General features: G+C 64.2%; 49 protein-coding genes and 1 pseudogene (1 of these 50 running past the window's edge). 15 read left to right on the forward strand and 35 right to left on the reverse strand.

All coding sequences use genetic code 11. The features are described from left to right. The 8 genes from LI953_RS11300 to LI953_RS11335 all read left to right on the forward strand — a co-directional run. On the forward strand, nt 1-1,261 hold a 1,261-nt coding region (locus LI953_RS11300), incomplete at its 5' end, for a DUF6079 family protein (protein WP_227076189.1). A gap of 4 nt (nt 1,262-1,265) precedes the next feature. After that, nucleotides 1,266-3,128, forward strand: coding sequence for an RNA-binding domain-containing protein (locus tag LI953_RS11305; RefSeq protein WP_227076190.1), 1,863 nt, complete (start codon nt 1,266-1,268; stop codon nt 3,126-3,128). Next, complete coding sequence (locus LI953_RS11310) at nt 3,118-5,007, forward strand: ATP-binding protein (RefSeq protein WP_227076191.1); 1,890 nt, start codon at nt 3,118-3,120, stop codon at nt 5,005-5,007. Before LI953_RS11305 ends, LI953_RS11310 begins: the two co-directional genes overlap by 11 nt. Beyond that, nucleotides 4,976-7,789, forward strand: coding sequence for a DNA methyltransferase (locus LI953_RS11315; protein ID WP_227076192.1), 2,814 nt, complete (start codon nt 4,976-4,978; stop codon nt 7,787-7,789). The genes LI953_RS11310 and LI953_RS11315 overlap by 32 nt, the downstream gene beginning before the upstream one ends. A gap of 6 nt (nt 7,790-7,795) precedes the next feature. Continuing rightward, nucleotides 7,796-10,618 carry a helicase-related protein gene (locus LI953_RS11320; protein ID WP_227076193.1) on the forward strand — a complete coding sequence of 941 codons (2,823 nt, stop codon included), beginning with the start codon at nt 7,796-7,798 and terminating at the stop codon, nt 10,616-10,618. Beyond that, on the forward strand, nt 10,615-12,651 hold the full coding sequence (gene pglZ, locus LI953_RS11325; RefSeq protein WP_227076194.1) for a BREX-3 system phosphatase PglZ: 2,037 nt from the start codon (nt 10,615-10,617) through the stop codon (nt 12,649-12,651). Before LI953_RS11320 ends, pglZ begins: the two co-directional genes overlap by 4 nt. 6 nt (nt 12,652-12,657) lie before the next feature. Next, complete coding sequence (locus LI953_RS11330; protein WP_227076195.1) at nt 12,658-13,380, forward strand: hypothetical protein; 723 nt, start codon at nt 12,658-12,660, stop codon at nt 13,378-13,380. 149 nt (nt 13,381-13,529) lie between these two features. Then, complete coding sequence (locus LI953_RS11335) at nt 13,530-13,814, forward strand: AlpA family transcriptional regulator (RefSeq protein WP_065846583.1); 285 nt, start codon at nt 13,530-13,532, stop codon at nt 13,812-13,814. On the opposite strand, the gene LI953_RS11340 is transcribed toward LI953_RS11335, so the two are convergent. From LI953_RS11340 to LI953_RS11435, 20 genes are all read right to left on the reverse strand, one after another. After that, the gene (locus tag LI953_RS11340; protein ID WP_227076196.1) at nt 13,792-15,048 is read right to left on the reverse strand and encodes a tyrosine-type recombinase/integrase; all 1,257 of its coding nucleotides are present in this window, start codon (nt 15,046-15,048) and stop codon (nt 13,792-13,794) included. The two genes, LI953_RS11335 and LI953_RS11340, sit on opposite strands and share 23 nt — an antisense overlap. A 317-nt stretch (nt 15,049-15,365) precedes the next feature. After that, on the reverse strand, nt 15,366-16,916 hold the full coding sequence (guaA, locus tag LI953_RS11345; RefSeq protein ID WP_227076197.1) for a glutamine-hydrolyzing GMP synthase: 1,551 nt from the start codon (nt 16,914-16,916) through the stop codon (nt 15,366-15,368). 16 nt (nt 16,917-16,932) lie between these two features. Next, nucleotides 16,933-17,466, reverse strand: coding sequence for a GNAT family N-acetyltransferase (locus LI953_RS11350; protein ID WP_227076198.1), 534 nt, complete (start codon nt 17,464-17,466; stop codon nt 16,933-16,935). Continuing rightward, on the reverse strand, nt 17,463-18,740 hold the full coding sequence (locus LI953_RS11355; RefSeq protein WP_227076199.1) for an RsmB/NOP family class I SAM-dependent RNA methyltransferase: 1,278 nt from the start codon (nt 18,738-18,740) through the stop codon (nt 17,463-17,465). The genes LI953_RS11350 and LI953_RS11355 overlap by 4 nt, the downstream gene beginning before the upstream one ends. A 107-nt stretch (nt 18,741-18,847) precedes the next feature. After that, a complete protein-coding gene (locus LI953_RS11360; protein WP_227076200.1) occupies nt 18,848-19,054 on the reverse strand; it encodes a cold-shock protein in 207 nt (68 codons plus the stop codon). A 163-nt stretch (nt 19,055-19,217) separates the two neighbouring features. Continuing rightward, nucleotides 19,218-20,651, reverse strand: a complete 1,434-nt coding sequence (locus LI953_RS11365) for an efflux transporter outer membrane subunit (RefSeq protein WP_227076201.1) — start codon at nt 20,649-20,651, stop codon at nt 19,218-19,220. Further along, nucleotides 20,651-23,935: an efflux RND transporter permease subunit gene (locus LI953_RS11370; protein ID WP_227076202.1), complete on the reverse strand. Its 3,285-nt coding sequence runs from the start codon at nt 23,933-23,935 to the stop codon at nt 20,651-20,653. Before LI953_RS11370 ends, LI953_RS11365 begins: the two co-directional genes overlap by 1 nt. Next, complete coding sequence (locus LI953_RS11375) at nt 23,932-27,027, reverse strand: multidrug efflux RND transporter permease subunit (RefSeq protein WP_227076203.1); 3,096 nt, start codon at nt 27,025-27,027, stop codon at nt 23,932-23,934. Before LI953_RS11375 ends, LI953_RS11370 begins: the two co-directional genes overlap by 4 nt. Beyond that, entirely contained in the window at nt 27,024-28,220 is a 1,197-nt protein-coding gene (locus LI953_RS11380; protein WP_227076204.1) for an efflux RND transporter periplasmic adaptor subunit, read from the reverse strand. Before LI953_RS11380 ends, LI953_RS11375 begins: the two co-directional genes overlap by 4 nt. A 102-nt stretch (nt 28,221-28,322) precedes the next feature. Further along, a complete protein-coding gene (gene serS, locus LI953_RS11385; RefSeq protein ID WP_227076205.1) occupies nt 28,323-29,594 on the reverse strand; it encodes a serine--tRNA ligase in 1,272 nt (423 codons plus the stop codon). Then, a complete protein-coding gene (gene tatC / locus LI953_RS11390) occupies nt 29,587-30,375 on the reverse strand; it encodes a twin-arginine translocase subunit TatC (protein WP_227076206.1) in 789 nt (262 codons plus the stop codon). Before tatC ends, serS begins: the two co-directional genes overlap by 8 nt. Before the next feature lie 3 nt (nt 30,376-30,378). After that, a complete protein-coding gene (gene tatB, locus LI953_RS11395; RefSeq protein ID WP_227076207.1) occupies nt 30,379-30,819 on the reverse strand; it encodes a Sec-independent protein translocase protein TatB in 441 nt (146 codons plus the stop codon). Nucleotides 30,820-30,838: 19 nt separating this feature from the next. Continuing rightward, complete coding sequence (locus LI953_RS11400) at nt 30,839-31,507, reverse strand: gamma-glutamylcyclotransferase (RefSeq protein ID WP_227076208.1); 669 nt, start codon at nt 31,505-31,507, stop codon at nt 30,839-30,841. Further along, a complete protein-coding gene (scpB, locus tag LI953_RS11405; protein ID WP_227076209.1) occupies nt 31,504-32,115 on the reverse strand; it encodes an SMC-Scp complex subunit ScpB in 612 nt (203 codons plus the stop codon). Before scpB ends, LI953_RS11400 begins: the two co-directional genes overlap by 4 nt. Continuing rightward, nucleotides 32,108-32,863 (reverse strand): ScpA family protein, encoded by a 756-nt coding sequence (locus LI953_RS11410; protein WP_227076210.1) that lies wholly within the window; start codon nt 32,861-32,863, stop codon nt 32,108-32,110. Before LI953_RS11410 ends, scpB begins: the two co-directional genes overlap by 8 nt. After that, nucleotides 32,847-33,530: a site-2 protease family protein gene (locus tag LI953_RS11415; protein ID WP_227076211.1), complete on the reverse strand. Its 684-nt coding sequence runs from the start codon at nt 33,528-33,530 to the stop codon at nt 32,847-32,849. Before LI953_RS11415 ends, LI953_RS11410 begins: the two co-directional genes overlap by 17 nt. Beyond that, nucleotides 33,527-34,375, reverse strand: a complete 849-nt coding sequence (gene nagZ / locus LI953_RS11420; protein WP_227076212.1) for a beta-N-acetylhexosaminidase — start codon at nt 34,373-34,375, stop codon at nt 33,527-33,529. The genes LI953_RS11415 and nagZ overlap by 4 nt, the downstream gene beginning before the upstream one ends. Further along, nucleotides 34,372-35,061 carry an SPOR domain-containing protein gene (locus LI953_RS11425; RefSeq protein WP_227076213.1) on the reverse strand — a complete coding sequence of 230 codons (690 nt, stop codon included), beginning with the start codon at nt 35,059-35,061 and terminating at the stop codon, nt 34,372-34,374. The genes nagZ and LI953_RS11425 overlap by 4 nt, the downstream gene beginning before the upstream one ends. A gap of 2 nt (nt 35,062-35,063) precedes the next feature. After that, the gene (argS, locus tag LI953_RS11430) at nt 35,064-36,803 is read right to left on the reverse strand and encodes an arginine--tRNA ligase (RefSeq protein WP_227076214.1); all 1,740 of its coding nucleotides are present in this window, start codon (nt 36,801-36,803) and stop codon (nt 35,064-35,066) included. A 10-nt stretch (nt 36,804-36,813) separates the two neighbouring features. Further along, the gene (locus tag LI953_RS11435; RefSeq protein WP_227076215.1) at nt 36,814-37,956 is read right to left on the reverse strand and encodes a deoxyguanosinetriphosphate triphosphohydrolase; all 1,143 of its coding nucleotides are present in this window, start codon (nt 37,954-37,956) and stop codon (nt 36,814-36,816) included. A gap of 60 nt (nt 37,957-38,016) precedes the next feature. On the opposite strand from LI953_RS11435, the gene erpA reads away from it, so the two are divergent. Both erpA and LI953_RS11445 read left to right on the forward strand, forming a co-directional pair. After that, complete coding sequence (gene erpA, locus LI953_RS11440; RefSeq protein ID WP_227076216.1) at nt 38,017-38,343, forward strand: iron-sulfur cluster insertion protein ErpA; 327 nt, start codon at nt 38,017-38,019, stop codon at nt 38,341-38,343. Further along, the gene (locus LI953_RS11445; protein ID WP_227076235.1) at nt 38,339-39,112 is read left to right on the forward strand and encodes an exodeoxyribonuclease III; all 774 of its coding nucleotides are present in this window, start codon (nt 38,339-38,341) and stop codon (nt 39,110-39,112) included. The genes erpA and LI953_RS11445 overlap by 5 nt, the downstream gene beginning before the upstream one ends. 14 nt (nt 39,113-39,126) lie before the next feature. Here the strand turns inward: LI953_RS11445 and LI953_RS11450 are convergent, their stop codons facing one another. The 9 genes from LI953_RS11450 to LI953_RS11490 all read right to left on the reverse strand — a co-directional run bounded on the left by LI953_RS11450 (nt 39,127) and on the right by LI953_RS11490 (nt 45,943). Further along, nucleotides 39,127-39,495: an iron-sulfur cluster assembly accessory protein gene (locus LI953_RS11450; RefSeq protein WP_227076217.1), complete on the reverse strand. Its 369-nt coding sequence runs from the start codon at nt 39,493-39,495 to the stop codon at nt 39,127-39,129. A gap of 10 nt (nt 39,496-39,505) precedes the next feature. Further along, on the reverse strand, nt 39,506-39,871 hold the full coding sequence (locus tag LI953_RS11455; protein ID WP_227076218.1) for an SUF system Fe-S cluster assembly protein: 366 nt from the start codon (nt 39,869-39,871) through the stop codon (nt 39,506-39,508). Further along, a complete protein-coding gene (gene sufU, locus LI953_RS11460; protein ID WP_227076219.1) occupies nt 39,864-40,265 on the reverse strand; it encodes a Fe-S cluster assembly sulfur transfer protein SufU in 402 nt (133 codons plus the stop codon). Before sufU ends, LI953_RS11455 begins: the two co-directional genes overlap by 8 nt. Beyond that, the gene (locus LI953_RS11465; RefSeq protein WP_227076220.1) at nt 40,262-41,500 is read right to left on the reverse strand and encodes a cysteine desulfurase; all 1,239 of its coding nucleotides are present in this window, start codon (nt 41,498-41,500) and stop codon (nt 40,262-40,264) included. Before LI953_RS11465 ends, sufU begins: the two co-directional genes overlap by 4 nt. After that, on the reverse strand, nt 41,497-42,594 hold the full coding sequence (gene sufD, locus LI953_RS11470) for a Fe-S cluster assembly protein SufD (RefSeq protein WP_227076221.1): 1,098 nt from the start codon (nt 42,592-42,594) through the stop codon (nt 41,497-41,499). Before sufD ends, LI953_RS11465 begins: the two co-directional genes overlap by 4 nt. A gap of 3 nt (nt 42,595-42,597) precedes the next feature. After that, entirely contained in the window at nt 42,598-43,341 is a 744-nt protein-coding gene (sufC, locus tag LI953_RS11475; protein WP_227076222.1) for a Fe-S cluster assembly ATPase SufC, read from the reverse strand. After that, on the reverse strand, nt 43,341-44,777 hold the full coding sequence (gene sufB / locus LI953_RS11480) for a Fe-S cluster assembly protein SufB (RefSeq protein ID WP_227076223.1): 1,437 nt from the start codon (nt 44,775-44,777) through the stop codon (nt 43,341-43,343). The genes sufC and sufB overlap by 1 nt, the downstream gene beginning before the upstream one ends. A gap of 3 nt (nt 44,778-44,780) precedes the next feature. Beyond that, nucleotides 44,781-45,230, reverse strand: a complete 450-nt coding sequence (locus tag LI953_RS11485; protein ID WP_227076224.1) for an SUF system Fe-S cluster assembly regulator — start codon at nt 45,228-45,230, stop codon at nt 44,781-44,783. Nucleotides 45,231-45,313: 83 nt separating this feature from the next. Then, complete coding sequence (locus tag LI953_RS11490) at nt 45,314-45,943, reverse strand: HAD-IA family hydrolase (RefSeq protein ID WP_227076225.1); 630 nt, start codon at nt 45,941-45,943, stop codon at nt 45,314-45,316. Between the two features lie 94 nt (nt 45,944-46,037). Here LI953_RS11490 and glmS point away from each other — a divergent pair, with 94 nt between their 5' ends. Together glmS and LI953_RS11500 are read left to right on the forward strand one after the other, a co-directional pair. Then, nucleotides 46,038-47,855: a glutamine--fructose-6-phosphate transaminase (isomerizing) gene (glmS, locus tag LI953_RS11495; RefSeq protein ID WP_227076226.1), complete on the forward strand. Its 1,818-nt coding sequence runs from the start codon at nt 46,038-46,040 to the stop codon at nt 47,853-47,855. A 210-nt stretch (nt 47,856-48,065) separates the two neighbouring features. Continuing rightward, nucleotides 48,066-48,290: a hypothetical protein gene (locus LI953_RS11500; RefSeq protein ID WP_227076227.1), complete on the forward strand. Its 225-nt coding sequence runs from the start codon at nt 48,066-48,068 to the stop codon at nt 48,288-48,290. A gap of 10 nt (nt 48,291-48,300) precedes the next feature. On the opposite strand, the gene LI953_RS11505 is transcribed toward LI953_RS11500, so the two are convergent. Continuing rightward, nucleotides 48,301-48,606 (reverse strand): hypothetical protein, encoded by a 306-nt coding sequence (locus LI953_RS11505; protein WP_227076228.1) that lies wholly within the window; start codon nt 48,604-48,606, stop codon nt 48,301-48,303. A 228-nt stretch (nt 48,607-48,834) separates the two neighbouring features. Here LI953_RS11505 and LI953_RS11510 point away from each other — a divergent pair, with 228 nt between their 5' ends. From LI953_RS11510 to LI953_RS11520, 3 genes are read left to right on the forward strand one after another with little or no spacing between them, the layout of a single operon-like run. After that, the gene (locus tag LI953_RS11510) at nt 48,835-49,401 is read left to right on the forward strand and encodes a TadE/TadG family type IV pilus assembly protein (RefSeq protein ID WP_227076229.1); all 567 of its coding nucleotides are present in this window, start codon (nt 48,835-48,837) and stop codon (nt 49,399-49,401) included. After that, entirely contained in the window at nt 49,401-50,168 is a 768-nt protein-coding gene (locus LI953_RS11515) for a TadE/TadG family type IV pilus assembly protein (RefSeq protein ID WP_227076230.1), read from the forward strand. The genes LI953_RS11510 and LI953_RS11515 overlap by 1 nt, the downstream gene beginning before the upstream one ends. Nucleotides 50,169-50,180: 12 nt before the next feature. Beyond that, complete coding sequence (locus LI953_RS11520) at nt 50,181-52,415, forward strand: TadE/TadG family type IV pilus assembly protein (RefSeq protein WP_227076231.1); 2,235 nt, start codon at nt 50,181-50,183, stop codon at nt 52,413-52,415. Nucleotides 52,416-52,433: 18 nt separating this feature from the next. Here LI953_RS11520 and LI953_RS11525 read toward each other — a convergent pair whose 3' ends face one another. The 5 genes and pseudogenes from LI953_RS11525 to LI953_RS11550 form a co-directional block, all read right to left on the reverse strand. Further along, complete coding sequence (locus tag LI953_RS11525; RefSeq protein ID WP_304505191.1) at nt 52,434-54,497, reverse strand: Hint domain-containing protein; 2,064 nt, start codon at nt 54,495-54,497, stop codon at nt 52,434-52,436. 96 nt (nt 54,498-54,593) lie between these two features. Continuing rightward, nucleotides 54,594-55,373 (reverse strand): FkbM family methyltransferase, encoded by a 780-nt coding sequence (locus LI953_RS11535; protein WP_227076232.1) that lies wholly within the window; start codon nt 55,371-55,373, stop codon nt 54,594-54,596. A gap of 90 nt (nt 55,374-55,463) precedes the next feature. Beyond that, on the reverse strand, nt 55,464-56,174 hold the full coding sequence (locus LI953_RS11540; protein ID WP_227076233.1) for a hypothetical protein: 711 nt from the start codon (nt 56,172-56,174) through the stop codon (nt 55,464-55,466). 9 nt (nt 56,175-56,183) lie between these two features. Beyond that, entirely contained in the window at nt 56,184-57,416 is a 1,233-nt protein-coding gene (locus tag LI953_RS11545; RefSeq protein WP_227076234.1) for an autotransporter strand-loop-strand O-heptosyltransferase, read from the reverse strand. Nucleotides 57,417-57,488: 72 nt separating this feature from the next. After that, a pseudogene (locus LI953_RS11550) lies at nt 57,489-57,671 on the reverse strand (hypothetical protein); its annotated part runs 1,669 nt beyond the window's last position; the annotation flags it as partial.

The following is a 57,671-nucleotide window of genomic DNA, read 5'->3' on the forward strand; positions in this document are numbered from 1 at the left end:
ACTCAAGCAGTTCAAGCACATCGAGGCGCCCAAGGAAATCAACCTCGCGGTGCTGCGTGCGCTGTTCGAGTTACTCGACCTGCCCTCCGGCCTGGCGCAGAAGGCCAGCCAAGGCGACACCGAACCGGTTATCGCATTGCAGGAAAAGATCAGCGCCCTGGTGCCGCGTGTGCTCAGGGCGGGCTCCGATCTCCAGCAGGGCAAGCTCGCCTTCTGGGGCCAGAACCTGCTGCGCGAGGAAGAAGCCAAGGATTGGTATGCGCGGCTTGATGTGCTCAAAAAATTCACGGAATCCCTGTCGCCTTACAACACCGTCGGTAAGCTCAAGAACCTGCGCACCACGCTCGAAGACATCGACATCCAAAAGAAGAACCTGGACGTGCTCGCCGGCGCCGAGCGCTTGTTGGAACTGGTCGGAGAATTGGGGGGTGCCGCATCTTACCTGTCGCAGGCGGAGATGATCTTGCAGCCCAACCACGACTGGGTGAAGCAGGCCCAAGCAGCGCGCAAAGCCCTGTTCGACAAGCTGGCCGAGGACCGGACGGCGGAACGTGCCGTCGCCACCCTCGGGGAAGGCCGCCAGACTCTCGCCGGGCTCAAGAAGGATTACGTCACCGCCTATATCGCCAGCCACAGCAAGGCCCGGCTCGGTGTTGCCGAAGAAAAGACACGCAATGCGCTGCGCCGCGACGACCGCTTGTTGTCGTTGCGCGTGCTAGCAGGCGTCTCTCTAATGCCCACCAGCCAGCTCACCGGCTTCGAGGACGCGCTCAACAGCCTAAAAAGCTGTTCCGCGCTGGACGAGCCGACGCTGCTCAGAACGCCGGTATGCCCCCACTGCCAATTCCGGCCGTCTGCCGAGCAACTGGAACTGCTGCCTGCCGCCAGTCGCCTGAACAAGCTGGACGACGATCTGGACCGGTTGCAAGCCAGCTGGCAACAGACATTGCTGGAGAATCTGGAAGACCCATTCACGCAAGACAGCCTAGGCCTTCTGCCGCCCGCATCGAGGGCTCTGATCGATGCCTTCCTCACCGCGCGCAAGCTGCCGGAGCCTATCACCGCCGATTTCGCCAACGCCGTACAGGAAGCACTGTCTGGGCTGGAAAAGATCACGATCAAGGCAGACGAACTGCGCCAAGCCCTACTGCAAGGAGGCTCGCCCGCCACGCCGGATGAGCTGCGCAAGCGGTTCGACGCGCTCATCAGCGAGCGGGGCAAGGGCAAGGACGCAACCAAGCTTCGGTTCGTGATCGAGTGACGCCATGACCAGAGACGACCTCGTCGCAGCGCTCCAATCCATCGAATGGAACGACATCGAATTTAAGGAAGCGACCTGGGCCGTGCCCAAGGACGCGCTTTCGACTGTCAGCGCCTTCGCCAACACGGAGGGTGGGCATCTGGTGTTCGGCGTCAAGCAGGCCAACGGCACATTTACCGTCACCGGCCTGACCGACGCCGATCAGATGCAGAACACCTTCCTCGGCCAAGTACGCGATACCAACAAGGTCAGCGTTCTCCTGCCTGTTGAGCCGAAAAAGCACGACTTGCCGGAAGGCATTGTGCTGGCGTTCTACATTCCCGAAGCCTCACGGCAGCAGAAGCCCGTCTATATCGATGGGAATCCGAAAAAAGCCTACATCCGCCGTGGCGGTCGTGACGATACCTGCACGGGCGACGAGCTGCTGCGCTATATCCGCGACGCATCGAACACCCGATACGACGCCGAAACGCTGGACGTGGATATCGGCCGTTGTTTCGATGAAGCCTCCGTGCGCTGGTATCGCGCGCGCTTTGCCGCCAGCAACCCTGGCAAAGACACCGCCACAGATGACACCAGTTTCCTGCGGACGTGGGGTTTCCTCGTCGAACATGGCGGCGTGTTGCGTCCCACCCGCGCCGCCATTCTGGTGCTGGGCAGCGGCGAATACGTCCGTCAGGTGCTGCCGCGCATGGTCACGGACGTACAACTCTATCGCAATAGCAGCACCGAATATGACTCTGCCGTCCGCTGGGCCGACCGCCTCTCCGTTGAGGACAACCTCATAAAGGCCTGGCAGGCCATCGTGGAGTTCTACTTCCGCCACAGCGAGCGCCCCTTCGCCGTGGACGCGGCCACCATGCGGCGTGACGACGATCCGCCCGACTATATCTCCTTCCGGGAAGCCGCCATCAATCTGCTGATCCACCAGGACTTCGGCGACACCACCCGCGTTCCAGTCATCCGCTTCTTTCGTGACCAGACCGAGTTCTTCAATCCTGGCGACGCCTTTGCCTCGCGCGAGCAGCTACTTGATCCGGGTGACAAGGAGGTTCGCAACCCCAGCATCGTCAACGCCTTCCGACGCATCGGTCTGTCTGATCAAGGCGGCACCGGCGTGCGCGCCATCTTCGACGGCTGGCGCAAGTTAGGCTATCTGCCACCCGAGATCGAAAACCACAGGGCCGAAAAAAGCTTCCGCCTGCGCCTGTGCAAGGTAAAGCTCATCACCGAAGCCCAGCTTCTGGCGCAGGCGAGCCTGGGCGCACGCCTGTCCGAGCACGAGGCGGCGGTGTTTGCCTTCCTTCTGCGCAGCGGCCAAGTCGATGTGGCAGACATCAAGGCGCTGACTGGTCTTACTGGTGCGCAGGCGCTGGATCTGGCTCGGCGCCTGACTGTGCAAGTGCTGACGGAACCGCTCGGCGAAGCCGCCCACGCTTGGCGGTTGGTGCCTCACTTGCGCACCCGCTTCACCGCCGAAGCGGCGGATACAACCGAAGATCAACCGACTGGTGCGGAAACGGTGGCGGCAGGCGCTACCGATCAAGTCGCCGAACAAGTTACAGCGGAACAAGCCGGACTTGCTCGGTCACTTGATCGGTTGACGGAGGTGCAGTGGCATATCGTCGATTTCGCCGATGTGCCGCGCTCGCTGGCGGAACTGATGACACACGCTGGCTATAGCCAGCGCCCGCACTTCGTGGCCGCTCACATGAAGCCGCTTCTAGCCGGCGGTGTACTGCGTCCAACAATCCCCGACAAGCCACGCTCGTCGCAGCAGCGCTATGTTCTCACGGACGCGGGCATCCAGCTCAAGCTGTTGCGCGAACAGACAGCAGCCAAGCCTGGGGACGAACATGGACATTGAAACCGCAGGTGCAATCAGGCTGTTTTTCCCCAATCCGTCGTTGACGCTGGTCTACTTCGAGGCGTTGGCGAACGCCCTGGATGCTGGCGCCACCGAGGTATCCATCGAGATTGACGTCCAGGCATTTGACAAGCCTGAGACGCTGAAAGTCACCGTCTCGGATAACGGCGATGGATTTACGGACGACAATTTTAATCGTTTCAAGAAGCTGCTTCTTCCGAGAGACAAGTTCCACAAAGGGATAGGCCGCTTAGTATTCCTGAACTATTTCAACCGCGTGGAGATCGACAGCCGCCGCGATAAGTGGCGCCGAACTTTTACTTTCAAGAACGACTTCGATGGCAATGCGCCAGTTGAGACTCTTGCCGACCAGCAGGAGGCCAAGACGACGCTTGTGTTTATCGGGTTCGCGAAAGAACGCGTCAAATCCTATGACGATTTGAAGCCCGACGCGCTCAAGCCGCTCATTATTGAGCAGTTTTTGCCTACGCTTGACGCCCGCAAGCGCGAGGCCAAGCCATTCAAAATATCGATCAATTTGAAGACAAACGAAAGCAATGCGCAGAAGGAATTTTTCACCGACAGCACCGAGATAACGGTCAATGATCTGCCGTCGATGACGACCGTAACGATCAAGGATAGCACCCTCGATGCAATATCGGCGATCGATATGCATTATCATATCGAAGCTGTTTCGGGAAAAGGCAGTTCGCTTGTCGCGTTCAGCATCGATGGGCGCACGATCGCGGCGAACCTCATTCCGCCATCATCATTTCCGCCCGGCTACCTTTGCGTTTTCCTCTTTGAGTCAGAACTTTTTCATTCGAACGCGGACAGTTCACGGCAGAAGCTCGTGCTGCCGGGGGGCATTCCCGAGACTCAGCTTTACCGTGTGCTTCGTCGGGAGCTCGGAAAGGTTCTGGCCGAAAAAATTCCGCAGATCACTGAGAAGAACCAAAAAATCAAAGAGACGTTCGAGGAGCAATTTCCTCACCTTCTCGGCTTTTTTGAGGACGACACTGTCGGTCTGATCGATCGGGACGATGCGCTGTCGATAGCCCAGCAGCGCTTTTTCAAAGAGCAGAAGGAAATCCTCCAGTGCGAAAAGCTCAGTGACGCGACCTATGAAAAATCACTGGAAATGTCATCGCGCACCCTGACTGAATATATTCTCTACCGCGATAAGATTATTACGCGAATGAAGGAAATGACCGGCGGCAACGCGGAGGCGGAGATACACAATCTGATTGTCCCACGGTTCAAGGAATATTCTCAAGGCACAATGCCATCTGAAATATACCAGAACAATGCCTGGCTACTCGACGACAAGTTTATGGTTTTCAGGACAATCCTGAGCGAAAAGAGCATGGACACCGTCATCAATGCCATACGCCTCGATGACGAGAGCGTTGGGGACACCGGCAGGCCAGATATCGCGATGATCTTCTCCGCAGACCCCTGCGACACCACACCCGTCGACGTGGTGGTGGTCGAGATCAAAAAGAAAACGGATGCCGAGAAGGACAATTTTTACGCCGTAAATCAGCTGCTCGACCGAGCAGGCAAGCTGGTTGCGCATTGCCCGAACATTCAGCGAGTCTGGTACTACGCGATCATGGACGTCAATGAGGCGACCGCATTCCGTTTAAGGCAATTCAAGTGGACGCCCTTCTTTTCGAAAGGGAAGGTTTACTATCAGGAATTCGACACACCGCATCCGGATGGGCGCATCATCCCCACGCCCACATTTGTGGTCTCCTTCGACGCAATCATTGCCGACGCTGAGGGCAGGAATCATACGTTCCTGGAGATCCTGCGGGAAGGCATGAAAAAATACGCTGACGAACATGTCGACGGCAAGCCGTCAGGCGATGAGTAGAGAAATGACAGCAGATATGAACGATCTTCTACAAAACCATCGCAGCGGAACCAGCGGTCCGGTCGAATGCCTCGGCCAGACCTTTGCGAGTGACGATGCTCGACGCGCGCATTTCTTGGCCATTTTGTCCGAGAAGCTGCAAGATCGGGCTTTTCGCGACCAGGAAGGCTTTCCGAAAGGATCGGACGCCGCCATCCTCGCTATGTCTGATCCGCCCTACTACACGGCCTGCCCAAACCCATGGTTGGCGGAGTTCGTGGAGCATTATGGCAAGCCCTACGACCCGGCGGTGAAATACAGCCGCGAGCCGCTGGCGATCGACGTGAGCGTCGGCAAGACCGATGCCATCTACAAGGCGCACAGCTACCATACCAAGGTGCCTCACCTCGCCATCGTGCCGTCGATCCTGCACTACACCCAGCCGGGCGATGTGGTGCTTGACGGCTTTTCCGGCTCAGGCATGACCGGCGTGGCCGCTCAATGGTGCGGCACGGCCGCGTCCAGCTACCGGCACGAGCTGGAAATGACTTGGAAGAAGGAAGGCCGCGCCGCGCCCAAATGGGGCGCGCGAGGTGCTGTGCTGAACGACCTGTCGCCTGCCGCTACCTTCATCGGTGCGAACTACAACACCCCCTTTGATGTCGATGCCTTCACTAAGGCGGGCAAGCAGATCCTTTCAGAGCTCGAGCACGATTGCGGCTGGATGTATGAGACAAAGCACACAGACCAAACACTTGGAATAATTGAAGAAACGGTATGGAGTGAAGTTTACTCATGCCCGGAATGCGCTGGGGAAATAAACTTCTTCGAAGTTTCTTATGATGCAGAAGCGTCAAAGGTTCGCGCAAACTCCGTCTGCCCGCATTGTGGCGCGGAACTCACAAAGAAGAAAATGGAACGCATCTACATAAGCGTGCCAGATCGCGCAAATTCTACTATTGTTTCTCAGCCTAAAAGAGTTCCAGTCCAGATCACCTATAAAATTGGATCTCGGAAGTACACCAAAAAGCCTGACAAGGAAGATCTGGCGCTTATCCAAACGGTCTCGGAGATGGAAATTCCCGAGGAAGTGCCATCGAGCAAGATACCGCCAATGCACATGACGCATGAGAGAGCAAGGATGGATGAGGCGGGCGTAACCCACCTCAACCATTTCTATCTTCCACGTGCTGCACAATACCTAGCACGCCTGTGGCAAAAAGTAGAAAAGATGTCAGACCAGAGGCTTCGGTTGATGATGCGCTTCTGGTTCGATAGCCACGTTATTAACTTGTCGATTCAAAATCGCTATCGTCCAGAGGTATCTTTCCCATATAATCCAATGACCGGGGTTTATTATGTTCCTTCTTTGATTTCTGAGGCCTCGCCATTTACCGCCTATGCCAATCGCCTGAAGAGGCTTTCAGATACCTTTCAAGCCTTTCACCTGCGAGAGGCAAACGTCGCCCTCACAACAGGAACGGCAGCATCGTTGCCGCTTCCCGATGATTGCATCGATTACATTTTCACAGATCCTCCATTTGGCGAGAATATATACTATTCTGATCTGAACTTCCTTGTTGAATCATGGCATGGGGTGATAACCGACGCCAAGCCGGAAGCGATTATCGACAAGTTCAAGCACAAAGCGCTGCCCGAATATCAGCACCTGATGCAGAGTTGCTTCGCCGAATACCAGCGCGTGTTGAAGCCTGGACGCTGGATGACGGTAGTGTTTTCCAACAGCAAGGCGGCGGTTTGGAACGCCATTCAGGTCGCGTTGCAGCAGGCTGGCTTCGTCGTGGCCGAGGTGACGGCGCTGGACAAGGTGCAGGGCAGCTACCGGCAGGTCACGTCCACCACCGCCGTGAAGCAGGATCTGGTGATTTCCGCCTACAAGCCCAATGGCGGACTGGAAGAACGCTTCAAGAGAAGCGGTGCAACGCCGGACTCGGCATGGGATTTCGTACAAACCCACCTTCGCCATCTCTCCGTCACCAAGGTAAAAGACGGTGAGTTGGAGTTCATCGTCGAGCGCGACCCGCGCCGCATCTACGACCGGCTGGTGGCTTGGTTCGTGCGCCACGATGCACCGGTGCCGCTATCCAGTGACGAATTTCTCTCCGGCCTTCGCAGTCGCTTTCCTGAACGCGACGGCATGGTCTTCCTACCCGAGCAGGTGACTGAATACGACAAGAAGCGCGCACAGACCGCCCAGGCGCCGCAGATGGAACTGTTCGTCTCTGACGAGCGCAGCGCCATCGACTGGGTGGCGGACTTCCTGAAAGCCCGGCCGTCCACCTATCAGGACATCCACCCCGAGTTCATCAAGCAGCTCGGCGCGGGCTGGAAGAAGCACGAGGCGCGGCCGGAACTGTCGGCACTACTGGAAGCCAATTTCCTTCGCTTCGATGGCGCGGGCGAGGTGCCAAGCCAGATTCACCGCTATCTCTCCACCAACTACCACGATCTGCGTGGCCTGGAGAAAACCGACCCGCGCCTCAATGCCCGCGCGCAAGACCGCTGGTATGTGCCCGATCCAAACAAAGCGCAGGATCTGGATAAGAAGCGCGAAAAGGCCCTGCTCAAGGAGTTCGAGCTCTACAAGGCGTTCACTGGCCGTAAGATCAAGGAAACGCGGCTGGAGGTGCTACGCGCAGGCTTTAACGCGGCTTGGGCGGCGAAGGACTACGCCACCATCCTCGGGATCGCTCACAAGCTGCCGGAAGAGACACTGCAAGAGGATGAGCGGCTGCTCACCCTCTATGACATGGCGCTAACGCGCTCCGAAGACGGAGCATAATCCGTGATGGGAGGTGGCTTCGACATCGGCGACTGGTGCTGGCACACGCGGCAGGCTACGCCCTGCCGCGTGGTCGAGCGGCTGGCGCTGTGGGGGGAAGCGGCCTACCGCGTATGGCTACCCGCGAAAGACGCCGTGCTACGCACACGGGCGGCGGAACTGGCTGTGCTTTCCAGCGTGCGGCCTACGGTGGAGCAGATTCTGCACGCCACGGCGGCGGCAAAATTGCAGGACGCGCTCGAAGACAACCTCCTGCTGGCGCCCATCCAATCCAGCGTCATTCCGTTGCCTCACCAGCTCTACGCGCTGAATCGCGCCGTCGGGCAGGACCGCATCCGCTACCTGCTCGCCGACGAAGTGGGTCTGGGCAAGACCATCGAGGCTGGCCTCGTGCTGCGCGAACTGAAACTGCGCGGCCGCGCCAAGCGCATCCTGGTGGTCGCGCCTAAAGGGCTGGTCCGGCAATGGCAGGCGGAAATGCGCCAGCATTTCGGAGAGCCGTTCCATTTCGTCGATCCCTCAACGTTGGCCGCCTTGCGGCAGTGGCGTGGGGATAGCGAAGAAGACAATGCTTGGCGGATGCACGACCAGGTGATCTGCGCGCTGGATTCGGTGAAGCCGCTGGAATCGCGGCGCGGCTGGAGCCTGGAGCAAATCCAGACCTACAACCGCGAACGCTTCGAGGATCTGGTGTCGGCGGCTTGGGATCTGGTCATCATCGACGAGGCCCATCGCATGGGCGGCAGCACGGAACAGGTGGCGCGCTACAAGCTAGGCGCAGCGCTGGCGGAAGCCTCGCCCTATTTGCTGCTGCTCTCGGCCACGCCACACCAAGGCAAGACCGACCAGTTCATGCGCCTGATGCAGTTGCTGGACCGGGACGCCTTCCCCGACGAAGGCAGCGTCAGCCGCGAGCGCGTTCAGTCCTTCGTGATCCGTACCGAAAAGCGCGCGGCCATCAATGCCGAAGGGCAGCCCCTGTTCCGGCCCCGGCTCACACGCTTGCACCCTGTTGCATGGCAAGCGCGGCACGCGGCGCAGCAGCAATTGTACGAAGCCGTCACCGATTATGTGCGCCACGGCTACAATCAGGCTCTGGCGGCCAAGCAGCGCCATGTCGGCTTTCTGATGATCCTAATGCAGCGGCTGGTGACGTCCAGCACTGCCGCGATCCGGGCCACACTGGAAAAGCGTCAGGCCGCGCTGCACACGCCGCAGACGCAACCGCGCCTCTTCGACACTCTCAGCGCCGAAGACTGGGCCGATCTGGATGGTGAAGCGCAGGTGGACCTGGCGCTGCAAGCTAACGGTCTGGAACTGGAGAAGTCGGAAGTCGAAACGCTGCTGGCGTTGGCGCGCTCCACCGAGGCCGCCGGCACCGACGCAAAGGCCGAAAGCCTGCTGGAACTGATTTACAAGCTGCAACAGGAGGAAGGCGACCCGGCGCTGAAAGTGCTAGTGTTCACCGAGTTCGTGCCAACGCAGGCGATGCTGGCGGACTATCTGGAAAGCCGGGGCTTCACGGTGGCCACGCTCAACGGCGGCATGGACATGGAAGCCCGCACACGGACTTTGCAGACTTTCGCAGGGGACGCGCGCGTACTGATTTCCACCGACGCAGGCGGCGAAGGTCTGAACCTCCAATTCTGCCACGTCATCGTCAATTTCGACATGCCGTGGAACCCGATGCGCATCGAGCAGCGCATCGGCCGCGTGGATCGCATCGGCCAGAAGCACGTCGTTCGCGCCCTGAACTTTGTGCTGGAAGATACGGTGGAGCACCGCGTGCGGCAGGTTCTCGAGGAAAAACTCGCCGTCATCGCCGAGGAGTTCGGCGTGGACAAAGCGGCGGACGTCATGGATTCGGCCGAAGTGGAGCCGGTGTTCGACGAGTTGTTCGTCCAAAGCCTCCAGCACCCGGAAGCCATCGAGCGCGAATGCGACAGCGTGGTCTCGCAGTTGCGCGTCACGCTGGAGGAATCCAACCGGAACAGCGATCTGCTGGTGGTGCCCCACGACCTGGACGCGGAGCAGGCGCGCAAGTGGCGCGACCACCCGGCGCAATTCTGGCTGGAACGCGCCGTCGTCAACGGGCTGGCAGTACGCGGCGGATCGGCGACCCAAGATGGCAACCTCTGGCAGGTGCGCTGGGCTGATGGCGCCGAGACCCCACAGGCCTGCTTCGACGCACGCGCCGCAGGCGAAAATCCGGCGGCGGAATGGCTGACAATGGAAGACCCGCGAGCGCGGGCTATCATCAGTGACATACCGCGGTTCGTCGCAGGCCAGCCTTTGCCGGTGATCCGCGTGACAGGACTGCCTGACTCGGTCAGCGGCATCTGGTCGCTGTGGGAGATCGGACTTGCCGCGCCTGGCGCGAACCGCAAGCGTTTCCTGCCGGTCTTCATCAATGACGAAGGCCGCCCGTTCGTGCCTACCGCCAAGCGTGTTTGGGACTTGTTGCTGACCGAAGCCGTGTCCGTTTCGTCAGTGGCAGACCCGGAAGATTCGGCACGCTGGTTCGAGACGTCATTCGAGGTGGCAGGCACGCAAGGCGAAGCCTTGTTCACGGCACTGGCGGAGGAGCATCGCTCCCGTATCAAGGAAGAGCGGGATCGCGCCACCTACGCCTTCGATGCCCGCAACCAGGCGATCGGACGCATCGGCCTGCCGGCCGTGCGCCAGTTCCGTCGCCGCCGCCTGCAAACCGAGCACGAGGCACGCCTGGCCGCGCTCGACGAAATGAAGTCCAGCGTGCCGGAATTGAATGCCGTGGCCATGGTCCGGATTGACGCCAATGCCGGCAAGACCAGCGAGCGTGCCGCATGAACCAATGGCATCAGCGCATTCTTGGCTCTTTCACGGCCGATCTCTCCCGGCTGTGGGTGGCCTGCGATCCAGACGGCGTGCTGCTGGATGAAAAGCTGCTGTCTGAATTGCGCGCTCGCGGCTTCGAGGTGATGGGATACGACGACCCGTTCAGGTTCCGCGCGGAGTATGAGGAGCGGTATCGCACAGCGTGGGATGCCAACGAGCAGGCTCCATCACCGGCACTGATCGTGCATCTGCGCCACGACAACGCGAACGATTTGCCGTGGGACATCGTGCATAACGCTCGCCCGGCGGTGCGGCTGAATCTCGCCGAATTGTTCCCCAGGCTGGCCTATGGCGCCGTGCGGCAAGTGGAGCCGGAACGGCTGGGCTCACTGTTCGATGCCCACCAGACCGAGTTGCAATCGGCGCGCGGTGAAAGCGAATCGAAGGACTTCATCCTCGAACACGTCTATCAGTTGGCGCCGCGATCCATCCGCACACCCGTAGACTTCTGGCGCGAAACGCTGCGCCTGCACTTCGCCGGGCGAGCCTTGCCGGAACCGTTCGCCGAGCATGTGGCGACCATCCTCCACGGCCGAGGCTTGCTTGTCGGCCATCCGGTTTCAGAGTGGCTGTCATCCAGGAACGCGTTGCTGCGCGTGGTGCAGGATGCGTGGTATCGCAATCTCGAAAAGCTGAAGCTGGATGGCAGGCATGTGCCCGAGCTTCATGCGCCGGCTGATGGCGCAGGCGAAACCGGTACGGAAATCGAGATCCCCTTCGATCACACCGACGTACACGCAATCATCGATTCGATGTTCCTTGACGGCAGCTTGCATCCGCTGACGGTATCCACCGTACCAACCACCATGCCGGGCTGGATCAAGGCCGGTGTCGTTGCCGATAAGTCGTCACAATTCGCGCTGGCTGCAAAGAGCATCGAGGCGCTTGCCGCTGCGGTGCCGGAGGCGGATTCCTCCCACAAGCAGTGGAGCGACTTTGCCAAACGCTTTGGCGAGATGCTGAGCCGAGTTCACGATTTGCCAGGCAAGGATGCCGGTGAACGGATGACTGCCGTCAGTGCGCGCATCAAAGAGATCCAAGCACTGGCAGACGAACGATTGCAGGCATGGGTCATCGCAGGCCACTACGCCGACCTGATCCTGCAACCGTCGATCAAAGGCCCGGTGATGGTGCATCACGTTCCGCGCTTCCTGCGGCAGCGCCGCAGCGCGGGTGAAGCCAGGGTGGCGCTACTGGTGTTCGACGGATTGGCCTTCGATCAATGGGTGCGGATCAGGGAGCATCTGATCGCCGCCCAGCAGCCTTTCGCGTTCGACGAGAACACCGCCTTTGCGTGGCTGCCCACGGTAACATCGGTGTCCCGCCAGGCGCTGTTCTCCGGTTTGAGACCGCGTGAGTTCGACGATTCGATAGACCACACCAACAAGGAAGAAACCTTGTGGAAGGCGTTCTGGCAAAACGAAGGCGGTATCGCGTCCGGCGAGGTGATGTACCGGCGCGCGCTGCATCAGGTCGAGCAACTGGATGCCCTGGAAGCCGACATTGCGAGTCGCAAGCCCACAGTCCTGGGGCTTGTGATCGATGAGGTGGATGAACGGCTACACAAAGAGCGGTCCAAGGAAGATGTAGCACTGTGGATCGGGCGCTGGCTAGGCTCCGGCTTTGTTGAGCGCCTGTTTGCCTTCCTGCTAAGCGAAGGTTTCAGCATCTACGTCACCGCGGATCACGGCAATGTCGATGCTGTCGGCATAGGCCGGCCCAATCAGGGAGTGATCGCGGAAACACGTGGCGAGCGCGTGCGGGTTTATCGTAGCGACCCGTTGCGCGCCGAGTCCGCGGTCGCCTATCCGGGCACGGCGGCGCTGGACATCGCAGGGTTGCCAGCGAACTTCAAACCTCTCTTCGCTGGCGGGCGCACTGCCTTCGTTCCGAACGGTGATCAGGTGGTCGTCCACGGCGGCGTGTCGGTCGAGGAACTCGTCGTCCCCTTCGTGAGGGTCTCAGATGTGAATGGAGCTGGGTGAGCTTGAATGATGACGTTGGCTCCACGAATAGGCTTTGATCGGTTCATCGCTCTCGAATGGGCAACGACCGCGCTGAAAGTTCGCGCTGGTATAGCGAAGCTCGAAGATTTGGAGTCATTGCTGGATGCCGCCGGTTTGGGGGCCGCCGCGCAAACGAAGACACGCACGGTGTTGAAACGCCTGTGGCTGGACCCGCGCGTTGAGTTGGTGGACTTTGCAGATCGTGGTGCGGCGATCTTCAAGGCGCACCCGGGTGTTCCCGTCACAGCAATGCATTGGGGCATGGCCGTTGCCGCCTATCCCTTCTTCGGCAAGGTTGCCGAATTGATCGGGCGCTTGTCCGCCCTTCAAGGCGATTGCGCGTCAGCCGAAATCCATCGGCGCATGAGCGAGACCTACGGCGAGCGCGAAGGCACCTACCGAATGACCAATATGGTCATCCAGAGTCAGGCCGGCTGGGGTGCCGTGGAGCGGGTTGAGAAGGGCAAACGTGTCCTCCGTCTGTCCCCAGCCGTCGTGGAGAACGACGAACTTACGGTGTGGTTGATCGAGGCGGCCGTGCGGAACGCGGGCAGGCCGTTGGCAATTCCAAGTTTGCAATCGCTTCCCGTGCTTTTCCCATTCAACCTGACACGCCCGTTGGCCTACCTTGTGTCGAACAACGACTATTTGGCCGTGAGAAGCGAGGGACCGAACAACCAGTTCGTGGCCCTGCGTGAAGGGATTTGAAGGCAGGCAGACGGGAAGCCACGTCTTCCGCGCATTGTCCTATATGCACGCCAGAGTGCGCCACGCTTCTACGCCCGGCAATTCGAGCTTCCATTCGGCGGTGTCTATCGCCTTCTATCCGTCCAAACAGATGGAAGAAGGATCTTCAGATGAAGTCACAAACACATACCGCCGTGTCGCGGACCATCCGGCGGCACGAACTCCGGGAAATCGTGCCTCTCGCCGATACAACCATCTACGACATGGAGCAGCGCGGTGAATTTCCCCAGCGCTTCTATCTCACGTCCCGCTGCGTGGTCTGGGATCTATCCGAAGTCGAAGCTTGGTTGGAAGAACGGCGACGTGCGTCACGCGCCAAGGCAGTGAAGCGCGCGCCCATTCCGGACGTCCAGCTCCGCAAGACCCGCCCCATCAAACATCCGGCTCGGGCGTAAGCAGGTCCATCGTCGGCGGATAGAGGGTCGGCGTGTATTTCTGGCCGGCGACCCAGGCGTCCACTAGGTTGGACCATTCCTGCATCATATGCCGGCGCTGATGTTCGTATTCTGCCTTGTTGTAGATGCCCCGTGAGGCTCGCCCGTCCTCATGTGCCAGGCACTTCTCGATCCAGTCGCTGTTGAACCCCAACTCGTTCAACAGGGTCGAACCTGTGCGCCGGAGATCGTGAACCGTAAAGGACTCCAGCGGAAGCCCTTCCTTCTTGGCTCGCTCCACCACCGCAGTCGTGATCCGGTTGAACGTCGCCCGCGACATGGGCGCGTCGGCGTCGTAGCGCGACGGCAGGACGTATTTGGAATTGCCGGCGCAGGTTTTGAGAGCGATGAAGATGTCGAGCATCTGCTGAGACAGATAGACGTTGTGCGCTTTCGAACGCTTCATCCGCTCCTTGGGAATCGACCAGACGGCGTTCTCAAAATCGACCTCATCCCAAACCGCGTCCTGCAATTCGCTCTTGCGTACCATCGACAGCAGGATCAGCTTTATCCCGAGCCGGATCGTCGGCAGTGTCGCCACATGCTCGATCTGGCTGAGCATGATGCGGATCTCCGCCGGAGACAGGGATCGATCCTTCGGCACAAAGGTCGCGATCGACGCCGGGCCAACTTCGTCGGCCGGGTTAGCGACCTTCTCGCCGTGCAGAATGGCGAAGGCGAAAACCAGCTTCACGATGTCCCTGACGTGGACCGCCGTTGCCGGAGCTCCACGCTCTTTCACCTTCGCACACAGCCCGCGCAGATCCTCCGGCAGGATCTCCGGCAGCAGCCGGTTGCGGAACGCCGGAAGAATGTCGCGCTCGAAGATTGATCGGCGCATGGCGCGCGTGCTGTCCGCCATTCGCGCTTCCTGAAGCCAGCGCTCACCGAACTGGCCGAAGCTCTTCGCCTCCTGGAGGCGACGCTTCTCGCGCTGCTTTTCCTGCGCCGGCGAGCGGCCCTCCGAAATGGCGCGTCGAGCATCGACCACCTTCTCACGCGCCCGAGCCAGGGAGAGCCCAGCGGGACCGTAGCGCCCCAGCGTCAACGTCTCCCGGCGGCCGTTCAGTCGGTAGTCCAAGCGGAAGACGATCGCGCCCGAGGGCTGGACCACGACATACATACCGTCACGGTCCACTATCTTGTATAATTTCTCTTTCGGTTTCAGTGCCTTAATGGCGGCGTCGGTCAACATCCACACCCTCCAGATTGGTCAAAATATGCCGGAGAGCGCCCGATTATACCGTCAGGCCAAAAACGGCCCTTCTAATTGGTATTTTCCCTGCGTTTACATAGCATTACGCCAAAAAATATACCGTCAGAAGCTCTCTTAGCCCTGACGGTATATGCGATTTTCGGCTGAGACAAGATGCGCCATACCGTCAGCCATACCGTCACTCCGGAGGCTAACCTAGCGATAGATGCCGAAAGATTACGAGATATTTATTTATATATTTCAGTAACTTATATCGCAACGTGGCGTAGTTTCGGATATACCCGGAGGGGCGAAAATCATTCCCACTCAATCGTGCCGGGCGGCTTGCTCGTGATGTCGTAGGTGACGCGGTTGATGCCGCGCACCTCGTTCACGATGCGCCCGGCGACGCGGGTGAGGAAGCCGACATCATAGGGGTAAACATCGGCGGTCATGCCGTCCGTGCTGGTCACGGCGCGCAGGGCGCAGACATTGTCGTAGGTGCGGCCATCGCCCATCACGCCCACCGATTTCACCGGCAGCAGCACGGCGAAAGCCTGCCAGATGGCATCGTAGAGCCCCGCCGCGCGGATTTCCTCGAGATAGATGGCGTCGGCCTTTTGCAGCACGGCCACCTTCTCGCGCGTCACCTCGCCCAGCACGCGAATCGCCAGGCCCGGCCCGGGGAATGGGTGGCGGCCGACGATGGTCTCGGGCAGGCCGAGCTCGCGGCCCAGGGCGCGGACTTCGTCCTTGAACAGCTCGCGCAGCGGCTCGACCAGTTTCAGCTTCATGTAAGCGGGCAGCCCGCCGACATTGTGGTGCGACTTGATGGTGACGCTCGGCCCGCCAATGGCGGAGACGGACTCGATGACATCGGGATACAGCGTGCCCTGGGCCAGGAACTCCGCGCCGCCGAGCTTGCCGGCTTCCTCATCGAACACGTCGATGAACAGCTTGCCGATGATCTTGCGCTTCTGCTCGGGGTCGGTGACGCCCGCGAGCTGGCCGAGGAACAGGTCGGAAGCGTCGCGGTGGACCAGCTTGATGTTGAACTGGTCGCGGAACACGCGCACCACTTCCTCGGCCTCGCCCGCGCGCAGCAGGCCGTGATCGACGAAGATACAGGTCAGCTGGTCGCCGATCGCCTCGTGGATGAGCGCCGCCGCCACCGAGGAATCGACACCGCCGGAGAGGCCGCAAATGACCTTGCCGCTGCCGACCTGGGCGCGGATCTTGGCGATTTCGGCGTGGCGGAAGCTGGCCATGGTCCAGTCGCCCTTGAGGCCGCAGACCTTATGGGTGAAGTTGCGGATGAGCTGGGCGCCGTGCGGCGTGTGCACCACCTCGGGGTGGAACATCAGCCCGTAATATTTGCGCGCGTCATCGGCGATGAGCGCGTAGGGCGCGCCCTCGGACACCGCGACCGTGCGGAAGCCGGGCGGCGGGGCGGAGATATGGTCGCCATGGCTCATCCAGACCTGCTCGCGCGCGCCCTCGGACCATACGCCCTCAAACAGCCCGCAATCGGCCACCACATCCACATAGGCGCGGCCGAATTCACGGATTTCGGCGCCCTTGGCCTGCCCGCCGAGCTGCACGCACATGGTCATCTGGCCATAGCAAATGCCCATCACCGGCAGGCCGCTCTCAAACACCCAGGCGGGGGCGCGGGGGCTGCCCTCGTCGGCCACGCTGGCCGGGCCGCCGGAGAGGATGATGCCCTTGGGGGCAAAAGCCTGCATCCGCGCCACATCGGCGTTGAACGGGAGGATTTCACAATACACGCCGCTCTCGCGCACGCGGCGCGCGATGAGCTGGGTAACCTGGGAGCCGAAGTCCAGGATCAGGATTTTTTCATCAGACATGCGCTCACCTAGCGCATCAGGCCGTCACGTCCAAGAGAGAGGTGAGCGGATCCCAGGCATACGCGGTTTGCGCGATCTCCTCGCCACAGACCCGCGTGGTGCCATCGGCGACACGGCGCCCGCCCAGGTGCTGGTAGAAATAACGCGAAGGGTTGTCGCGCAGCACCCAGGCATAAGCCGAGCCGCAGCCGCGCTGGCCCAGATATTTGGCCGCGGCGCGGAGCAATTGCCCGCCGAGCCCCTGGTCTCGGTAGTCATCGAGCACATAAAGCATCTCGACCTCCCCCTCGCCCAGATGCGGCTCACGCGCCCGCGCGGCGATGGCGAACCCCAGCACCGGCGGCGCGCCCGGCATGCCGTAGCTGGCGGCGACATGCACCCCCTGGCCCAGACGGATCATCTGCTCGTAATGCCGGGCGAGGCGCGCGATGGACAGCCCGGCGAGGTAAGACTCGGGCAGGATGTTGGCATAGGCGCTGCGCCAGGTGGCGGCATGAGCCGCGGCGATGCCGGGCGCGTCAGCCAGCCGGGCGCGGCGCAGGGCGATCACGTCTCGCGCCGGCGCAGCACGGCGGCGAAGAAGCCATCCGTGCCATGCACCCGCGGCGAGAGCCGCAGCGCCGGCCCGCGCAACGCCGCCGGGGCCTCGATGGGCATCTGCTCGAATATCGGGTAACGGGCCAAGAACGCCTCCACCTGAGCTTCGTTCTCATCATTGAGCACGGAGCAGGTGGCGTAAACAAGTTTTCCACCGGGCTTCACCAGTTTTTGTGCCTGATCGAGGATCATCGCCTGTTTCTGGGTCAGTTCGGCAAGATCGGTCTCGCTGAGGCGCGTGCGCGCATCGGGGTTGCGCCGCCAGGTGCCGGTGCCCGAGCAGGGCGCGTCGACCAGCACGCGGTCGAATTTCTGCCCCTGGCGTTTCAGCCATTTATCGCCCGGCTCCAGCAGATGCCGCTCGGCATTATGTACCCCGGCGCGGCGCAGGCGCTTGATCGCGCCGTCCAGCCGGGGGGCGGAGACGTCACAGGCGACGATATGCCCCTTGTTCTGCATGGTCATGGCGATGGCGAGCGTCTTGCCGCCGGCGCCAGCGCAATAATCCACCACCCGCATGCCGGGCTGCGCGTCCACCGCCAGCGCGATGAGCTGGCTGCCCTCGTCCTGGATTTCCACCAGCCCGTCCTGAAACGCCTTGCCCTGGGTGACGGATTGGCGGTTCTTCAGCCGCAGCCCCCAGGGAGAATAAGCGGTTGGTTCGGCCTGCAACGCCTCGCGCGCCAGGGCGGTCAGCGCCGCCTCGCGGGTCGATTTGAGCATGTTCACGCGCAGATCGAGCGGGGCGGGCTCGTTCATCGCCGCCATCTCGGCCGCCAGAGCCGGGCCGAATTGCGCCTTCAGCTTGGGCAGGATCCAGTCGGGGATCTCGTATTTCACCGCCTCGGGCATCGCGGGATGTTCCAGCGTGTGCCCGACGAACTTGTCGAGGATCGCGGCTTCCTCAGGTGCGAGCGGCGGCGGGCCGTAGCGCCCTGCGGTGAAGGCGATCGCCACCTTATGCGGGCTCTGCCCGGCCAGCACGGCCTGAGCCGCCAGCAGCAGGCGCGGCGTTACCGGCGCGCCCAGGCGCTCCAGCCACCAGCCCAGATGGCGGCGCGCGCGCAGCACGCCCCAGACCAGGGCGGAGACCGCCCGCCTGTCGCCACCGCCGATGAAGCGGCGGTTGCGGAAAAAGTGATTGGCCACGGCGTCGGCCGGGCGCGGATCGGCCTCGATCTCGGCGAGCAGGTCGATGGCGGCGGCGAGTTGTCCGGCGGGAGTCATGGGCGGGTATCGAGAAGAATCATGCCCCGGCTATAGCCGGGTTGCGGTCCGGGCACAAAAAAGGGCGGCGCGTTGCCGCACCGCCCTTTTCGTAACCGGTGAAAGCCTTAGATGGCCTTCAGGTTCTCCGCCGAGATCTTGCCCTGCTGGCCGGGCTTGGCTTCATACTGAAGCTTCTGGCCCTCGTTCAGCGAGCGCATGTTGGCGCGCTCCACGGCCGAGATGTGCACGAACACATCCTTGGAGCCGTCATCCGGCTGAATGAAGCCGTAGCCCTTGGTGGCGTTGAACCATTTCACAGTACCTGATGCCATATCGCATCTCCTAAACAAACAGCGACCCGCAACATGCGGGCAAGAAACTCTTCAGTTGTCAGGGAGGGGCCGGACTGCATAAGCAGGGAGAGCACGCAACGACAGATAACGAAAAGCGCCGTGCGCCATCCTTAGCGCCTTCTTCCGCAAAACTCAAACATTTTCACGGCGCGAAGGGCAGCCCGGCCTGAATCTGGTCCGCGCTCGGGAGTTCGGCGGCCGCGAACCCGCCGCCGAGGTCCTGAATCAGCGCCACCGCCGCCAGCAGCCGGTTCTGCCGGATGGCGAGCTGGCTTTGCTGGTCCTGCAATAGCGTCACCTGCGCCTGGGTCACGGCGGTATAGGCGGCGGTGCCGGCCTGGTATTCGTTGAGTGCGATCTGCACGGCGCGGGCGGCATCGGTCACCGCCTGGTCCTGGACCGCCTGTTGCTGGGCGTAGATGGTGAGGTTGGAGAGATCGTCCTCCACCTGCTGGAAGGCGGTGAGCACCGTCTGCCGATAGGTCTGCACGCTCTGGTCATAGGCGAATTCGGCGGCCTGGACATTGGCGCTGCGCGTGCCGCCCGCGAACAGCGTGGCCGAGGCATTGGCCCCGAGCGACCACAACGCGTTGGAGGCGCTGAACAGCCCAGCGATCGGGTCCGCCGCGTAGCCGCCCAGGGCGGAGAGCGTGATATCCGGGTAATAGGCGCCGATCTGCACGCCGATCTGCGCGTTCTGCACGGCCATGGTGCGCTCGGCGGCGGCAATGTCGGGGCGGCGCTGGAGCAACGTGCTGGGCAGGCCGGGCGGGGTGAGCGGCACGGTGGCGATCTGTACCCCGGGCGGGATGGAGAGATCAGCCGGGGCGTGGCCGGTGAGCACGGCGATGGCATGCTCATATTGCGCGCGGGCCGCCCCGGCATTGATGAGCTGGGCTTGCGCGCCCTCCAGCGCCGTGCGCGCGGTGATCACGTCCGCCGGGGCGGCGGTGCCCGCGGCGGCCTGGTTTTCGGTGATCCGCAATGCGCGCTGATAGGCCGCGACCGTCTGCTGATACAGGGCGATGGCGGCGTCGGCGGCGCGCAGATCCACGTAGTCCGACGCGAGCTGCGCCTGGGCGCTGAGCGTGGCGTTGGCGAGGTCGGCGGCGCTCACCTGTGCGGCGGCGACATCACCCTGCACCTGACGGCGGATCTTGCCCCAGATATCGGGGGTCCAGGCAGCATCGCCCTCAAACGTGCCGGAGGTGCGCGGACCCGCGCCGGACACACCGCCGCTGGCGCCGGATTGGCGGGTGGCGCTGCCGGTGAGGCCTAGGCTCGGGAACAGCCCGCCGCGCGCCGCCTGGGCGATCTCGACCGCCTGCTGATAGGCGAAATAATCGGCCTTGAGCGTGGCGTTGTTCACCGCCACCTGGGGTTCCAGGCGGTCCAGCACCGGGTCGTTGAAGGCCCGCCACCACGCGCCTTTGGGCGCGGCATCGGCGGGCTTGGCGGCCACCCAGCCCGGCGCGGTTTTATACGCGGCTGGAACTTGCAGAGCGGGCTTATGATAATCCGGGCCCACCATGCAGCCACTCAACCCCAGGGCCACCAATACGCTCAACCGCTTCATCACGCCTCCACAATGCCGCCCTGGCGTGGCGGCGCCTTGTCGCTCTTGCCGCCGCGCAGCCTGGTCGCCAGCCGCTCCAGCCATAGGTACACCACCGGCGTGGTGTAGAGCGTCAATGCCTGGCTCACGACCAGCCCGCCGATGATGGTCAACCCCAGCGGCTGCCGCAGCGAGGCCCCCTGCCCCAGCGCGATCGCCAGCGGCAGCGCGCCGAGAATCGCGGCGAAGGTGGTCATCAGGATCGGGCGCAGGCGCAGGCTGGCGGCGCGGAAGATCGCCTCCTCGGGGCTCAGCCCCTCGCCGCGTTCGAGCTGGATGGCGAAATCGATCATCAGAATCGCGTTCTTCTTGACGATGCCGATCAGCAGGATGACGCCAATAAGCGCGATGATGGTGAGCGGCGTGTTGAGCATGAGCAAAAACAGCGTCGCCCCCAGCCCGGCCGAGGGAATGGTGGAGAGAATGGTGATCGGGTGGATCGTGCTCTCATAAAGAATGCCGAGCACGATATAGACGGTCGCGATCGCGGCCAGGATCAGCAGCGGCTCGGACGCCGCCGAGGATTGGAACGCCGCCGCCGTGCCGGCGAAGCTGCCGGTGATGGTGAGCGGCACGTCGAGCCTGGCCATGGTGCGCTGGATGGTGGCGGCGGCGGTGCCAAGCGCCACGCCCTGCGGCAGCGAGAAGGAGATGGTGGCGGCCACGCGCCCGCTCTGGTGATTCACCGCGATGGGCGTGGTGCCCGGCGCGAAGCTGGCGATGGCCGAGAGCGGCACCATGGTCTCGCCATGGGTGCTCACCGCCGCGCCCGAGGACGCGCCGCCCACCGCCCCGGTGGCAATGGCATTGACCGCCGCGTTGGTCGCTGAATCCAGCGCCACGGTGGCGGTGGTGTTGGTGCTGCGGGTGTTGGCCACCACCGCGCCGGCGGCGAGATTGGTCTGCGCCGTGCCGCTGGCCTTGCCGCCCGAGGTGCTGATGTAGATGCGCGAGAGATCCCGCGGTGTCTGCTGATATTTCGGTGCCAGCTCCATCACCACTTCATACTGGTTCAACTCGTTATAGATCGTCGAGACATTGCGCTGGCCGAAGGCGTCGTAGAGCGTGCTGTCGATCTGGTTGGGGGTGACGTTGAGCCGGGCGGCGAGCGCGCGGTCGATATGAATGTCGGTCTCCAGCCCGCCCTGTTGCACGTCGGAGTTCACATCCACGAGCGTGTGGTCCTGCTTTAGCGCGGCGACGATCCTGGGCACCCAGGCGTAGAGATCGTCGGCATTGTCGCTTTGCAGCGTGTATTGGTATTCGGCGTTGCTCTGCCGCCCGCCGACGCGCAGATCCTGCGCCGGCACCAGGAAGGTCTGCGCACCTGGAATGCGCGCGAGCGGGCGGCGCAGCCGGGCGACGATCTGCGTGGCGCTGAGGTGGCGCTGCGCCAGAGGCTTGAGCGTGATGAACAGGAAGCCGCTATTGGTCGTGCGCCCGCCAGTGAATCCGGCAACCGAGGCCACGCCGGGGTCGTGCTGCACGATGGTCTGCAATTGCAGCAGCTTCTGCTTCATCGCGGCAAAGGAGATCGATTGATCGGCCTGGATGGTGCCGATGAGCAGCCCGGTATCCTGCTCGGGGAAGAAGCCCTTGGGCACCACCACGAACAGCACGATGTTGAGGACCACGGTGAGGATCAGCCCGAACCCCACGAGCCTGGCGTGGCGCAGGGCCCAGCGCAGCGATGTTTCGTAGCCCTGGCGCGTAGCCTCGAACCAGCGCTCCAGCGCGGCGGTGAAGCGCCCGTGCGTCTGCTCGCGCGCGGGGCGCAGCAGCAGCGCGCAGAGCGTGGGCGTGGCGGTGAGCGAGACGAGCAGCGAAATGGCGATGGTGAGCGACAGGGTCTCCGCGAACTCCTGAAATAATTTGCCGAGCAGCCCCGGCATCATCAGAATCGGCAGAAACACCGCGATCAGCGAGGCGCTCATCGAGAGCACGGTGAAGCCGACCTCCGCCCCGCCGCGCAGGGCCGCCTGCAGCGGGTCCATCCCGGCTTCGAGATGGCGCATCGTGTTCTCCGTCACCACCACCGCGTCATCCACCACGAAGCCGGTGGCGATGGTGAGCGCCATCAGTGAGAGATTATCGATGGAAAAGCCGAGCAAATACATCGGCCCGAACGTGCCGAGGATGGAGACCGGGACCGCCAGCCCCGGAATGAGCGTAGCGCGCGGCGAGCGCAGAAAGATGAACACCACCGCCACCACCAGCAGCACGGCGATGAACAGCGTGCGCTCGGTGTCGGTCAGCGCGGCGCGGATGGATTGCGAGCGGTCGAGCGCCACGCCAAAACTAATGGCCGGCGGCAGCGCCGCGCGCAGCTTGGGCAACAACGCCTTGATCTGGTCAACGGTGCGGATGACATTGGCATCCGGGCTGGGATGGATGATTACCAGCACCGCGCGCTTGCCGTTATAATACCCGGCATTCTGCAAATTCTCGACCGAATCCTCGACATCCGCGACATCGGAGAGCTTCACCGCCTGACCGTTACGGTAGGCGATGACGAGATCGCGGTATTGCGCCGCGCGTGTCGCCTGATCATTGGTGTAGATCTGGTAGCGGCTGGGGCCGATGTCGAAATAGCCTTTCGGCGCGTTGGCGTTGGCGGCGGCCAGGGCGGCGCGCACATCCTCCAGCCCGATGCCGTATTTCGCCAGCGGGCCGGGCTGCAACTCCACGCGCACCGCGGGCAGCGCCGCACCGCCGAGCTCGACATTGCCCACCCCCTGGATCTGCGCGAATTGCTGCGCCAGCACCGTATCGGCGGAATCGTAGAGCTGGCCTGGGGTCATTGTATCTGAGGTAAGCGCCAGCACCATGATCGGCGCGTCCGCCGGGTTGAATTTCTCGTAAGTCGGGTTGGCGCGCAGCGTGACCGGCAGATCGGCGCGGGCGGCGTTGATCGCCGCCTGCACATCGCGCGCGGCGCCGTTGATGTCGCGGTCGAAGCCGAATTGCAGCGTGATGCGGGTGGTGCCAATGCCCGATTGCGAGGTCATCTCGGTGACATCGGCAATGGTGCCGAGATGGCGCTCCAGCGGCTCGGCCACGGTGGCGGCCATGGTGTCCGGGCTGGCCCCCGCCATATTGGCTTGCACCTGAATGGTGGGAAACGAGATCTTCGGCAGCGGCGCCACCGGCATCTTCATGAAACCGAGTATGCCCGACAGCGCAATGCCAATGATCAGTAGCATGGTCGCCACCGGGCGGCGGATGAAGATCGCCGGGATGCTCATGCGCCGGCTTGGCCGAGGCGCAGGCCAAAGCGCCGCGCCAGAGCGTCGAATGCGAGGTAGATGACCGGGGTGGTGAACAGCGTGAGCAACTGGCTGACCAGCAGCCCGCCGACAATGGCGACACCCAGCGGCGCGCGCAGCTCCGCCCCCATGCCGCCGCCAAAGATCAGCGGCAAGCCGGAGAACAGCGCGGCCAGCGTGGTCATCAGGATCGGGCGGAAGCGCAGCAGCGCGGCCTCGAAGATGGCGTCGCGCGGCGCCTTGCCCTCGTTGCGCTCGGCGTGCAGGGCGAAGTCGATCATCATGATCGCGTTCTTCTTGACGATGCCGATTAGCAGCACGATGCCGATGATGCCGATCACATCCAGCCCCTCGCCGGCCAGCCAGAGAAAGATGAGCGCGCCGATGCCGGCCGAGGGCAATGTGGAAAGGATCGTGACCGGATGCACGAAACTCTCATAGAGCACGCCAAGCACGATATAGACGGCGATGATCGCGGCGATGAGCAGGAACACCTCGTTGCTGAGCGCGTTCTGGAACGCCGCCGCGGCGCCGAGGAAGCTGGTCTGCATCGAGGCAGGCAGGTTGAGCGACGCCTCCGCCCGCTGGATGGCCTTGACCGCCGCGCCGAGCGAAGCGCCGGGAGCGAGGTTGAAGGAGATAGTCGTGGCCGGGAATTGCGCCAGATGCTCGATGACGAGTGGCGCGGGCTGGGTGTTGAAGCTGGCGATGGCCGAAAGCGGCACCTGCCCGCCCGCGGCGGCGGCGGAGGGCAGATAGATATTCCCCAGCGCGGCGGCGGAGGTCATCTTCGCCGGGTCCACGGTCATGATCACGCGGTATTGGTTGGTCTGCGTGAAGATGGTGGAGATGATGCGCTGGCCGAAGGCGTCGTAGAGCGCGTTGTCCACCGTGGCGGGGGTGATGCCGAAGCGCGCGGCGCTGGTGCGGTCGATATCCACATAGACAGACTGCCCAGCCGCCTGCAATCCGCTGGCGACGCCGGTGAGCTCCGGCAGCGCCTGCAGCTTGGCCATCAGCTTCGGCACATAGGTTTGCAAATCGGCCTGCGATGCCCCCTCCAGCGCGAACTGGTATTGCGTGGGCGAGACCGAGGTGTTGAGCGTGAGGCTCTGCACCGGCTGCAGATACAGCTTCACCCCCGGCACACCCGCCACCTCGCGCTGCAGGCGCGGAATGATCTGCGCCGCCGACAGGCCGCGCTGGCCGAGCGGCTTGAGGTTGATAAGAAACCGCCCCTGGTTGAGCGTGGTGTTGGTGCCGTCCACGCCGATATAGGAGGTCAGGCTGGCAACATCCTTGTCTTGCAGGAGCGCGTCGGCCAGCGCCTGCTGGTGCGCGGCCATGGCGGTGTAGGAGGTGCTCTGCGCCGCCTGCGAGAAGCCCTCGATGACCCCGGTATCCTGCACCGGGAAGAAGCCCTTGGGGATGAACACATAGAGCAGCACGGTGAGGATGAGCGTGCCCACCGCCACCGCCAGGGTGAGCCGCGCATGGCGCAGCACCCAGTCCAGCGCACGCTCATAACCAGCGATGAGACGGTTGAACTGCCGCTCGTTCCAGGCCTCGAAGCGCGACGGCTTGTCCTCGCCCTTGCGGTGCAGCAGGCGCGCGCACAGCATCGGCACCAGGGTGAGCGAGACCACCGCCGAGATCACGATGGTGTAGGCCAGTGTCACCGCGAATTCGGAGAATAGCCGCCCGACCACATCGCCCATGAACAGCAGCGGGATCAGCACCGCGATCAGCGACACGGTAAGCGAGATGATGGTGAAGCCGATCTGCCCCGCCCCCTTCAGCGCCGCCTCCAGCGGGGCCTCGCCCATCTCCAGATAGCGGGCGATGTTCTCGATCATCACGATGGAGTCATCGACCACGAAGCCGGTGGCGATGATCAGCGCCATGATCGACAGATTATCGATGGAGAAGCCCGACAGATACATGAAGGCCAGCGCGCCGACGAGCGACACCGGCACCGAGATGCTGGGGATGATGGTCGCGCGCAGATTGCGCAAAAACACGAAGATGACGGCCACGACAAGTACGATGCTGAGCCCCAGCTCAACCCCCGCATCGCGCACCGAGGCGCGGATGGAGGTGGTGCCGTCGCTCATCACCGCCACTTGCAGCGCCGCGGGCAGCCCGGCGGTGAGCACTGGCAGCTCGCGCTTCACCGCATTCACCGTGGCGATGACATTGGCGTTGGGCTGACGCTGGATGTTGAGCACGATGGCCGGGATGCGGTTGGCCCAGGCGCCCAGCTCGGCATCCTGCGGCGCGGAGATGATCTTCGCCACGTCGCCCAGATAAACTGGGTTGCCGTTTTTATAGGCGATCACCAGCTTCGCGTATTCGCTGGCATCGGTGATCTGGTCGTTGGCGTTAATCGTGTAGCTCTGCCGCGGGCCGGAGAAGCTGCCCTTGGGCGCGTTGACGTTGAGGTTGCTGATATCCGTGCGGATATTGTCGATCGACAGCCCGTAGGCGGCCAGCGCCTGCGGATTCACCTCCACCCGCACGGCGGGCACATTGCCACCGCTCACCGTAACGAGGCCAACACCGGGGATCTCGGACAGCCTGGCGGCAAGGCGGGAATTGGCGATGTCCTCCACGGCGGTGAGATTCATCGTCTTCGAGGTGATGGCCAGCGTCATCACCGGCGCGTCAGCCGGGTTGACCTTGGCGTAAACCGGCGGCGCCGGAAGATCGGAGGGCAGCAGATTTCCCGCCGCGTTGATCGCCGCCTGCACCTCCTGCTCGGCCACGTCCAGGCTGAGCGCGAGGTTGAATTGCAGCGTGATCACGGACGCCCCGGCGGAGCTGGAGGAATGCATCTGGTTCAGCCCCTCCATCTCCCCAAGCTGGCGCTCCAGCGGGGCGGTGACGGCGGAGGTCATCACCTCGGGCGAGGCGCCGGGGTAAAATGTCTGCACCTGGATGGTCGGGTAGGTGACATCGGGCAGCGCCGACACCGGCAGGTAGCTGAACGCCACCAGCCCGACCAGCACGAACGCGATCATCAGCAGCGATGTCGCGACCGGGCGGAGGATGAACAGCCGGGACGGGTTCACTGCGCGCTGGCGGTGTGAGTATGGCGCCGCTTCGGCTGGGCCGTGGCCGCCCCCGGCGTGTCGCTCACCACCTGCACGGCGGCGCCGTCGGAGAGGCGGTCAACGCCATCTGTCACCACCTCGTCACCCGGCTGCACACCTTTCAGGATCACGGTGTTGGTGCCATCCGTCGGCCCGGTTGTGACAGGCTGGGCATGCACGGTGCCATCCGCACGCACGACATAAACATAGGTGCCGGGCTGGCCGGTCTGCACCGCCTGGCTGGGCACCAGCGTGGCATTGGTAAGCGTGTTGACCAGCAGATGCACGTTGACGAACTCGTTGGGGAACAGCGCGCCGTCGGCATTGGCGAAATCGGCGCGCAGCTTGACCATGCCAGTGCTGGTGTCGATCTGGTTGTCCACCGCCGAGAGTGTGCCGTCTTCGAGCTTGGTGGTATCGTCACTGGAATAGGCGGCGGCGGTGAGTTGCGCCCCCTGCCCCAGCCGCGTGAGCACCGGCGCCAGATCGGCCTGCGAGACCGAAAAGATCACGGTGGTCGGCGAGGTGCTGGTAATCACGGCGATGCCGGTGGAACTGCCGGAGGTGACATAGTTGCCAACATCGACGAGGCGCAGGCCGACCCGCCCGCTAATCGGCGAGGTGATGTGGCAATAAGCGAGGTTGAGCTTGGCGCTGTCGATATTCGCCTGATCGGATTTGGTCAGCGCGTCATCCTGCGCCACCAGGAAACGCTGATCGGCCACTTGCTGGGCGGAAATACTGTCCTGCGCCGCCAGCGTCTCATAACGCGCGAGGTCTGAGCGCGCCTGGGCCAGGGACGCGCTGTCCTTGGCCAAAGCGGCCTGGTATTGCTCAAGCTGGATCTGATAGGGGCGCGGGTCGATCTGGGCGAGGAACTGGCCTTGGCTGACCTGCTGGCCCTCGGTGAAGGCGACCTGGGTGAGATAACCGCTGATCTGTGGCAGCACGGTGACGGTGGAGACCGGGGTTACGGTGCCCAGCTCATCCAGCTCCACCGGCATCGAGCCTGTGACCGCCTTGGCCACCCCCACCACGGGCGGCCCGCTGCCCTGGCGTTGCGGCCCCGTGCCGCTATGGCGCCACCAGACGAACAGCGCCAACAGCACCAGGATGATGCCGCCGATCCAACGTTTCCGCTTGCTTTTGCGCTGCTCCGTCGCTTCCGCCACGCTCTTGCACTCCCGGTCAATCGGTCAGCCCTATACCCCTTTAGCAGAGATATGTCGCGGGGCGGGTGTTGACAGGAGAATGACAAAGGGTAACGCGCGGGGTCAGGCTGCGGCGATGCACTCCATGCCGCCCATATAAGGCCGCAACACCGCGGGGATGGTGATGGAGCCGTCCTCGTTCTGGTAATTCTCCAGCACCGCGATGAGCGCACGGCCAACCGCCACGCCCGAGCCATTGAGCGTGTGCACGAAATCCGGCTTGCCCTCGCCCGCGCGGAAGCGGGCATTCATGCGCCGTGCCTGGAAGGCGCGGGTGTTGGAGCAGGAGGAAATCTCGCGATATGTCTCCTGCCCCGGCACCCAGACTTCGAGATCGTAGGTCTTGGCGGCCGAGAAGCCGGTGTCGCCGGCGCAGAGCAGCATGCGCCGGTAGGGCAATTCCAGCCGCTCCAGGATCGTCTCCGCCGCGCGGGTCATGCGCTCGTGCTCGGCCTCCGACTCCTCGGGCGTGGTGATGCTGACCAACTCGACCTTGTAGAACTGGTGCTGGCGCAACATGCCGCGCACATCGCGCCCGGCGGACCCGGCCTCGGAGCGGAAGCAGGGGGTGAGCGCGGTGACACGGATCGGCAGCTTCGCCGCGGGCAAAATCTCGCCCGCCGCCAGATTGGTCAGCGACACCTCGGCGGTGGGGATCAGCCAGCGGCCATCGGTGGTCTGGAACAGATCCTCCGCGAATTTCGGCAACTGCCCGGTGCCGAACATGCTGGCGTCGTTCACCAGCAGCGGCACGATGGTCTCGCAATAGCCGTGCTCATTGGTGTGGACATCGAGCATGAACTGCCCGAGCGCGCGCTCCAGCCGGGCGAGCGCGCCTTTCAGCACCGTGAAGCGCGCCCCGGCGAGCTTGGCGGCGCCGGAGAAATCCATCAGCCCCAGCACCTCGCCCAGCTCGAAATGCTGCTTCACCGGAAAGGCGAAATCGCGCGTCTCGCCCCAATGCTTGACGAGCTTGTTGTCCGTCTCGTCCTTGCCCTCCGGCACGGCGGGGTCGAGCAGGTTGGGGATCTTGCTCAGCGTGTCGCGCAACACCGCGTCCAGCCGCGGGCCTTCGGCATCCAGCGCCTCCATCTCGGCGCGGATGCGCGCGCCCTCGGCCTCCAGCGCCGCCGTATCGGCCTTGGCCCGCTTGGCCTCGCCGATCTTCTTGGCCAGGGCGTTGCGGCCCGCCTGCAATTCCTGCTGCTTGGCCAGGGCGGCGCGGCGCTGTTCGTCCAGTTCCAACAGTTCGCGCGAGACAGGCATGATGCCCCGCCGGGCCAGCCCGGCGTCGAACCCGGCGGCGTCATCACGAATCGTCTTTATGTCATGCATTTTCAGCGTCCATCTTTGGCTCGGCCAGCTTCACCGAGAAGACCGAGATTTCAAACAGGAAGATCAGCAAACCGGCCATCAGCACCTGGCTCGGCACGTCGGGCGGGGCCATCACGGCGGCCAGGATGAAGCAGCCGACATAGGCGTAGCGCCGGTATTTGCGCAAAGAGGCGGCGGTGACGATACCGACCTTGCCGAGCAGGGTGAGCAGCACCGGCAGCTCGAAGGACAGGCCGAAGGCGAAGATCAGCTTCATCACGATGTCAAGATAGTCGCTCACCCGCGCCATCAGCGAGATCTCCACCCCGCCGCTCATCTGCTGGAAGGAGAGGAAGAATTTCCACGCCACGGGGAAGAATACATAATAGGCCAGCGCCCCGCCCGCGAAGAACAGGATCGGCGTGACGATGAGAAACGGCAGCAACGCCCGCTTCTCGCGCTTATACAGCCCCGGCGCCACGAACAGCCAAAGCTGCGAGGCCACCACGGGGAAGGAGATGAACGCCGCGGCGAACACCGAGACCTTCACATAGGTGAAGAACGCCTCATACAGCGCGGTGTAGATCAGCTCCGGCTTCTCGCCGCGCGCCTCCAGCGCATGCGCCAGCGGCGCGGCCAGAAATTCATAGATCCGCGGCGCGAAATGGTAACAGACGATGAAGGCGATGATAAACGCGCCCGCCGACCAGATCAGCCGGCGGCGCAGCTCCGCCAGATGCTCCAGCAGCGGCATCTCCTTGTCGTTGATCTCGTCGTCATCGGGCCTGGTCTCGTCGGCCATGGCTCAGAACCCCCAGCGCCTGGTGCCAGGCGGAATGAAGCCCGGCACGGGCGGCTTGCGCGCCGCCTCGGGCGGAATGAAATCAGGCGCCTCGGGCGGCTCCTCCACCACCGGAGCCGGTGGCGTGTAGGCCGCCGCCGCGGGTTGCGTGGCGTCCTTCACCTCGGTGGCGGCCTTGCGCAGCGCGCCATCGGGGTCGATGGTCTGCTCGGCGGCGGATTTGAAATCGAACCGGCGCAGCTTGTCGATCTCGGTTTTCACGTCAGAGAGATTCGCCTCGCGCATCATCTCGTCCACATGCCCCTGGAATTCGGCGGCCATGCCGCGCGCCTTCTTGATGAAGCCAGTGACGGTGCGGATGGCGACCGGCAAATCCTTCGGCCCGATGGCAATAAGCGCCACCGCCAGGATCAGGCCAATCTCTCCCCAGGATAATCCGAACATATGGTTCTGCTAGCAGGCTCTAGCGCTTCGGCAAAGCCGCCGCGATGCGGGTGAGCCCGGTATCGCGCATGCCGAGTTGGCGCAGATGGCTGATCGTGTTCTCCAGATATTCGCGGCAGGTGCCGAGATCGCCCTTGGCCGTGGCGATGATCGCGGCGGTCTGCTCCAGCGTGAGCTCGCGGGTATAGCGCGGATGCGCGTGGTTGATGACGAAGGTGAGCGCCTTGTAGCGCTCCCCGCCGCTCTCCAGCGTCACCCAGCGGGCGTTATAAGAGCCGCCATACATCTCGCGCTGCCAGAGCAGCTCCAGCTCCTGCGCCACTTTTTTTGCCTCGATCCGGAAGGCCACGCCGCGGCAGGCGCCGCCGCGGTCCAGCGCCAGCATCAGCCCCGGCGCCTCGGGCGTGCCGCGGCCCATATACATCTTGAGGCAAAACCGCCGGTGCCAGCCGCGCAGCAAGGCGCAGCGCTTCTCGGCATAGTCGAAGGCCGGGTTCCAGATCAGCGAGCCATAGCCGAACACCCAGAGATCATCCCCGGCCTTGCGCCCGGCCAGGGTCTCGCGCAGCAGCCGTGCCATCTCGGCCTCGCTGCGCCAATGCATGTCGGGGTGCGAACTCGCGTAATGCCGCTGCATCTCCCGCACCGTGCCGTCCAGCAGCGTTTCCCGGGTGATGCGCAGGGTCATGGCGCGGCTTCGTCCTCCGGCGGTATTGCCGGGGCCTCCGCCGCCTCGGCCACGAATACCGAGGCGGGAGCCGGCGCGGGCGCCGGGCCGGTGGGGTCGATCAGCAATTCGTCGCGCTTGGGCAGGTCGCGCAGGTCGTTCAGCCCGAATTGCGCCAGGAAGGCTGGGGTGGTGGCCCACAGCGTCGGCCGGCCTGGGGTTTCCTTGCGGCCCTTGGGCGTGATCAGCGCGTTCTCCAGCAGCAGGTCCAGCGTGTTCTGCGAGAGCGAGGCGCCGCGGATCTCCTCGATCTCGGTGCGGGTCACCGGCTGGTGATAGGCGATGATCGCCAGCGTCTCCATGGCCACGCGCGGCAGGCGGCGCGGCAGCTCCACCACCTTGCGCAGCTGCGGCGCGATATCGGGCGCGGTGCGGAACTGCCAGCCTCCGCCAACCTGCACCAGATTCACCCCGCGCGCGGCATAGGCGGCCTCCAGCGCGCCCATCACCGCGTCCACATCCATATCTTCGGGCAGCAGGCTGGCGAGCATGCGCGGCGTGACCGGCTGCGTGGCGCCAAACACCGCCGCCTCGGCCAGACGCAGGGCCTGAATCATGTCGTCACTCATCGCCTGCCTCGCACTCCGTCCGGTTGCGCACGAGAATCGGGCCGAACCGCTCGTCCTGGCGCAAATTCAAGCGGCCATCTTTGGCCATTTCCAGCCCCGCGATCAAGGTGGCGGCGATGGCCGCGCGCTTGGGCAGCCCATCCTCCAGCCCCTCGGGCAGGAATTGCTCCAGCGAGGCCCAATCCGGCAGCGCCCCCAACAGGCGGCCGATGCGCTCCAGCGCCTCACGCACCGAGAGGTAGACCATCGGCTTGGGCCGGTAGCTCTGCTTGGCCCCGGCACGCCGCCGCGCGGCCAGATAGGCCGCCAGCAGCGCCGGAATATCCAGCTTCAGCTTGGAGCGGTCGGTCTCGGTGAAATCCTCGGGCAGGCCGCGGGGGAACACATCCCAGCCGAGCTGCGGCCGCTGCCCCAGCCAAGCGGCGGCCTGGCGCATGGTTTGCAGGTCGATCAGCCGCGCCGCCAGCGTCTCGGCGGCGAGTTCCGCATCCTCCGGCTCGCCCAGCTGCGGCACCAGCAGGCGCGATTTCAGCCAGGTCAGCCAGGCGGCCATCACCAGCCAGTCAGCCGCCAATTCCAGGCGCACGCGCCGCGCGCCGTCGATAACGGCGAGGAATTGCTCGACCAGTTGCAGGATGGAGATCTTGGCGAGATCGACCTTCTGCGCGCGCGCGAGTTCGAGGAGCAGGTCCAGCGGCCCCTCATACCCGTCCAGATGCAGCACCAGCGCTTCAGTTTCCTGCGTCATTTCCCGTCAGCACCAGAACCAGATGTTCCGCCCAGGGCAGGATTTTGTCCATCGCCGCCTGGAACGGGTCGAATTGCACGCCGATCTGCGCCAGCGCCACCGGCAGCACGAACAGCACCAGCAGCACGAGCAGAATGCCGAACCGCTCGGAACGCTCCAGCCGCGCCGCCAGCGGCAGCGGCAGCAGCGCCACCGCCACCCGCCCGCCATCCATGGGCGGCAGCGGGATCAGGTTGAACAGCCCGAGCACGAGATTGATCTCGATGAAATAGACCAGATACTCCAACCCCACCCCGCCATGCAGGGCGAACCCGGCGGCAAGCGCCAGGGCGAAATTCATCGCCGGGCCGGCAATGCCCACCACCCCCATCAGGCGGCGCGGGTCGCGGCGGCCATTGATCGCGAGGTTGAACGGGTTGACCGGCACCGGCTTGGCCCAGCCATAGAGGAACTCGACCCGCCCGATGCTGGCGAGCTGGATGAAGGCCAGCAGCAATGGCAGCGCCACGGTGCCGAACGGATCGACATGTTTCAGCGGGTTCAGCGTCAGCCGCCCGGCATTGCGGGCGGTATCGTCGCCCAGCAGATGCGCGACATACCCGTGCGCCAGCTCGTGCAGGATGATGGCCGGGGCCAAAGCGAGCAGAAACAGCAGCATCCCGCTCATGCCAGCGCCTCCAGCACCGCCTGATTGCCCGCAAAGTCGCCGGGGCAGTAGAGTGCCACGTCGCACCCCGCCGCCAGCGCCGCCCGCGCGCGCTCGGCTGGCGTGCCTGAGAGCGCGCCCATGGCCAGATCATCCGAGACCAGCGTGCCCGTGAAGCCGATTTTGCCCCGGATGATCTCGCGGATGACGATGGGCGAGAGCGTGCCGGGGCGCGCGGGGTCGATGGAGTCATAGACCACGTGCGCGGTCATCGCCCAGGGGAGATGCCGGTTGCGGATGAAGGGCAGCAGGTCATCATCGCTCAGCGCGGGCACGCGCGGCAGGGCGACATGGCTATCCACCAGGGCGCGGCCATGGCCGGGGATGTGCTTCATCACCGGGGTGACGCCCTCGGCCAGAATGCCGCGCGCGATCTCCCCGCCCAGCAAGGCCACGGTTTCGGGATCGCCCGTAATGGCGCGGTCGCCAATCACGTCCGACGCGCCGGAGACCCGCAAATCCAGCACCGGGGCGGCGGTCATGGTAAAGCCGGCGTCGCGCACCATCGCGCCGAGGGCGCGGCCATGGGCAAAAGCCGCCTCCGGCGTGCGCAGGGTGCCAACGGCGGGCAGAGCGGGCCAGTGCGGCGGCTTCAGCCGGGCCACGCGCCCGCCCTCCTGGTCCACCATCAGCACCGCGCCCTCGGGCAGGGCGGCGCGCAAATCGGCCATCAGCGCCGCGAGCTGGGCCGGGGTTTCGATGTTGCGGCTGAACAGGATCACTCCGCGCGGGCGGTGCGCCAGGAACAGCGCGCGCTCCTGCGGCGTCAGCGCCGGGCCGGAGATGCCGAGAATCGCGGGGGTCAAAACGCCGCCACCGCGCATTGCGCGCCCTTGGCGGTGAGCTCGCCGCAAAACGTCTTGGCCGCCTGGGCGCTGGGGAAGCCGCTGATACGCAGCCGCCAGACACTCTGGCCATTGACCACGGCGGGGATGATCACCGGCTTCTTGCCCACGAGCAGATCGGGGTATTTTTTCTGCAAATCGGTCCAGGTGGCGGCGGCGCTGGGTTCATCGGGCAGCGCGGCGAGTTGCACATCGGTCGGCACATCGGATGCCGCCGGGACTGCAGGCGTTTGCGCGGCCGCTGGCGCAACGGGCGGCGCGGCGGCCGCTGGCGGGGCCGCGGGGGCGGGCGGCTGGGTGAGCCCGGCGGCCTGGTCGAGCTCCGCAACATCTGGCGCCTGCCCGCTGGGCGCGAGTTGCGGGGCGCCGGGCGCGGCGCTTTGGCCGGACATGATCGGAATATTCGCCCCCGGAACCACCAACCCTCCCGGATCGTCGGGCACCACGCGCAGCGGCGTGTCAGGCGGATTGATCACCGGCGGCGGGCCGAAGCCGGTGGTCCGGAAGCCACTCCAGCCCAGCGCCACCAGGATGACAAGCACCGACACCCCACCCGCCGCCAGCACCATGCGGCGGAGGGCGGGGTCCAAACGCTCCCCCCGCGCCCGGTTGGGCTGGTAGAGAAAATCGTCGTCCGGGTCCTGCAAGCCTATCTCATCTCCTCGACCGGCTTCACCCCTAGCACGGCAAGGCCAGAGCGAAGCACAATCGCCGTGGCGGCGACAAGCGCGACGCGCGCGGCGGTCTCGGCTGGCTTGTCCTCCTGCAGGAAGCGCAGGGCCGCGTTGTCGCGCCCGGCATTCCACAGCGCGTGGAAATCCGCCGCCAGATCGTACAGGAAGAAGGCGACGCGGTGCGGCTCGCGCGACTCGGCGGCCTGCTCGACCAGGCGCGGCCAGGTGATGAGGCGGCGCAGCATGGCCTGCTCCTCGGGCGCAGTGAGGCTGGAGAGATCGGCCCGCGCCTCCACCGCCGGGGCGGCGCGCAGCACCGAGCGGCAGCGCGCATGCGCGTATTGCACGTAGAACACCGGGTTGTCGCGCGTCTGCGCCACCGCGGCGTTGAGGTCGAAATCCATCTGCGCGTCGGATTTGCGCATCAGCATCAGGAAGCGCACCGCATCCGGGCCGACCTCGTCGATCAGATCGCGCAGCTCGACGAACGTGCCCGCGCGCTTGGACATCTTCACCGGCTCGCCGTCTTTCAGCACCTTCACGATCTGGCACAGCACCACATCGAGCCGCGCCGGATGGCCGCCGGAGAGTGCCTTCACCGCCGCCTGCATGCGCTTTACATAGCCGCCATGGTCGGCGCCCCAGACATCGATCATGGCATGGAAGCCGCGCGCGATCTTGTCCGCGTGGTAGGCGGCGTCATTGGCGAAATAGGTGAACGAGCCGTCGGATTTGGCGATCGGGCGGTCCACGTCGTCGCCGAATTCGGTGGCGCGGAACAGCTCCTGCTCGCGTGGCTCCCAATCATCCGGCGTCTTGCCCTTGGGCGGCTCCAGGATGCCCCGGTAGATCAGCCCCTGGTCGCGCAGGGTTTGCAGCTTGAGCGCCACGCCGCCATTTTCCACCAGCGCGCGCTCGGAGGAAAACACGTCATGCACCACGCCGAGCGCGGCGAGATCCTCGCGGATCAGCTCCATCATCCGCGCCACCGCGAAGTCGCGGAACACGTCCAGCCAATGCGCCTCAGGGGTTTCGGCGAATTCATCGCCATATTTTTCGGCCAGCGCCTCGCCGATGGGGATGAGATAAGCCCCGCCATATTGCATGCCGCCGGGCACGGTCTCGATATAGGCTTCCGGCGAGAGCTTCAGCGCCTCCAGGTAACGCACATACACCGAGCGGGCGAGCGCGATGACCTGCGCCCCGGCATCGTTGATGTAATACTCCTTGGTCACGTCATACCCCGCCTTGGCCAGCAGATTGGCCAGCGCGTCGCCCACCACGGCGCCGCGGCAATGGCCGACATGCAGCGGCCCTGTGGGGTTGGCGGAAACGTATTCCACATTGATCTTGCCGCGCGCCGCCCGGCTCTGGCCATAGGCCTCGCCCGCGCCCAGGATCACCGGCACCTGCGCCAGCAACAGCTCCGGCGCCAAGGTGAGGTTGACGAAGCCCGGCCCGGCCGCCTCGGCCTTGGCGATGCCCGGCTGCGCCAGCAGGCGCTCGACCAGCGCGGCAGCCAGATCGCGCGGGGCCTTGCCTGCCGGTTTGGCGGCGATCATCGCGGCGTTGGAGGCCATATCGCCATGCGCCGGGTCCTTGGTCGGGGTCACCTCGACGCGCGCCAGCACCTCCGGGGCGAGGCCGGGGGCCAGCTCCTCAAGGGCGGACAGCACAATGCCGCGCAGCGCGGCGAACAAATTCTCTTCAGTCATGGACATGCTTTCAGGCAGGGACGGCGGGGTCGGTCAACCGGGAAAATTCATCCAAAGCGTAACGGTCGGTCATGCCCGCCACGTAATCGCGCACCACCTCGGCCGCCTGGGCGGTGCCGGGCTTGCCCGCGCGGTCGCGCCAATCATCGGGCAGCAGGCCGGGCTGGGTCAGCAGCAGGGTGGCGAGGGTCTTGGTCACATGCTCGGCCTTGTGCGTCTGCCGGTTGACGCGCCAATGCCGGTACATGCGCGCGAACAGGAAGCGTTTGAGCGCCTGGTTGGCGGCGCGGATCTCGTCGGAAAACCCGATCACCGGGCCGGGGGCATTGCGGATATCCTCGGCGCTTTGCGGGTTGAGCGCGGCGAGGCGGCGGCGGCTCTCGGTCAGCGCATCGTGGATCAGCGTGTTGATGACCGCCCGGCTCAGCTCATGGCGCACGCGGTTGCGCGCCGGGGTGAGGTCCAGCGCGCGGCGCATCAACCCGCCGATCACCGGCAGGTCCAGGATTTCTTCATACTCGAACAGCCGCGCGCGCAGGCCGTCATCGAGGTCGTGGGTGTTATAGGCGATGTCGTCGGCGAAGGCCGCCACCTGCGCCTCAGCCGAGGTCTGGCGCTTGAGGTCGAGAGGCATCGCGGCGTCGAAGGCGGCAATGGTCGGCGGCGGGTTCTTCAGCGGGCCGTTATGCTTGGCCAGCCCCTCCAGCGTCTCCCAGGAGAGGTTGAGCCCGTCAAACGCCGCGTAGCGCTGCTCCAGCAGGGTGACGACGCGGAAGCTCTGGTCGTTATGGTCGAAACCGCCAAACTCGCGCAGCGCCTCGTTCAGCCCGCGCTCGCCCGCATGGCCGAAGGGCGGGTGGCCCAGATCATGCGCCAAAGCCAGGCATTCGGTCAGATCCTCATCCAGCCCCAGGGCGCGGGCGATGGAGCGGGCGACCTGCGCCACCTCCAGGCTATGGGTGAGCCGCGTGCGGTAGAAATCCCCCTCGCGCGTCACGAAAACCTGGGTTTTGTATTGCAGCTTGCGGAAGGCCGAGCAGTGCACCACGCGGTCGCGGTCGCGCTGATAGGGGCTGCGGTCGTCGGAATCCGGCTGGGCGTGCTGGCGGCCGCGCGAGTCCGGCGCTTGCACCGCATAGGGGGCTTTACTCATGGCTCTGCCTTAACGCAGCGCACCCTTACCTCCAAGGCCCTGGCCGCCTATATAGGGGGCATGAACTTTACCATCTCTTCCAATGCCGCCGCGCGGGTGGCGGAAATCCTGGCCAGCGAGCCCGGCGCCAAGGCGCTGCGGGTCGAGGTGCTGGCCGGCGGCTGCTCGGGCCTGCAATACAAGTTCGATCTCACCGAGACCCGCAACGCCGATGATCTGATCGTTGAGAAAGACGGCGCCACCGTGTATGTCGACCCTGTGAGCCTGGATTTCCTGGCCGGGGCGGAGCTGGACTTCAAGGACAGCCTGATGGGCGCGCATTTCCTGGTGAAGAACCCCAACGCCACCGCCGCCTGCGGCTGCGGGACGTCGTTCTCCGTTGATTAAGGTCACCACCTGGAACGTGAATTCCGTGCGCATGCGCGAGGCGCATGTCGCGGATTTCCTCACGCGCGAGCAGCCGGACTACCTGCTGCTGCAAGAGATCAAGTGCGAGGCGCACCAGTTCCCCGCCCTCACCTTCCGTCAGCTTGGCTATGAATCAGTGGTGGTGGGGCAGAAATCTTATAACGGCGTCGCCATTCTGCACCGCGCCCCGGTGGAGGTGACCCTGCGCAAGCTGCCCGGCATGACCGAGGCGGACGCGCATGCGCGCTATGTCGAGCTGCGCGCCCAGGGCCTGCGCATCGGCGGGCTGTATCTGCCCAACGGCAATTCCGGCGGCGAGGCGGGCTACGCCTATAAGCTGGAATGGATGGAGAATCTGCGCCGCCACGCCGTCGCGATGCTGGCTGCGGATGAGGATTTCATCCTGGCCGGGGATTACAATGTCTGCCCCACCGACGCCGATTTCGCCCCGCGCGCCTTGCCGCCGGGCGACGCGCTGATCCGCCCGGAGACGCGGCTGGCCTTCAACGCGCTGCTCTATACCGGGCTGACCGAAGCGGTGCGCGCCCTGCACCCGCGCGATACGCTATACACCTTCTGGGATTACCAGGGCGGCGCGTGGGACCGGAATTCCGGCCTGCGCATCGACCACGCCCTGCTCTCGCCGCGCTTGGCGGAGCGGCTGGTGAGCGTGACCATCCACAAGGATGAGCGGGCCAAGCCGCAGCCCTCCGACCATGTGCCGGTGAGCGTGGAACTCACGGTTTAAGAGGTATTGCCGCGTTAAACGTGGAAGCTCTCGCCGCAACCGCAGCGGCCCTTCTCGTTCGGGTTCTCGAAGGTGAAGCCGCGGGTCAGCTTGTCTTCCTTGTAATCCATCACCGTGCCGATCAGGAACAGAGTGGCCTTGCGGTCCACCAGCACGGTGAGGCCCTGGCTGGTCACGCTCTCATCCTGCGGGCCAGGGGCTTCCACCCAGCTCATCTCGTAAGCCATGCCGGAACAGCCTCGCGTGCCCACCGAGATGCGCAGCAGCTTGCCGGCCTCGGCGCCCTCATACAGCTTGCGCAGCCGCGCGGCCGCCGCCTCGCTGAGTTGCATCAGCGGCGGAAGTTCACGTTTCAGTTTGGCGGGGGTGAAGCTTGTGCTCATGGCAAATCCCTCAGAACATGTTCAGCGCGAGCCGCGCTTCTTCACTCATGCGGCTCTGGTCCCAGGGCGGGTCCCATACCGTATCAACGGTGACATCGCCCACGCCATCCACCGCCGCCACGGCCATGCGCACCATCTCCGGCAATTCCTGCGCCGAGGGGCAGCCCGGCGCGGTCAGCGTCATCTCCACATGCACGTCGTTCTTGTCGCTGATCTCGATCGCGTAGATCAGGCCAAGTTCGTAGATATTCACCGGGATCTCCGGGTCATACACGGTGGCGATGGCACCGATCACGGCGTCTTCCGACACGCGCGGGGCGGTCTCGCCCTCGGGCGTCCAGGCGGTCACGGGAACCATTTTCTCGGTGTCAGACATGATGCAAAGCCTCCGCCAGCGCGCTCCAGGGCAGCGTGGCGCAACGAATGCGGGAAGAATAGGCGGCAAGCCCGGCCAGGGCGTTGAGGCCGCCCAGCGCCGGGTTTTCCCGCCCGGTGGTGAGCAGCGTTTCAAAGTCGCGACTCAACTGCGCGATCTGCTCGGCGGTCTTGCCGGCCACCGCGTCAGCCATCAGATCGGCGCTGGCGCTCAGGATCGCGCAGCCCTGGGCCTCGTAATGCACATCCATGCCCGCCCGGCGCAGATACACATGCACCTTGTCGCCGCAGATGGGGTTGGCGCCCTCGCCTTCGGCGTCAAACTGCGCCGGACGGCCGGCATGCAGCGGATGCTTGTGGCGCTCGACGATGAGCGCCTGATACGGATCGCTCATGCGAAAACCTGCTTGATACGGAGCAGACCTTTGGCCAGGGCGTCGATCTCCTCCGGCGTCGTGTACATTCCAAACGAGGCGCGGGCCGTGCCGGTCACGCCCATGCGGCCCATCAGCGGCTCGGCGCAATGATGCCCGGCGCGCACGGCAATGCCCTGGCGGTCGAGCAGCGTGGCGATGTCATGCGGATGCGCGTGGCGCATGGTGAAGGAGATCACCCCGCCGCGGTCCTGCGCATGGCCGATGATATTCACCCCCTCGATATTGCCGAGCGTGGCGAGGGCGTGCTCGGTCAATTCATGCTCATGCGCGGCGATCGCCTCGAAGCCGATGCCACGCACGTAATCAATCGCCGCGCCCAGGCCGATCGTCTCGATGATCGCAGGGGTGCCCGCCTCGAAGCGGAAGGGCGGTTTTGCCCAGGTCGATTTCTCGTAGGTGACATGCCCGATCATCTCGCCCCCGCCCATGAAGGGCGGCATCGCCTCCAGCAATTCACGCTTGCCATACAGCACGCCGATGCCGGTGGGGCCGTAGAGCTTGTGGCCGGAGAACGCATAAAAATCCGCGCCGATAGCCTGCACATCGACATGCCGGTGCACAATCGCCTGGCAGCCATCGACGAGAATTTTCGCGCCGCGCTCATGCGCGAATTTCGCCAGACGCTCAACCGGCGTGTAGGAGCCAAGCACGTTCGACATCTGCGTGACGGCGAGCAGCTTCACCTTGCCATCGGCGAACACCTGTTCGAGCGAGTCAAAATCGATCTCGCCCGCATCGGTGATTTTGATGATCCGCAGATCTGTGCCGTGCGCGTCGCGCAGCATCTGCCAGGGCACCAGATTGGCGTGATGCTCCATCTCGGAAACCGCCACCGCATCGCCCGGACGCAGCGCGGTGCGGCCCCAGGTATAGGCGACGAGGTTGATGGATTCCGTGGCGTTGCGGGTAAAAACGATCTCATCGCGCGACGCGGCGTTGATAAACGCCGCCACCTTGTCGCGCACCGCCTCGAACGCGTCGGAGGTTTTTTCCGACATATAGTGCAGGCCGCGATGCACGTTGGCGTATTGCGCCTCCATCACATGGCGCATGGCGTCGATCACCGCGCGCGGCTTCTGCGCCGAGGCGGCTGAGTCGAGGAACACCAGCGGCTTGCCATGCACCTGCTGTTTAAGGATCGGGAAATCCTCACGGATCACGGTGACGTCGAAGCTCCGCAGCGTGGCGCTCATGGCTGCACCCACCAGTTATTGATTGCGGCTTCCAGCAAGGTCCTTGCCTCCTTCTGCGTCACCGGCTCCAGCGCGGCTTCCAGGAAGGCGCGGATCAGCATGGCGCGCGCTTGCGCCTCGGGGATGCCGCGCGAGCGCAGGTAAAAAAGCTGCTCCTCATCCAGCGCGCCTACCGTGGCCCCGTGGCTGCATTTCACGTCATCAGCGAAAATTTCCAGCTCGGGCTTGGTGTCCATCTCCGCGCCCGGCGACAGCAGCAGCGCTTGGCTGAGCTGGAAGCCATCGGTCTGTTGCGCGCCGCGCGCAACCTCGATGCGCCCCTGGAACACGCCGCGCGCGGTATCCGCGAGTACGGATTTCACCGTCTGGCGCGAGGCGCAGCCCGGAGCCTTGTGCGCGACGACCGTGGTGAAATCGCCATGCTGCGTGCCATTTAGCAGTTGCGCGGCATTGAGATGCGCGAGCGCGCCGGGGCCGGTGAGCGCCGCATGGATTTCGGTGCGCGAGAGCTGGCCGCCGATCGTGGCGGTGAAATGCTCGTAGGATGCGGAAGCGGCCACGCTGGCGCGGATGGTGGCGAGGCTATATGCCGCGCGGCTTTCCTCCTGCACCCGGATATGCGTGAGCGCCGCGTTGGCCGCCAGCGTGATATCAGTCACCGGGTTGTGCCAGTAAATGCCTTCACCTTTGGCAATCTCAAGCACTGTCAGCCGCGCCCCCTCGCCCAGCGTGATGCGGTGGCGCAGGTGGAAGGCGAAGGGCACGTCGCCCGTGGCGTGCGAGATCAGCAGCACCGTTCCGGCATCCACGCCGGCGGGAACATGCAGCGTCGCGCCGTCATGCGCCTGTTCGGCGTTGATTTGCGCCAGCGGCAGCGCGGAGTCTTCAGCGACGGGCGCGAAGCCCCGCGCGAAAGCGAACGGCGAGGACAAGGCGGCGTTGAACACGCCATTGAGAAACACCAGGCGCGGCAAGCCGAGATCAGGCAGCGCCGGGGCAGCGCCTACCGGCGGGGCGACGAAGCTGATGCCCGAAAGCGGCCGCAGATCGGTATAGCGCCAGGCTTCCAGTTTCTTGGTGGGCAGCGCGGTCATGGCTCAGGCGGCTTCCAGCCCGGCATAGCCGCGCGCTTCCAGTTCCAGCGCCAGCTCCTTCGGCCCCGAGCGTACAATGCGCCCGGCCGCAAGCACATGCACCACATCCGGCACGATATGGTCGAGCAGACGCTGGTAATGGGTGATCACCAGGGCGGAGAAATCCGGCGCGCGCAGGGCGTTCACACCCTCGGCGACGATCTTCAGCGCGTCGATATCCAACCCGGAATCGGTCTCGTCGAGGATCGCCAGACCGGGCTTGAGCAGCGCCATTTGCAGCATCTCGTTACGCTTCTTCTCACCGCCCGAAAACCCGACATTCACGTTGCGCTTGAGGAAATCCTCTTTCATGTGCAGCGACTTCACCGCCGCGCGCGCAAGCTTCAGGAAGGCGACGGCATCCAGCTCCTCCTGCCCGCGCTTGCGGCGCACCGCGTTCAGCGCCGTGCGCAGGAAATTGGCGTTGCCCACGCCGGGCAGTTCCACCGGATATTGAAAGGCCAGGAAAATACCCGCCGCCGCGCGGTCCTCGGGCGGCAGGTCCAGAATGTTCTGCCCGTTATAGATCACCTCGCCCTCTGTCACCTCGTAACCATCGCGGCCCGAGAGCACATAAGAGAGCGTGGATTTACCGGCGCCGTTCGGCCCCATGATGGCGTGGATCTCGCCATCCGGCACAGTCAGGTTCACACCGCGCAGAATTTCCTTCTCGCCAATGCGCGCATGCAGATTCTTGATTTCCAACATCAGCCGACAGAGCCTTCCAGAGAAACAGAGAGTAGTTTTTGCGCCTCGACGGCGAATTCCATGGGAAGTTCCTTGAGAACATCCTTGCAGAAACCATTCACGATCAGCCCCACCGCATCCTCCTGGCTGAGCCCGCGCGAGCGGCAATAGAAAAGCTGGTCCTCGGCGATCTTCGAGGTGGTGGCTTCATGTTCCACCTTGGCCGAGGTGTTGCGGCTCTCGATATACGGCACCGTATGCGCGCCGCATTGGTCGCCGATCAGCAGCGAATCGCATTGCGTGTAGTTGCGCGCGCCCGAGGCGCTGGCCGCGATGCGCACCAGCCCGCGATAGGTGTTATCGGAATGCCCGGCCGAGATGCCCTTGGAGATGATCGTGCTGGTGGTGTTCTTGCCCAGATGGATCATCTTGGTGCCGGTATCCGCCTGCTGGTAATTGTTCGTCACCGCGACCGAGTAGAACTCACCGACCGAGCCATCGCCCTGCAAAACGCAGGAGGGATATTTCCAGGTGATCGCGGAGCCGGTCTCCACCTGCGTCCAGGAGATCTTGGAGTTACGGCCCCGGCAAGCACCGCGCTTGGTGACAAAATTATAGATCCCGCCTTTGCCTTCGGCATCGCCGGGGTACCAGTTCTGCACCGTGGAGTATTTGATCTTCGCCTCGTCCAGCGCCACCAGCTCCACCACCGCGGCGTGCAGCTGGTTCTCGTCGCGCATCGGCGCGGTGCAGCCTTCGAGATAGGAAACCGAGGCCGCCTCATCCGCGATGATCAGCGTGCGCTCAAATTGCCCGGTATTGCGCGCGTTGATGCGGAAATAGGTGGAGAGCTCCATCGGGCAGCGCACGCCCTTGGGCACATAGACGAAGCTGCCATCGGAAAATACCGCCGAATTCAGCGCCGCGAAGTAATTATCGCGCACCGGCACCACGGAGCCGAGATATTGGCGCACCAGCTCGGGATGTTCGCGCACAGCCTCGGAGATCGGGCAGAAGATCACCCCCGCCTTGGCCAGCGTCTCACGGAAGGTGGTGGCGACGGAAACGGAGTCGAACACCGCATCCACCGCCACGCCGGCCAGCGCCGCGCGCTCATTCAGCGGAATGCCCAGCTTCTCATAGGTTTTCAGCAGCTCGGGATCGACCTCTTCGAGCGATTTCGGCGCCGCCTTGGCCGGGGCGGCGTAGTAATACAGCGCCTGATATTCGATCGGCGGGTGATGGATGCGCGCCCAATCCGGCTCCTCCATGGTCAGCCATGCGGCATAGGCCTTCAGCCGCCATTCCAGCATCCATTCCGGCTCGTTCTTCTTGGCCGAGATCAGGCGGATGATGTCCTCATTCAGCCCGCGCGGGAATTCCTCCATCGCGATATCGGTGGTGAAACCGTATTTGTATTTCTGCTCGGCCAGGTCTTGCACAGTGGTCGTGGACATAAATCAGGCAACCTTGTTGATCGGCTGGGGCAGACGCAAACCGGGCGGCAGCGCCGCGGCGGCCATGTCAGCCAGGGAAATATTGGTCAGCGCCTCGCTGATCGCCTCGTTCACCGGGTCCCAACGCCCCGCCACGGGGCAGAGCGACTGGCTCTCGCAGGTGCCGGTGGCGCCCTCGACGCAGGAGGTCAGCGCGATCGGGCCATCGATGGCGCAGATCACCTCGGCGATGGCGATGGCCGAGAGCGGCCGGCCGAGCCGGTAACCGCCGCGCGCGCCGCGGGTTGATGTCACCAGCCCCTGCCCGGCCAGCGCCTTCAGCACCTTGGCCACGGTGGGCTCCGGCACGCCAATGGCGGCGGCAATGCCCGGCGAGGTTTCCACCCCTTCGGCCGCGCTCAACCGCACCAGGGCGGCGACCGCGTAATCGGTCAGGCGTGAGAGTTTCAGCATCGGCGCTCCGTTAAACGGACCTGTTTGGTCCTGTTTGCCAAATGGGGCAGGACGGCGCGCTCGTCAACCCCATTTTGCCGCGCTCAGCCGCCGAGTCTGTCGATGATCGCGGGCAGCTCGTCCGGCACCGTGGCACTCAGGCGGGTTTGCGCCTCTCCGTAGCCCCAATGAACAAAAATGCAAGGCAGCCCCAGCCCTTCCGCAGCCAGCAGGTCGTTGTGGTGATCACCGATCATCACCGCCTCCACCACCTCCAGCGCCGCCAGCGTGGCGGCCAGATGGCGCGGGTCGGGCTTGCGGTAAGGGGTGGAATCGCCACCCAGCACGGCCCCGAAGAAGGGCGCCAGCCCGAGCCGCTGCAAAATCGCCACCGCCGGGCCGTGCGGCTTGTTGGTGCACACCGCCATCGGCCGCCCGGCGGCGCGCAGCTGGTCCAGCACGCCGGGAATGCCCGGATAGGGCCGCGTCTGGCTCACTGGGTCGGCCTGATAGGCGGCCATGAACGCGCCCAGATGGCGCGGCTCCGCCTTGCGCCCATGCGCGGCGAAGGCGCGTTCGAGCAATTGCTTGGCGCCATCGCCGATCATCTGGCGGATCGCCGTGAGGTCATGCGCGGTCAGCCCGTCCGCCGCCAGCACTTGGTTCACCGCCGCGGCGATGTCGGGGGCCGAGTCGATCAGCGTGCCGTCCAAGTCGAAGATCACCGCGCGCATGAAACACTCCGTCGTACAAATTGAATCGGCGCTCCTTTGACATGGAAGCGCCGCCAGGGCTACCGCAAGGGCAGGTCTACAAAGGGTTGAGCTGATGTGCGGAATTGTGGGTGTTGTGGGATTGTCTGCCGCGGCGCCGCTATTGCTGGATGGGCTGAGGCGCCTGGAATACCGTGGCTATGATTCGGCCGGGATCGCGACGCTGGTCGAGGGCCGGATCGAACGCCGCCGGGCCGAGGGCAAGCTGAAAAACCTGGCCGCCGTGCTGGAGCGCCAGCCGCTTGCCGGCGCCACCGGCATCGGACATACGCGCTGGGCCACCCATGGCGCCCCGACCGAAAGCAACGCCCACCCGCACGCCACCGCGCGCGTGGCCGTGGTGCATAACGGCATCATCGAGAACCACCACGCCCTGCGCGCCGAGCTGGAGGCCAAGGGGCAGGTCTTCGCCTCCGAAACCGACACCGAGACCGTGGCGCAGCTGCTCGACCTGCTGCTCGCCCAGGGGCTGGCGCCGATCGACGCCGCCCGCGCCGCCTTCGCCCGGCTGGAGGGCGCCTACGCCCTGGCACTCATCTTCGCCGGGCATCCGGAGCTGATCATCGGCGCCCAGCGCGGCGCGCCGCTGGCCGTGGGCTATGGCGAGGCCGAGATGTATCTCGGCTCCGACGCCCTGGCCCTGGCCCCGCTGACCCGCGAAATCGCCTATCTGGAAGACGGCGACTGGGTGGTGGTGAGCCGCGAGGGCGCCACGTTTTACGACAGTGACAACGAGCCGGTGAACCGCGCCAAGAAACTTACCAGCCTGACCGGCGCGGCCATCGGCAAGGGCAATTTCCGGCACTTCATGGAGAAGGAGCTGCATGAACACCCGGTGGTGATCGGCGACGTGCTGCACCGGATGCTGGACGGCGCCGCCCCCCGCCTGCCCGCCCTGCCATTCGATCTCGCGGCGGTGAAACGCATCACCATGAGCGCCTGCGGCTCGGCCTTCTATGCCGGGCTGACCGCCAAATTCTGGCTCGAACATATCGCCCGGGTGCCGGTGGAGGCCGATATCGCCTCCGAGTTCCGCTACCGCACGCCGCCGCTGGATGAGGGCGGGCTGGGGCTGCTCGTCAGCCAATCCGGCGAGACCGCCGACACCCTGGCGGCGCTGCGCTACATGCGGGCCGAGGGGCAGAAGATCCTCTCCGTGCTCAACGTGCCGGAAAGCTCGATGGCGCGGGAATCCGACGCCATGCTGGAGACCATCGCCGGGCCGGAAATCGGCGTTGCCAGCACCAAGGCGTTCACCGCGCAGCTCACGGTGCTGGCGGTGTTCTCGCTGGCCATGGCGCAGGCCAAGGGCGCGCTGGCGCAGGCCGAGATCCGGCGCCTCGCCGCCAGCCTGCTGGAAATCCCGGCCAAGGCGGCTGAGATCCTGCATAACGACGCGCCGATCAAGCACCTCGCCAAGCGCATCGCCGAGGCGCGGGACGTGCTGTATCTGGGCCGCGGCGGCTGCTACCCGATTGCTCTGGAGGGGGCGCTGAAGCTGAAGGAGATCAGCTACATCCACGCCGAGGGGTATGCCGCGGGCGAGATGAAGCACGGACCGATCGCGCTGATCGACAAATCCGTGCCGGTGATCGCCATCTGCCCCTCCGGGCCGCTTTTCGAAAAAACCGCCTCCAACCTTCAGGAAGCGGCGGCGCGCGGCGGCCAGGTGGTGGTGATCTCCGACGAGGCCGGCGCCTCCAAGCTGGCCCCGATCGCCGCCGAGACCATCCTGGTGCCGGAGATCGATCCGTTCGCGGCGCCGATCCTGCACGCCATTCCGGTGCAGATGCTCGCCTATCACGTGGCGGTGCTGAAGGGCACGGATGTGGACCAGCCGCGCAACTTGGCCAAATCGGTGACGGTGGAATGAGTCCCGGCGGCGCTTCACAATCTGTGAGGATTGCCGCCAACACCACCTGTTTTTTAAAATTTTATTGGCTTTTTTTGTTCAAAGGGCGCCTTTTCGCATACGCAGCGAACAGGGCGAATTATGGTGAAAATTCGGCAAAATCATGTTTTAGGGTTTGAATTCCGGGCCGGTCTTTAGGTAGTCTAAATGCCCTGAGCAGAGGAATCCGAGATGCCACACAGCAATGCTCTCATTGGCCAAGCCCGGATTATTGAGACACACGCCAGCCTGGCAGGCGCACCGCGCAGGGGCGCAGACGCCGCGCAAGAGAGGTTCTACGTCGAGGATGGCTGGGTGTTCCGCGAACACCACGGCAAATATGTGGAATGCATCTGCCGCAGCGAAGAGATCGTCCCCGCCGCGGCTCCATCCAAGGTCATCATTCCGCTCGTCTGAGCCTGCGCGGTTACGGCGTCATTCCCGTGGGGGCCTGAGTGGTGCCGCCAGGGCCGGCGATCGGCACCTCGGACCCGATTGTGCCGGTCGGGTGCTGCGCGACGGTCGGCAGGGTCGGCACATTGGCGCCGATATTGCTGTAATTATCTTTGTTGCGCTTCTTCGGCGCGGGCGCGGTGGTGCCCGGCGGCGGCTTCGCGATGCCGGTGCTTTGCGTCCCCTTGGTCGTGGCCGTGCCGGTGGTGGTTTGGGTCTGCGCCACGGCGGCGCCAGACAGCGCCATGGCAAGCACGAAGGCCAATGGTAGACGGGTCATATCCCTGCTCCTCAAGTTCATATTCATGACTATCGAAGAAGGCGGCGCCCCGCAATGATGTCGCGCAACCCGCCCCTGGCCGCCCCAGGATGACGGTAACATCAATGTTTGATTGATTTTTTGTAGTCGATTCGTTATTTACCGTTAGCTTAAGATTCCTCCTCAAGTGTCGGTCAAGGCGGAAAAATGTCGCGTTTTTCGGGGGCTCGGAGATTGGCGGGCGGGTTAATGTTTCACCGCTTGCGGGGGACACGGCTTTGGCGCGACCGCCGGGCGGATACGGCGGTTGAGTTCGCGATCATCGGCGCCGCGTTCTTTTTGTTCATCTTCGGCATTTTCGTGGTGGCGATCGATCAGTTCTGGCAGATGACGCTGGATGACGCGGTGCGCGCGGCCGCCCGCGAAGTGGCCATCGGCAAAATCAAGACCGGCCCCGATTTCGTCAGCTATGTGTGCGGGGAGTTTGGCGTCGCCGCGCCCTATTGCGACAGCAATCTGCAATATTCGGTGCAGAGCAACCCTTATTTCGCAGCCGCGGGCGACCCCAACAGCATTGTGCCGGCGGCGCTGGGCCCCGACGGCAACCTCACGCCCAATGGCACGTTTTCGGTTACCCTCTCGGTGCCGCCGCAGCCCGCCACCGCGACCCAGGCCGCCGTTACCGGCTCCGAGCAGATGCTCCTGGTACAGGTCGCCTATCCGCTGCCGTTCAAACTCATGATCCTGCCCGGCGGGGTCGCCACCGAAAACGGAACCCCCTCGCTCTATTCGGCTGTCGCCACGGTGATGCAATAATGCGCAAGTTCAGATTCTCCCGCGGCAAACTCGGCCGGCGCGGCATTGCGGCGGTTGAATTCGCGATCATCGTGCCGGTGCTGCTGGTGCTGTTCATGGGCACGATCGAGATGCTCACCGCCTACCGCACCGAGGCGAAGCTGAACGCCATCGCCTTCAACGTGGCGCAGATGGTGGCGCTGGCGCAGTCGGTCTCCACCGCCAATGCGCCCATCGCCAACGCCACGGCGGCGACGCCGCTCACCGCCGATTCGCCAACCGTGCAGGTCGTCTCGCTCAACGATATCTGCCGTGGCGCGGCCAAGGGGTTGGCGCCGTTTCCGCCAGGCGGGATGACGCTGGCCATCGCCAGCATCACCGAGGAACAAGGCCCGACCGCCCAGCCGACCAGCGGCAACCCGGCCTATGCCGCCACCCCGACCTATGACGAGTGGGAATCCGACAGCACCGCCGCCGCCGATAGCTCCTGTTCCACCCCCTCGCCCAGCGCCACCACCACCATCCTCTCCGGCTCGCCGCTCACCACCGCCACCACGGGAGCGAGCAGCATGGTGCTCAACCCTTGCGATAATGTCATCATCGTCCAGGCCAGCGTGCCTTATGCGGGGCTAATTGGTCTGTTCATCAGACACCCGCTGACGCTGACCCAAACCGCCTATGTCCGCTGGGCTTACACCCTGCCCACGACCGAACTGCAATGCACCGGCTGCACGCTCGTCTCTGCCCCGACGCAAGTGTGCAACGCCGATAACACCTCGAATAATTAAGGAGCGCCCAGCATGTTCGTTTCCTTAATCCGTAAATTCCTCCGCGAACGGCGGGCGGCCACGGCGGTGGCTATGGCGATCCTCACCGTGCCGCTGCTCATCGCCGCCAGCGCGGCGGTTGATTTCGCGCGCATCGCCTCGGCGCGCACCCTGTTGCAGGCGGCTGTGGATGGCGCGGCCGTGGCGGGCGGCGGCGAGTGGCAGATGTCGGAGTCCAGCACCAGCGCTTATAACGTCAGCTCCAACGAGTTCTCCAACACTGGCGCGCAATTGCCGAGTTTCGTCGAGATCTCGCCACCGACGATCAAGCTCGCTTGCACTGGCAACGCCACCCAATGCGGCAGCTCCGCCCCCTACAGCACCACGCTGTTTACCACTTGCGCCGCGGGGGTGGAGTATTGCGTCACCGTTTCGGCCACCGCCACACTGAAAAATTCGTTATTTGGCTGGTTGATCCCGACCACGCTGCTGAGCGCGTCCAGCACCGATTCCGTGGGGTTTGGCACCACCGGCTTCAGCGGGCGCAATATCTCCAGCGGCCGCGAGTTTGGCTCCGCCGGCGATATTAGCGGCATCTACGCCTACGCCGTGCCGATGGACGCCGCTGGCGGCACCCCCAATTACAACGAGATGCCCACGGCAAACTCCTACTGCGCCAATATTACCGGGCCTTTGCAGCATCTGGCCAGCTCGACCTCCCCCGCCGGTGTTACCGCCTGCAACTTCCTGTTCGTTGCCGACTCTCTTCACGACACCGGTAGTGGCGGCGCGATTTCGCTGAAGCCAAACCAGCCGATCGCCTTCAGTTTTGTCAATGAGACAGGCGCCAACGGCTATCACAGCACTGAGTCCACGCATTACACGGATAATATCCTGGTCTCCACGACCTCATCGTCCGGAGGCTTCACCTATTACCCGGACGGCTACCTCACCCCGCCAACCCCACCCGTGATCTGCGGGCGGCACCAGCGCGACTGCACCCCCTCACCGGGCTCGCCGGGCACAGCGCTTTATGGCCAGTGCCCCAATCATACGCTGTACGGCTCGATCGACTACAATAACGGCACGCCCGTCACCGACTCCCTCAACCAGTATTCCTCGGCCTATGAGGTGGCGGGCGAACCGCCAACCTATGAGACCAACCATGTGCTGGTGCCCTTCGTCACCACCCATGTCGTCCCGCAAAATGTAGGCGGCACAACATATTATGTTAAAGCCGTCTGCCCGAATTATCCGCGCTCGGGCACCTCGATTAACGCGCCGGTAAGCACCAATTACTCCAACACCGTCGGCAACCAATTCGCGGCGGGAATGAACACTTTCGCCACCTGGTTCCCAACCGGGCTGGCAAACCAGGTCGCGTTTACCGATTATTTTCCCAACAATGCCGCCTGCGGCATTGATGACTGCAGCCCGACGACAGACATCTTCCCGCCCGCCATCGGCGGATGCAGCCCAGCGCGAAGTATCAATGATAATGGCGTGACACCATCTTCCGCCGATCCGTGGTGGAACTGGAGCCCCTCAAACATATCGCCCAGTTATTGCGCTCAGGAACAAGCGCCAAAATACAGCGACTGCGCCTTGCTCATCCAGCCGCTCGGCGCCAACCCGCCAACCGACGCCAATGGCGGCGCCCTGGTGCCTGATTATTATAACACCATCGAAGACGGCAGCGGCAATATCATTGCGCTCGACCCGGTCTACGACAGCAACACCTACACGGATTTGTTGACCGGCGTGCAGATCAACAACACCGACACCGCAGGATACACACCGACGAACAGCACACCAACCCGGTCGCTCATCACCAACGCAACGACGATCCACGGTGACAGCACGGCGACGCCATATGCAAACACGCAATATGTCGGGGATTATCTGGTGGTCCAGATCCCCTCGACCAATGGCGTGCCGACCTCGGATCACAACCCGCCGCTCTACACCTCGCATCATTGCTACGATTCTTCGGTGGCCGTCGTGGATAAAGGCTATCGGCCGGCCGGTAGCTCGGTGGATGCGCTTGGCTACAATGCCGATGGCACCGCCATCGACCCTGTCGCCAACCCGCAGCTCGGCGCTGTCGTGTGCAATAAAAACCCGCCTGCTTCCTATGCTCTGTATTGGAACGACCTAGGCACCTACCAAGCCGACGATCTCGGCTATTGGAATGCGGTCACCACCTTCACCTGCTCAGCACCGGCAACCACGAATACCGGCGGCGGCGCCTCGCTGTTATCCGGATAAGCGCCGCTGGCGGCGGGGTCAGGCAGCTTGTTCTGCCGCCCCGCTATGCGGCAGGATGCCACCGCCCGCTGTGCGGCGCACGGAGAGCGGCCCCTCCAGCCCCTTGGGCAAACTCATGCAAAAAGCGTGATTGCCTGAGCCAATCCCCGCCTCCCGCAAATCCTCGCGGAACATATTGGCGATGATCCGCCGCACGAATTGGTCACCGCTGAAGACATCAAGGCACACCGCCCAGTCCGTCGCGGCCATATCCTGCGCCCAGCCGGTCAAAATGTCAGGGCCGGCCTGATCGACAAAGCCGCGCAGCGGGCCGGCTTGGCGCGGCTTGGGCAACCCGGCCCGCCGGGCCAACCGGTTGAGGATCGCTTGCAAGCGGAAGCCCTGACTGAGCAGCGCCATGCAGGGTTCCTCCGCCGCCATGGCGCCAGGGTAGAGCGCGCGGAACTCCGCCGCATTTTCAAACTGCCCCCTGAACCGCTCGCCCATGAAGGTCTCGGCCGGGCAATTCTCGGCCAGGATGACATCGTGGCTATCGAGCTCGACATGGTAATAAGAGATCGCCTCAACGCGCGGCAGCTGTGTGATGGTGACGCCATTAACCAGCCGGGAGGCGTGGATCAGCCCGCCACCGATGCAAATGGCATGGCCCGGCGACACCAGCAGATCGCGCGACGGAATGCCGGGCGCGATGGCCCCGGCCTTGATGCACACCGGCAGCACCTTGGCATGGTTGGCGAAGGGCGCGGCATAGCTGCGCCGGCCGATCCACTTCACCGGGCGCAACGCGCCGCCAAGCGTGCGCACGTTCATGCCGATCTTCAGCGCCTCCACCGGCACCTCGCCCGCCGCGGTGGCGATGCGCGTGCCACGCGCGAAGCAGTTCACATCCTCGATCAGCGTGCCGCCCGCGCCATCGGCGAGAAGCGCGAAATCCGCCGTGACGAAATTGCCGGTGAGATGGATGGTCTCGCTCTGGCTGGCATTGCTCACGATCAGCCCGCTGCCGGAAACATAGGTTTCCGTGGTCGCGGCAAAATCGGTGAGGTCGATGGCATCCGCCTGGGCAAACCCGGCGATTGTGACACCAGCGGCCAGCCCTGCACTATCGCCCGCAATCGTCCAATCGGCGCCGCTGGCGAAGCTGATTTCGCTGAAATTCTGAAACTGCGTACCGATGCCGGTGAGCGCCGTGGCGGATGTGCCGGAGAGCTCCAGCACATCCTGCACGCCACTGCGGGCGACGATATTGCCGGTGAAGCTGGCGCCCGGGTCAACAATGAGCAGCCCCGCCGCGGCGCCGAACTGCACCGCGCTCCCGGCAACGCCATTGACGGGCCCGACGCCGCCCGCGCCACCCGCCACGGTTCCCGCGTTGATCAGCGTCGCCCCGCTAAGATAGATGGCCGTTCCGCCCTGCCCGCCCTTGCCGGAGGCTGCGCTTGCGCCAGCGCCGCCGCTGATCACGCCCTCATTGCTCACCACCGCGCCATTGGTGAGGCTAACGCCATAACCGCCAACACCCGCCGCACCCGGCGATGCCGCCTGGCCCACCCCCGCCGCGCCGCCAAGGCCGCCCGCGCCGCCGGCAATGCTGCCGTGATTATCCAGGCTACCGCCCGCAACCAAGGCGACACCGACACCACCGACACCACCCGCGCCACCATTGCCCGCCCGCGCCCCGGCATTGGTGGCGCCGCTCGCGGCATTGCCACCGGTGCCGCCCGTACCGCCCGCGCCGCCCGCCACCGCGCCATGATTGATGAACGTGCCAGCTCCGGCGAGGGAGACACCGATGCCGCCAACGCCGCCCGTGCCGCCATTCCCGCCTGGAGAGCCCTGGCCCGCCGTGCCGCCCGTGGCGCTGCCCGCCGTACCCGTGGTACCAATGCTGCCTTGCCCGGCCCCAATCACGCCGTAGCTGATCAGCGTGTTCGCCGCATAAGACGGCACGATCACGCCCGGCCCTCCGAGCTTCACCGGCGCTATGGTGCCAAGATTGGTGATGGTCAGCGGGCTGGCATAAGCGCCAAGCCCAAGCGTCACCGCGTGCGTAATCGTGGTCGAAATCGTGCTGCCGCTCATGGTCCGCCTCTATCCCTGGCCTGGCGCCATCGCCTTGCGCGAGGAAAAAGCAACTCCCCGCGCAAGTAAAGCGCATAATGCTTGGCGGTCATCGCCTCACGCAAATTCCGCGCCGCCGCCATCGTGCGCGTCCCACCAATCATCCGGTCCCGCCACCTTGCGGAACCCGGTGATGGCGGACTCATGCTCGCGGGGCACGCAAAGCAGATTACCGGAGGCCACACTGCCGAAGATATTCTCGCTGACGCCCGCATGGTTTTCCGGGTTGAACAGGGCGGGAAAATGCCACCACATGTCGTAACCGAACTCATGGATCAGCGTGAGTAATTGCCGCGACTGCGCGCGCCGGTCATTCTCCACATACAGCACCGGACGATGGCGCCGGATCAGTCCCCGCGCCCCTTCCAGCACCTGAGCCTCCATCCCTTCCACATCGATCTTCAGCAGGCGCAGCGACGGCAGGCTCAGCGAATCGAGCGTGATCAGCGGCACCGCCTCGCCCTCAACCGGCTCCAAAAACGACACGCCGCCGAAATTACTGCCCGCGGCGTGGTAATTCACGTCCGGCACGTTCAGGCACCCCGCCTGAGCCCCCGCACCGGCCTGAAAGCTGCGCACGTTAAACGCCTCGTTCATCGCGATATTGGCGCAAAGCAGCTGAAACACCACCCGTTGCGGCTCAAACGCGTAAACCCGTCCGGTTGGCCCGACGAGTTGCGCCAGATACACCGTATGCGCACCGATATTGGCGCCAACTTCGATGGCGATATCTCCCGGCGCCAGGAGCTGGGCGAAGACTTCCGCCTCGCCCTCGGAATACTCGCCATAAAGATCGAGCGAGGCGCCGATGAAGCGGTCGGTAAGCAGATAGATCATCCGCCCGTGCCGGCAATCCTTGACCCTGGTAATCCGTTCAGTCCCCGAATCTGGCATGGCGCCTCCGACCGCACGGTTGATGATATATCGCTACCGAACCAGAAAATATGGAATTCGCGTTTCAATCTCAAGCACTTGTTCCGGCGTCAGCACTGTGCGCCAGCGTCCGGTCTCGCCGCTGCGCCCGGCATGGTGCGAATGCCATTGCGTGTGCGGGTCAAGCAGATCGCCCGACTGCCGGTCCTGCAAAATTCCAGGCTGGCCATGCATCCGCGCGATATGTTTTTCCACCTCCGGACGGCTGGTGGCGGCGAATATCCGCGCCGCATCCGCCGCGGAGATCGCGCCGCCGAGCCACACCGCGATCTCATGCACTGTCTGCTCGTCGTTGAAAAACCCGCTCTCGTAGCGATACAGCCGGGCGCGGGCGTCGCCGCTGAATTCCATGCACAGCCGCGCGGCGTCTCCGACGAAATACAGCGCCCGCTCGAAGCTGTGGCTGCGCGCCTGCATCAGCGAGACCACGGCATCGCGCGGGTCGCGCACGGTGATGAAGATGCGCGCGGCGCGCGCGGCCAGCGCCAGCACTGTCGCCTCACCGGCGATCTCGTGCGATTTCACGAGGTCCACGGTGCCCGCGCGCCCAAACTCCGCCAAACTCTCGCCGCCGCTGAAAAAATGGCTCACCGGCTGGGCCTCGAGTGCCAGCGCCTGCACCAACCTGACGACATTGAACAGCCAAGTAGAGGCGCTGCCATACATGCCGAGGCACCAGATGGTCCGCCCGCTCAGATCCGCCATTGCGGCGCGTCAGAGAAAATTGTCGAGCGTGGCGATGACCTGCGCCGCCGTGATCAGCCGCGTGCACTCAAACTGGCGCGGCGTGTTGGCATGGCGCGGGCACCAGAGGAAATCCTTATGGTCGAAGCGGTGGCGCACATCGTTCCAGCAGGAATTGCAGGCGTGATAGTTGATCACGCGATGCGGCGTGGCGAATTCATTGGTCGGATGCGTGAACCCGGCGATCATCACCACCGGCGCGCCCGCCGCCCAGGCGAGCCAGGAAAGGCCGCTGGACAACCCGATGAACGCCTTGGCGTGGCGCAGCCAGCGCACGCGCTCGGCGAGCGGGCGGTCGCCCGTGTGATCCTCTACCCCATGCGGCAGATGGTTCCAGACCAGCCCGCCGCCATGCACCGATTTCTGGTCGATGCAGATCACGCGATAGCCCTTGGCCTTGAGATGCGCGATCACCTCCTGCCAGCCATAGGGGTTATTCCAATATTTCGCCTGGGTGGTGCTCTGCACGGCGATGCAGACATAGGGCTCCGCGATCGGCGGGCCGTCATTGGGGATGCCAAGCTTGGGCGCCACCTCGGTCGGGTCGACGCCCAGGATGTAGCCGGAGGTGCGGTGCAGGCCGACGAGGCGAAAATCGCAAGGTTGCCAGTGATGGTCTTCATCGTCGAAAAACAGGCCGATGCTGTAGGTGGCGTAGAAGCTCTCCGGCTTCACCTCCTCATGCGTGATGAAATTCACGTCCGGATACGCATCCTTGAACAACGGCACCAACAGATGCGACATCGCGCAGCTCAGCTTGCAGCGATGCTTCTCCTGAAACTTGATGGCATAGGGGAACCACCCCATGATGTCGCCCAGCGTGCCGACCGGGAACTGCACCAGCACCTCGCGCCCCTCGGCGTTGTAGTCGTGCTGGAAAAAGACATTCGCCTCGTCGAACACCTCGACCCCGAAGCGGATGTAATAGCGCTTAGTGCTGTTAATGAAGGTGCCGCCAGGGTTACTCTCGAACAGGATGTTCCCCGTGTCGAGATCGCGCAGGCGCACCCGCCAGGCCTTGCCCTCGGGGATGGTGACGCGCGCGCCCAGATTGAAGTCGTAGCGTATGCCCAGCGGCCCCATCTGCGTGGGCATTGGCGCCGCCGGGGGATACGGCCCCTTCTCCTCCTGCACCGGCTGCGGCACCGGCGCGGCGGTCTCCACCTCTTCCACCTGCGGCTCAGGCGTTACGGCCATATCCATATTTCGGCACCCTCATCCCATTCTGCGCCCGGATAATCACATCACCACGCCGGGCTCCGCAAGCGGCCGGGCCTACCAGCCATGCGACATCACCGGGATCTGCACCGTGTGTTGGCTGGCCGAGGTGAACAGCGTCACGCCACCGGGCGGCTGCGCCGAGGCGCTGACCACTCCGCCAACCCCGGCGCTGCCGCTGAAATAGGCTCCCACGCCCAGCACGCCTGCCGCATAAGCTTGCGAGTTGGTGACCGTGCC

The sequence above is a fragment of the Acidocella sp. KAb 2-4 genome (assembly GCF_020567705.1).
Taxonomy (GTDB): domain Bacteria; phylum Pseudomonadota; class Alphaproteobacteria; order Acetobacterales; family Acetobacteraceae; genus Acidocella.

Excerpts from the sequence above, each read along its gene's own strand:
- sufC (WP_227076222.1), bottom strand. The coding sequence starts at position 43,341 with ATGTTGGAAATCAAGAATCTGCATGCGCGCATTGGCGAGAAGGAAATT.
- LI953_RS11455 (WP_227076218.1), bottom strand. The coding sequence starts at position 39,871 with ATGTCTGACACCGAGAAAATGGTTCCCGTGACCGCCTGGACGCCCGAG.
- erpA (WP_227076216.1), top strand. The coding sequence starts at position 38,017 with ATGAACTTTACCATCTCTTCCAATGCCGCCGCGCGGGTGGCGGAAATC.
- LI953_RS11540 (WP_227076233.1), bottom strand. The coding sequence starts at position 56,174 with ATGGCGGATCTGAGCGGGCGGACCATCTGGTGCCTCGGCATGTATGGC.
- LI953_RS11355 (WP_227076199.1), bottom strand. The coding sequence starts at position 18,740 with ATGACTCCCGCCGGACAACTCGCCGCCGCCATCGACCTGCTCGCCGAG.
- LI953_RS11510 (WP_227076229.1), top strand. The coding sequence starts at position 48,835 with ATGTTTCACCGCTTGCGGGGGACACGGCTTTGGCGCGACCGCCGGGCG.
- LI953_RS11505 (WP_227076228.1), bottom strand. The coding sequence starts at position 48,606 with ATGACCCGTCTACCATTGGCCTTCGTGCTTGCCATGGCGCTGTCTGGC.
- LI953_RS11320 (WP_227076193.1), top strand. The coding sequence starts at position 7,796 with ATGGGAGGTGGCTTCGACATCGGCGACTGGTGCTGGCACACGCGGCAG.
- sufU (WP_227076219.1), bottom strand. The coding sequence starts at position 40,265 with ATGAGCGATCCGTATCAGGCGCTCATCGTCGAGCGCCACAAGCATCCG.
- LI953_RS11330 (WP_227076195.1), top strand. The coding sequence starts at position 12,658 with ATGATGACGTTGGCTCCACGAATAGGCTTTGATCGGTTCATCGCTCTC.
- sufB (WP_227076223.1), bottom strand. The coding sequence starts at position 44,777 with ATGTCCACGACCACTGTGCAAGACCTGGCCGAGCAGAAATACAAATAC.
- LI953_RS11450 (WP_227076217.1), bottom strand. The coding sequence starts at position 39,495 with ATGAGCACAAGCTTCACCCCCGCCAAACTGAAACGTGAACTTCCGCCG.
- LI953_RS11485 (WP_227076224.1), bottom strand. The coding sequence starts at position 45,230 with ATGCTGAAACTCTCACGCCTGACCGATTACGCGGTCGCCGCCCTGGTG.
- LI953_RS11465 (WP_227076220.1), bottom strand. The coding sequence starts at position 41,500 with ATGAGCGCCACGCTGCGGAGCTTCGACGTCACCGTGATCCGTGAGGAT.
- LI953_RS11360 (WP_227076200.1), bottom strand. The coding sequence starts at position 19,054 with ATGGCATCAGGTACTGTGAAATGGTTCAACGCCACCAAGGGCTACGGC.
- LI953_RS11305 (WP_227076190.1), top strand. The coding sequence starts at position 1,266 with ATGACCAGAGACGACCTCGTCGCAGCGCTCCAATCCATCGAATGGAAC.
- LI953_RS11335 (WP_065846583.1), top strand. The coding sequence starts at position 13,530 with ATGAAGTCACAAACACATACCGCCGTGTCGCGGACCATCCGGCGGCAC.
- LI953_RS11340 (WP_227076196.1), bottom strand. The coding sequence starts at position 15,048 with ATGTTGACCGACGCCGCCATTAAGGCACTGAAACCGAAAGAGAAATTA.
- LI953_RS11415 (WP_227076211.1), bottom strand. The coding sequence starts at position 33,530 with ATGAGCGGGATGCTGCTGTTTCTGCTCGCTTTGGCCCCGGCCATCATC.
- LI953_RS11520 (WP_227076231.1), top strand. The coding sequence starts at position 50,181 with ATGTTCGTTTCCTTAATCCGTAAATTCCTCCGCGAACGGCGGGCGGCC.
- LI953_RS11515 (WP_227076230.1), top strand. The coding sequence starts at position 49,401 with ATGCGCAAGTTCAGATTCTCCCGCGGCAAACTCGGCCGGCGCGGCATT.
- tatB (WP_227076207.1), bottom strand. The coding sequence starts at position 30,819 with ATGTTCGGATTATCCTGGGGAGAGATTGGCCTGATCCTGGCGGTGGCG.
- LI953_RS11490 (WP_227076225.1), bottom strand. The coding sequence starts at position 45,943 with ATGCGCGCGGTGATCTTCGACTTGGACGGCACGCTGATCGACTCGGCC.
- glmS (WP_227076226.1), top strand. The coding sequence starts at position 46,038 with ATGTGCGGAATTGTGGGTGTTGTGGGATTGTCTGCCGCGGCGCCGCTA.
- LI953_RS11500 (WP_227076227.1), top strand. The coding sequence starts at position 48,066 with ATGCCACACAGCAATGCTCTCATTGGCCAAGCCCGGATTATTGAGACA.
- tatC (WP_227076206.1), bottom strand. The coding sequence starts at position 30,375 with ATGGCCGACGAGACCAGGCCCGATGACGACGAGATCAACGACAAGGAG.
- sufD (WP_227076221.1), bottom strand. The coding sequence starts at position 42,594 with ATGACCGCGCTGCCCACCAAGAAACTGGAAGCCTGGCGCTATACCGAT.
- LI953_RS11315 (WP_227076192.1), top strand. The coding sequence starts at position 4,976 with ATGTCGACGGCAAGCCGTCAGGCGATGAGTAGAGAAATGACAGCAGAT.
- LI953_RS11310 (WP_227076191.1), top strand. The coding sequence starts at position 3,118 with ATGGACATTGAAACCGCAGGTGCAATCAGGCTGTTTTTCCCCAATCCG.
- LI953_RS11525 (WP_304505191.1), bottom strand. The coding sequence starts at position 54,497 with ATGAGCGGCAGCACGATTTCGACCACGATTACGCACGCGGTGACGCTT.
- argS (WP_227076214.1), bottom strand. The coding sequence starts at position 36,803 with ATGACTGAAGAGAATTTGTTCGCCGCGCTGCGCGGCATTGTGCTGTCC.
- LI953_RS11535 (WP_227076232.1), bottom strand. The coding sequence starts at position 55,373 with ATGATCTATCTGCTTACCGACCGCTTCATCGGCGCCTCGCTCGATCTT.
- guaA (WP_227076197.1), bottom strand. The coding sequence starts at position 16,916 with ATGTCTGATGAAAAAATCCTGATCCTGGACTTCGGCTCCCAGGTTACC.
- LI953_RS11370 (WP_227076202.1), bottom strand. The coding sequence starts at position 23,935 with ATGAGCATCCCGGCGATCTTCATCCGCCGCCCGGTGGCGACCATGCTA.
- LI953_RS11545 (WP_227076234.1), bottom strand. The coding sequence starts at position 57,416 with ATGGATATGGCCGTAACGCCTGAGCCGCAGGTGGAAGAGGTGGAGACC.
- LI953_RS11435 (WP_227076215.1), bottom strand. The coding sequence starts at position 37,956 with ATGAGTAAAGCCCCCTATGCGGTGCAAGCGCCGGACTCGCGCGGCCGC.
- pglZ (WP_227076194.1), top strand. The coding sequence starts at position 10,615 with ATGAACCAATGGCATCAGCGCATTCTTGGCTCTTTCACGGCCGATCTC.
- LI953_RS11410 (WP_227076210.1), bottom strand. The coding sequence starts at position 32,863 with ATGACGCAGGAAACTGAAGCGCTGGTGCTGCATCTGGACGGGTATGAG.
- LI953_RS11365 (WP_227076201.1), bottom strand. The coding sequence starts at position 20,651 with ATGAAGCGGTTGAGCGTATTGGTGGCCCTGGGGTTGAGTGGCTGCATG.
- LI953_RS11400 (WP_227076208.1), bottom strand. The coding sequence starts at position 31,507 with ATGACCCTGCGCATCACCCGGGAAACGCTGCTGGACGGCACGGTGCGG.
- serS (WP_227076205.1), bottom strand. The coding sequence starts at position 29,594 with ATGCATGACATAAAGACGATTCGTGATGACGCCGCCGGGTTCGACGCC.
- scpB (WP_227076209.1), bottom strand. The coding sequence starts at position 32,115 with ATGAGTGACGACATGATTCAGGCCCTGCGTCTGGCCGAGGCGGCGGTG.